The organism is Pseudomonas sp. SWRI179, assembly GCF_014268705.1.
GTDB classification, from domain to species: Bacteria; Pseudomonadota; Gammaproteobacteria; order Pseudomonadales; family Pseudomonadaceae; genus Aquipseudomonas; species Aquipseudomonas zanjanensis.
Genome location: NZ_JABWRA010000014.1, coordinates 1 through 57671, shown reverse-complemented (window position 1 = coordinate 57671; position 57671 = coordinate 1). Strand labels below are relative to the sequence as shown.

The 57671-nt window shown below is 62.6% G+C and carries 54 protein-coding genes; 25 read left to right on the top strand and 29 right to left on the bottom strand.

Annotation, left to right across the window (positions count from 1 at the left end):
• Nucleotides 1-226: 226 nt before the first annotated feature.
• Complete coding sequence (locus HU767_RS10465; RefSeq protein ID WP_217884362.1) at nt 227-1132, bottom strand: LysR family transcriptional regulator; 906 nt, start codon at nt 1130-1132, stop codon at nt 227-229.
• 204 nt (nt 1133-1336) lie between these two features.
• On the opposite strand from HU767_RS10465, the gene ycaC reads away from it, so the two are divergent.
• Both ycaC and trxC read left to right on the top strand, forming a co-directional pair.
• Nucleotides 1337-1963, top strand: coding sequence for an isochorismate family cysteine hydrolase YcaC (ycaC, locus tag HU767_RS10460; RefSeq protein ID WP_018603387.1), 627 nt, complete (start codon nt 1337-1339; stop codon nt 1961-1963).
• A gap of 172 nt (nt 1964-2135) precedes the next feature.
• A complete protein-coding gene (trxC, locus tag HU767_RS10455; RefSeq protein WP_186729478.1) occupies nt 2136-2558 on the top strand; it encodes a thioredoxin TrxC in 423 nt (140 codons plus the stop codon).
• A gap of 151 nt (nt 2559-2709) precedes the next feature.
• On the opposite strand, the gene HU767_RS10450 is transcribed toward trxC, so the two are convergent.
• Nucleotides 2710-3480 (bottom strand): ParA family protein, encoded by a 771-nt coding sequence (locus HU767_RS10450; protein ID WP_186706040.1) that lies wholly within the window; start codon nt 3478-3480, stop codon nt 2710-2712.
• Between the two features lie 360 nt (nt 3481-3840).
• Here HU767_RS10450 and HU767_RS10445 point away from each other — a divergent pair, with 360 nt between their 5' ends.
• From HU767_RS10445 to HU767_RS10350, 20 genes are all read left to right on the top strand, one after another.
• Nucleotides 3841-4560, top strand: a complete 720-nt coding sequence (locus HU767_RS10445) for a beta-ketoacyl synthase chain length factor (RefSeq protein WP_186729477.1) — start codon at nt 3841-3843, stop codon at nt 4558-4560.
• Complete coding sequence (locus tag HU767_RS10440) at nt 4536-5345, top strand: lysophospholipid acyltransferase family protein (protein WP_186729476.1); 810 nt, start codon at nt 4536-4538, stop codon at nt 5343-5345. The genes HU767_RS10445 and HU767_RS10440 overlap by 25 nt, the downstream gene beginning before the upstream one ends.
• On the top strand, nt 5326-5583 hold the full coding sequence (locus HU767_RS10435; protein WP_186706043.1) for a phosphopantetheine-binding protein: 258 nt from the start codon (nt 5326-5328) through the stop codon (nt 5581-5583). Before HU767_RS10440 ends, HU767_RS10435 begins: the two co-directional genes overlap by 20 nt.
• 8 nt (nt 5584-5591) lie before the next feature.
• Complete coding sequence (locus HU767_RS10430; RefSeq protein WP_186706044.1) at nt 5592-5846, top strand: acyl carrier protein; 255 nt, start codon at nt 5592-5594, stop codon at nt 5844-5846.
• On the top strand, nt 5843-6388 hold the full coding sequence (locus tag HU767_RS10425; protein WP_186729475.1) for a hypothetical protein: 546 nt from the start codon (nt 5843-5845) through the stop codon (nt 6386-6388). The genes HU767_RS10430 and HU767_RS10425 overlap by 4 nt, the downstream gene beginning before the upstream one ends.
• Entirely contained in the window at nt 6385-8064 is a 1680-nt protein-coding gene (locus HU767_RS10420; RefSeq protein WP_186729474.1) for an AMP-binding protein, read from the top strand. Before HU767_RS10425 ends, HU767_RS10420 begins: the two co-directional genes overlap by 4 nt.
• Before the next feature lie 140 nt (nt 8065-8204).
• On the top strand, nt 8205-8939 hold the full coding sequence (locus HU767_RS10415; RefSeq protein ID WP_186706047.1) for a glycosyltransferase family 2 protein: 735 nt from the start codon (nt 8205-8207) through the stop codon (nt 8937-8939).
• Nucleotides 8936-9880: a glycosyl transferase gene (locus HU767_RS10410; RefSeq protein ID WP_186729473.1), complete on the top strand. Its 945-nt coding sequence runs from the start codon at nt 8936-8938 to the stop codon at nt 9878-9880. The genes HU767_RS10415 and HU767_RS10410 overlap by 4 nt, the downstream gene beginning before the upstream one ends.
• Nucleotides 9861-11405 carry an aromatic amino acid ammonia-lyase gene (locus tag HU767_RS10405; protein ID WP_186729472.1) on the top strand — a complete coding sequence of 515 codons (1545 nt, stop codon included), beginning with the start codon at nt 9861-9863 and terminating at the stop codon, nt 11403-11405. Before HU767_RS10410 ends, HU767_RS10405 begins: the two co-directional genes overlap by 20 nt.
• Nucleotides 11398-11823 carry an acyl-CoA thioesterase gene (locus tag HU767_RS10400; protein ID WP_186706050.1) on the top strand — a complete coding sequence of 142 codons (426 nt, stop codon included), beginning with the start codon at nt 11398-11400 and terminating at the stop codon, nt 11821-11823. The genes HU767_RS10405 and HU767_RS10400 overlap by 8 nt, the downstream gene beginning before the upstream one ends.
• Nucleotides 11820-12413, top strand: coding sequence for an outer membrane lipoprotein carrier protein LolA (locus HU767_RS10395; RefSeq protein WP_186706051.1), 594 nt, complete (start codon nt 11820-11822; stop codon nt 12411-12413). Before HU767_RS10400 ends, HU767_RS10395 begins: the two co-directional genes overlap by 4 nt.
• On the top strand, nt 12397-14736 hold the full coding sequence (locus HU767_RS10390; RefSeq protein WP_186729471.1) for a hypothetical protein: 2340 nt from the start codon (nt 12397-12399) through the stop codon (nt 14734-14736). The genes HU767_RS10395 and HU767_RS10390 overlap by 17 nt, the downstream gene beginning before the upstream one ends.
• A gap of 23 nt (nt 14737-14759) precedes the next feature.
• Nucleotides 14760-16019, top strand: a complete 1260-nt coding sequence (locus HU767_RS10385; protein WP_186729470.1) for an NAD(P)/FAD-dependent oxidoreductase — start codon at nt 14760-14762, stop codon at nt 16017-16019.
• Nucleotides 16016-16744, top strand: a complete 729-nt coding sequence (locus HU767_RS10380; protein ID WP_186706054.1) for a class I SAM-dependent methyltransferase — start codon at nt 16016-16018, stop codon at nt 16742-16744. The genes HU767_RS10385 and HU767_RS10380 overlap by 4 nt, the downstream gene beginning before the upstream one ends.
• Nucleotides 16741-17223, top strand: a complete 483-nt coding sequence (locus HU767_RS10375; RefSeq protein WP_053117722.1) for a DUF3261 domain-containing protein — start codon at nt 16741-16743, stop codon at nt 17221-17223. The genes HU767_RS10380 and HU767_RS10375 overlap by 4 nt, the downstream gene beginning before the upstream one ends.
• Before the next feature lie 196 nt (nt 17224-17419).
• Nucleotides 17420-18616 carry a beta-ketoacyl-[acyl-carrier-protein] synthase family protein gene (locus tag HU767_RS10370; protein ID WP_186729469.1) on the top strand — a complete coding sequence of 399 codons (1197 nt, stop codon included), beginning with the start codon at nt 17420-17422 and terminating at the stop codon, nt 18614-18616.
• Entirely contained in the window at nt 18613-19080 is a 468-nt protein-coding gene (locus HU767_RS10365) for a hotdog family protein (RefSeq protein WP_186706057.1), read from the top strand. The genes HU767_RS10370 and HU767_RS10365 overlap by 4 nt, the downstream gene beginning before the upstream one ends.
• Nucleotides 19077-19805 carry a 3-oxoacyl-ACP reductase FabG gene (fabG, locus tag HU767_RS10360; protein ID WP_186706058.1) on the top strand — a complete coding sequence of 243 codons (729 nt, stop codon included), beginning with the start codon at nt 19077-19079 and terminating at the stop codon, nt 19803-19805. Before HU767_RS10365 ends, fabG begins: the two co-directional genes overlap by 4 nt.
• Complete coding sequence (locus HU767_RS10355; RefSeq protein ID WP_186706059.1) at nt 19805-21031, top strand: beta-ketoacyl-ACP synthase; 1227 nt, start codon at nt 19805-19807, stop codon at nt 21029-21031. Before fabG ends, HU767_RS10355 begins: the two co-directional genes overlap by 1 nt.
• Before the next feature lie 42 nt (nt 21032-21073).
• Nucleotides 21074-21520, top strand: a complete 447-nt coding sequence (locus HU767_RS10350; RefSeq protein ID WP_003197008.1) for a hypothetical protein — start codon at nt 21074-21076, stop codon at nt 21518-21520.
• Nucleotides 21521-21952: 432 nt separating this feature from the next.
• Here HU767_RS10350 and HU767_RS10345 read toward each other — a convergent pair whose 3' ends face one another.
• Complete coding sequence (locus HU767_RS10345) at nt 21953-22471, bottom strand: PAAR domain-containing protein (RefSeq protein ID WP_186706061.1); 519 nt, start codon at nt 22469-22471, stop codon at nt 21953-21955.
• A 397-nt stretch (nt 22472-22868) separates the two neighbouring features.
• Between HU767_RS10345 and HU767_RS10340 the strand changes: the two genes are divergently transcribed.
• On the top strand, nt 22869-23846 hold the full coding sequence (locus HU767_RS10340) for an alpha/beta hydrolase (protein WP_238349449.1): 978 nt from the start codon (nt 22869-22871) through the stop codon (nt 23844-23846).
• Between the two features lie 145 nt (nt 23847-23991).
• Here the strand turns inward: HU767_RS10340 and HU767_RS10335 are convergent, their stop codons facing one another.
• On the bottom strand, nt 23992-24435 hold the full coding sequence (locus tag HU767_RS10335; RefSeq protein WP_186706062.1) for a DUF2846 domain-containing protein: 444 nt from the start codon (nt 24433-24435) through the stop codon (nt 23992-23994).
• Nucleotides 24436-24558: 123 nt separating this feature from the next.
• On the bottom strand, nt 24559-25464 hold the full coding sequence (locus HU767_RS10330; RefSeq protein WP_186729468.1) for a LysR family transcriptional regulator: 906 nt from the start codon (nt 25462-25464) through the stop codon (nt 24559-24561).
• A gap of 221 nt (nt 25465-25685) precedes the next feature.
• Here HU767_RS10330 and HU767_RS10325 point away from each other — a divergent pair, with 221 nt between their 5' ends.
• Entirely contained in the window at nt 25686-26861 is a 1176-nt protein-coding gene (locus tag HU767_RS10325) for an MFS transporter (protein ID WP_238349451.1), read from the top strand.
• 219 nt (nt 26862-27080) lie between these two features.
• On the opposite strand, the gene gspM is transcribed toward HU767_RS10325, so the two are convergent.
• From gspM to HU767_RS10205, 24 genes are all read right to left on the bottom strand, one after another.
• The gene (gene gspM / locus HU767_RS10320) at nt 27081-27536 is read right to left on the bottom strand and encodes a type II secretion system protein GspM (protein ID WP_186729466.1); all 456 of its coding nucleotides are present in this window, start codon (nt 27534-27536) and stop codon (nt 27081-27083) included.
• Entirely contained in the window at nt 27536-28639 is a 1104-nt protein-coding gene (gspL, locus tag HU767_RS10315) for a type II secretion system protein GspL (protein WP_186706066.1), read from the bottom strand. Before gspL ends, gspM begins: the two co-directional genes overlap by 1 nt.
• Complete coding sequence (locus tag HU767_RS10310; protein WP_186729465.1) at nt 28639-29484, bottom strand: type II secretion system protein GspK; 846 nt, start codon at nt 29482-29484, stop codon at nt 28639-28641. The genes gspL and HU767_RS10310 overlap by 1 nt, the downstream gene beginning before the upstream one ends.
• The gene (locus tag HU767_RS10305; RefSeq protein ID WP_186729464.1) at nt 29481-30014 is read right to left on the bottom strand and encodes a type II secretion system protein GspJ; all 534 of its coding nucleotides are present in this window, start codon (nt 30012-30014) and stop codon (nt 29481-29483) included. The genes HU767_RS10310 and HU767_RS10305 overlap by 4 nt, the downstream gene beginning before the upstream one ends.
• Nucleotides 30007-30393, bottom strand: coding sequence for a type II secretion system minor pseudopilin GspI (gene gspI / locus HU767_RS10300; protein WP_186729463.1), 387 nt, complete (start codon nt 30391-30393; stop codon nt 30007-30009). Before gspI ends, HU767_RS10305 begins: the two co-directional genes overlap by 8 nt.
• Nucleotides 30386-30853, bottom strand: coding sequence for a type II secretion system minor pseudopilin GspH (gene gspH, locus HU767_RS10295; RefSeq protein WP_186706070.1), 468 nt, complete (start codon nt 30851-30853; stop codon nt 30386-30388). The genes gspI and gspH overlap by 8 nt, the downstream gene beginning before the upstream one ends.
• A gap of 2 nt (nt 30854-30855) precedes the next feature.
• Complete coding sequence (gspG, locus tag HU767_RS10290) at nt 30856-31314, bottom strand: type II secretion system major pseudopilin GspG (RefSeq protein ID WP_186729462.1); 459 nt, start codon at nt 31312-31314, stop codon at nt 30856-30858.
• A 3-nt stretch (nt 31315-31317) separates the two neighbouring features.
• Nucleotides 31318-32526, bottom strand: coding sequence for a type II secretion system inner membrane protein GspF (gene gspF / locus HU767_RS10285; protein WP_186729461.1), 1209 nt, complete (start codon nt 32524-32526; stop codon nt 31318-31320).
• Between the two features lie 4 nt (nt 32527-32530).
• Complete coding sequence (gene gspE, locus HU767_RS10280) at nt 32531-33994, bottom strand: type II secretion system ATPase GspE (RefSeq protein WP_186729500.1); 1464 nt, start codon at nt 33992-33994, stop codon at nt 32531-32533.
• A gap of 5 nt (nt 33995-33999) precedes the next feature.
• Nucleotides 34000-35925, bottom strand: a complete 1926-nt coding sequence (gene gspD, locus HU767_RS10275) for a type II secretion system secretin GspD (protein ID WP_186729460.1) — start codon at nt 35923-35925, stop codon at nt 34000-34002.
• Between the two features lie 8 nt (nt 35926-35933).
• On the bottom strand, nt 35934-36461 hold the full coding sequence (locus HU767_RS10270) for a type II secretion system protein N (RefSeq protein ID WP_186729459.1): 528 nt from the start codon (nt 36459-36461) through the stop codon (nt 35934-35936).
• Complete coding sequence (locus HU767_RS10265) at nt 36458-37000, bottom strand: cytochrome b/b6 domain-containing protein (protein WP_186706076.1); 543 nt, start codon at nt 36998-37000, stop codon at nt 36458-36460. The genes HU767_RS10270 and HU767_RS10265 overlap by 4 nt, the downstream gene beginning before the upstream one ends.
• A 67-nt stretch (nt 37001-37067) precedes the next feature.
• Nucleotides 37068-38531, bottom strand: a complete 1464-nt coding sequence (gene gbpA / locus HU767_RS10260; protein WP_186729458.1) for an N-acetylglucosamine-binding protein GbpA — start codon at nt 38529-38531, stop codon at nt 37068-37070.
• Nucleotides 38532-38871: 340 nt separating this feature from the next.
• Nucleotides 38872-39939 (bottom strand): uroporphyrinogen decarboxylase, encoded by a 1068-nt coding sequence (gene hemE / locus HU767_RS10255; protein WP_186706078.1) that lies wholly within the window; start codon nt 39937-39939, stop codon nt 38872-38874.
• Between the two features lie 253 nt (nt 39940-40192).
• Nucleotides 40193-41611: an FAD-dependent oxidoreductase gene (locus tag HU767_RS10250; RefSeq protein WP_003196992.1), complete on the bottom strand. Its 1419-nt coding sequence runs from the start codon at nt 41609-41611 to the stop codon at nt 40193-40195.
• Between the two features lie 33 nt (nt 41612-41644).
• A complete protein-coding gene (gene gltB / locus HU767_RS10245) occupies nt 41645-46093 on the bottom strand; it encodes a glutamate synthase large subunit (protein WP_186729457.1) in 4449 nt (1482 codons plus the stop codon).
• Nucleotides 46094-46443: 350 nt separating this feature from the next.
• On the bottom strand, nt 46444-48033 hold the full coding sequence (locus tag HU767_RS10240; protein ID WP_186729456.1) for an AAA family ATPase: 1590 nt from the start codon (nt 48031-48033) through the stop codon (nt 46444-46446).
• Between the two features lie 10 nt (nt 48034-48043).
• Nucleotides 48044-49144, bottom strand: a complete 1101-nt coding sequence (gene aroB, locus HU767_RS10235; RefSeq protein WP_186706081.1) for a 3-dehydroquinate synthase — start codon at nt 49142-49144, stop codon at nt 48044-48046.
• Between the two features lie 148 nt (nt 49145-49292).
• Nucleotides 49293-49811, bottom strand: a complete 519-nt coding sequence (aroK, locus tag HU767_RS10230) for a shikimate kinase AroK (RefSeq protein WP_060739556.1) — start codon at nt 49809-49811, stop codon at nt 49293-49295.
• 4 nt (nt 49812-49815) lie between these two features.
• Complete coding sequence (gene pilQ / locus HU767_RS10225) at nt 49816-51903, bottom strand: type IV pilus secretin PilQ (protein WP_186706082.1); 2088 nt, start codon at nt 51901-51903, stop codon at nt 49816-49818.
• A gap of 13 nt (nt 51904-51916) precedes the next feature.
• Nucleotides 51917-52447 (bottom strand): pilus assembly protein PilP, encoded by a 531-nt coding sequence (locus HU767_RS10220; protein ID WP_272972270.1) that lies wholly within the window; start codon nt 52445-52447, stop codon nt 51917-51919.
• Nucleotides 52444-53067, bottom strand: a complete 624-nt coding sequence (gene pilO, locus HU767_RS10215) for a type 4a pilus biogenesis protein PilO (RefSeq protein ID WP_186706083.1) — start codon at nt 53065-53067, stop codon at nt 52444-52446. Before pilO ends, HU767_RS10220 begins: the two co-directional genes overlap by 4 nt.
• Nucleotides 53064-53630 (bottom strand): PilN domain-containing protein, encoded by a 567-nt coding sequence (locus HU767_RS10210; protein WP_186706084.1) that lies wholly within the window; start codon nt 53628-53630, stop codon nt 53064-53066. Before HU767_RS10210 ends, pilO begins: the two co-directional genes overlap by 4 nt.
• Nucleotides 53630-54694, bottom strand: a complete 1065-nt coding sequence (locus HU767_RS10205; protein WP_186706085.1) for a pilus assembly protein PilM — start codon at nt 54692-54694, stop codon at nt 53630-53632. Before HU767_RS10205 ends, HU767_RS10210 begins: the two co-directional genes overlap by 1 nt.
• A 205-nt stretch (nt 54695-54899) precedes the next feature.
• On the opposite strand from HU767_RS10205, the gene HU767_RS10200 reads away from it, so the two are divergent.
• Nucleotides 54900-57347 (top strand): penicillin-binding protein 1A, encoded by a 2448-nt coding sequence (locus HU767_RS10200; protein ID WP_186729455.1) that lies wholly within the window; start codon nt 54900-54902, stop codon nt 57345-57347.
• Nucleotides 57348-57671 lie beyond the last annotated feature (324 nt).

Here is a 57671-nt window from a genome sequence, read left to right as displayed (position 1 = left end):
CAGGTACGTGGTGTCTTTTTGAGGCCGCGACAGCTTTTCAGTGCGGCGCACCTGATGAATGGCAACCTTGATAAATGTCCTTGGAAAAGCCTGGAGTGTGAGTTCCTGTGGGAGCGGGCTTGCTCGCGAAGGCGGCGTATCAGACACATAGATGTTGACTGATACACCGTCTTCGCGAGCAAGCCCGCTCCCACAAGGAGAATCCGGTGGCATTACTGTCTCCGTCCTACGCCATATCACTGTGGCTGAACTCCTCGGCCAGAAAGTCGATCAGCGTACGAACCGACGGCAGCAACCCGCGGCGTGAGGCAAAGATCGCATGGACGATCCCGCATTTCGGCGTCCAGCCCGGCACCAGTTCCACCAGCCGGCCGGCCGCGATGTCTTCGCGCACCACCACGGTGGGCAGGTGGGCGATGCCGATGCCTGCCAGCACCGCATGACGCAGGGCCAGCAGGTCGTCGGTGACCATGCGTGGCGCGTGACGGATCAGCGCGCGGGTGCCATCCGGGCCGAACAACTCCCACTGGTATTCCCGCTGCGCCGCGCCCCAGTGCACGCTGGGCAAGCCGTTGAGGTCCGCCGGGGAGGCCGGTGAAGACAAGCGCTCAAGGAACGCCGGGCTGCCCACCAGGCATTGGGTGCTGTTGCTCAGCACCTTCATGACCATGTCGGTGTTTTCCAGCGGCGGAAAGCGCACCCGCAAGGCGATATCGAACCCTTCATGGATCAAGTCGACCCGGCGGTTGGTGCTCTCGATGAACAACTCCACCCGCGGGTACTTGAGCATGTAGCGGGTCAACATCGGCCCGACCCAACTGTTGAGCAGCGCCGTCGGGCAACTGATGCGCACCAGCCCCTGGGGTTCGGAGCGGTTGCGCTCGATCACTTCCGCCGCGCTCTCGGCCTCGACCCGCATCGCCAGGCAGCGCTGGTAATAGGCCTGGCCGATCTCCGTCAGCGTGCAATGGCGGCTGGTGCGATGGAGCAACCGTACCCCGAGCCGCTCTTCCAACTGGGCGATACGCCGGCTGAGCTTTGACTTCGGCATGTCCAGCGCCCGGCCGGCCGCGGCGAACCCACGGTGCTCGACCACCTGGGTGAAATAGTAAAGCGTGTTGAGGTCTTCGATGATCGTTCTCCAGATAGAACGCTAAGGCTGATTTTCGCAGTCTAGCGCTTCAAAGGTGCCAGTTTTAATCTACACCCATCGAAACGCAACACGGATTCAAACCGGCGCTTCGGCCAGATGAGTCACCCAATAATCGCTGCACCGAATTCAAAACCTTAACCACGCCGAAACCTTCGGCAAACAAAACTTAATGAGGGCTACGCCATGACTACTTCCTACAACCGTCTCGACAAAGACAACGCCGCCGTTCTGCTGGTCGATCACCAGGCCGGTCTGCTGTCGCTGGTACGCGACATCGACCCGGACCGTTTCAAGAACAACGTACTGGCCCTGGCTGACCTGGCGAAGTACTTCCAACTGCCGACCATCCTCACCACCAGCTTCGAAACCGGCCCCAACGGCCCGTTGATGCCCGAGCTCAAGACATTGTTTCCGGACGCGCCGTACATCGCCCGTCCTGGCCAGATCAACGCCTGGGACAACGAAGATTTCGTCAAGGCAATCAAGGCCACTGGCAAGAAACAACTGATCATCGCCGGCGTCGTCACCGAAGTCTGCGTAGCCTTCCCGGCCCTGTCAGCCCTGGCTGAAGGTTTCGAAGTGTTCGTGGTCACCGATGCGTCTGGCACATTCAACGAACTGACCCGTCAATCGGCCTGGGACCGCATGTCTTCCTCCGGTGCGCAATTGATGACCTGGTTCGGCCTGGCCTGTGAACTGCACCGCGACTGGCGCAACGACGTGGAAGGCCTGGCGACCCTGTTCTCCAACCACATCCCGGACTACCGCAACCTGATGACCAGCTACAACACGCTGACCAACGCAAAATAACTGGCAACACTGAACTAAATGTGGGAGCGGGCTTGCTCGCGAAGACGGTGTGTCAGTCGACATCTAGGTGTCTGACACACCGCATTCGCGAGCAAGCCCGCTCCCACAGGTTTTTGCAGTGGTTTCTATATAGTGTTCAATCTGTGCCAATGATTTTCTGGAGACTGACCTGATGCTGATCCCCTGCCCCCATTGCAACGGGCTCAATCGCATACCCGCCGAACGCCTGGGCGACCAGCCCAAGTGCGGGCGCTGCAAGGCCCAGGTGTTATTGAGCAAGCCGTTCGAACTCAAGCAAGGCGACTATGCCAGCCAGATCAAAGGCGACCTGCCGTTGCTGGTGGATGTGTGGGCCGATTGGTGTGGGCCATGCAAATCCTTTGCGCCCGTGTTCGAACAGGCCGCCGCGCAACTGGCGGGCAAATGCCGGCTGGCCAAGCTCGACAGCGAGGCCAACCAGCAGTTGTCGGCACAGTTGGGGATCCGCTCGATTCCCAGCCTGATTCTGTTCAAGGATGGCCGGGAGGTGGCGCGCCAGAGTGGGGCGTTTCCCTTGCCTCAATTGATGAGCTGGTTGCGCAGCCAGGGGATTTGAAGCCATGAGATAAATGTGTGCGAGCTTTGTGGGAGCAAAGCTTGCTCGCGATCCAGGCGCTGCGGTCCTCAAGAGACCGCGGCGTTTTCATCGCGGCAAGCCTTGCTCCCACAAAGCCCGCTCCCACATCTTGGTTTTGCACAGGTCAGATTCAGGCGCTTTCCAGCAGGCTATGCAACTCCATGAACTGTTGGGTCAGTTTGTGTCGCGGGTCGAGGTGGATCAGCGGCAGGCTAGCCTGGTGGGATTCGCGCATGCGCACCGAGCTGCTCAGGTACACCGGCAACACCGGCAGGCCTTCGGCGATCAGTTCGTCGAGAATCTGCTGGGGCAGGCTGGCGCGGGCCTGGAACTGGTTGACCACGATACCTTCGACTTCCAGGCCTTCGTTATGGTCGTCCTTGAGCTCTTCGATTTCCGCCAGCAGGCCGTACAGGGCCTGACGGGAAAAACTGTCGCAGTCAAAAGGTATCAATACCCGATCAGCGGCGATCAGCGCCGAAACCGCATAGAAATTCAAGGCTGGCGGGGTGTCCAGGTAAATCCGGTCGTAATCCTCCTCCAGCTCTTCGAGCAATTTGCGCAGCTTGTTGATCTTGTGCTTGGCCTCGAGCTTGGGCTGCAGGTCCGTCAGCTCCGCCGTGGCGGTGATGACATGCAGGTTGTCGAAGGGTGTTTCGTAGATATCCACCTTGTTCTTTTTCGAGAACGGCCCGGACGACAGGGTCTGCTTGAAGAAATCGGCAATGCCCATGGGGATGTCATCGCCGGTCAGGCCAGTCAGGTATTGAGTGGAGTTGGCCTGGGCATCCAGGTCTATCAATAGCGTGCGATAGCCTTCGCTGGCGCTGACCGCCGCCAGATTGCAGGCGATGCTGGACTTGCCCACGCCACCTTTCTGATTGAACACCACACGCCGCATGTCAAAACCTCCGTGTATCAAAGATTCCCGAGTGTAGTAGGGCGCGACACCGCTTAGCTACCTTCTGCGTAGAAGGACTACAGCGACGGTGGCTTTTCCAACGATTCAGGCGTCAATTAAGTCCAGTCAATGACAGGAACAACCGACAGACAAACTTGCGATGATCGCGACAATGGTCTTGCCTGGCACTGAGCGGACCAACCCGTACGTTTTTGCTGGACAAAATGTAACCAGTATTTGCTACAAGCCAACCGCACCGGGATAATGCGCGCCACTTGGGTCGCAAGGCCATGCAGGGTTGGACGCGGGTCAAACCACTGAACCGTGACAATAAAAGCCCGCAGGGGTGGGGTGAAGTTTGTGATCAATTTCAATATCGCCCAATGGCGCGCATGGGCCCCTGGGCTCGAAAGCGTGGATGATTGGCAGGCATGGAGCCGACAGCCGGTCGTATTGCCAGCCAGCGATGCCGCCCCTGACGTCTCGTTCCTGCCCGCCATGCAACGCCGGCGCCTCAGTCGCCTGGCGCGGATGGCCTTCAGCGTCGGCTGGCCACTGGCCGAGGGCCGTCCGGCCCTACCGTTGGTCTTTATTTCCCGTCACGGTGAAACCCCGCGCACTTTCGAGATTCTGAAGGACCTGGCGGCCGACCTGCCCTTGTCGCCGACCCAATTCAGCCTGTCGGTCCATAACGCGGTGATCGGCCTGTGGTCGATCATGCGCGGCGAAACCAGCGAAATGACCGCCCTGGCCGCCACGGGCGATGGGTTGGAGCACGGCGTGCTGGAGGCCGCAGCGCTGTTGAACGAAGGCTCGCCGGCGGTGTTGCTGGTGATTACCGAAGAACAACCGCCGCAGGTCTACGCGCCGTGGGTCAATGACGTGCCTTTTCCCTATGCCGTGGGCCTGCTGCTGACCCCGGGCGACGATTGGCAACTGGACCTGTCCGCACAGGCCGACCACTCGCCTGGCAGCGACTGGCCCCATGCCCTGGATCTGTTGCGTACCCTGCTGAACAACGAAACCACCTGCCAACATGCCTGGAAGAATCGTGTATGGACCTGGCAACGCAACCGGTGACCGGCAAACATCGCGACGCCTATTACTGGCGCCTGGTCGCGACCGCCGCCAGCTTCGCCCTGTTCGGGCTGGGCGGGCTGTGCCTGCGTTTGCTGGTGTTCCCGTTGCTGGCCTGGTTGCCCGGGGATGCCAAGGCCCACCGACAAAGGGCTCGTCGCACCGTCGGGCGGTTGTTCTGGTTCTTTATCCGATTCATGGCCCGCACCGGGGTGCTCACCTACCAGATCGATGGTGCCGAACGGCTCGGGCGTCCCGGACAGATGATCATTGCCAATCACCCGTCGCTGATCGACGTGGTGTTCCTGATCGGGCTGGTGCGCGACGCCAACTGCGTGGTCAAGCAAAGCCTGTGGGAGAATCCTTTCACCCGTGGTCCATTGCGTTCTACCCAATACATCAGCAACGACGGCAGCATGGACATGCTCGATGCCGCCAGCGACGCCTTGCAAAATGGCCAGACGCTGATCGTCTTTCCCGAAGGAACGCGCACTCAGCCAGGCCAGGTGCCGGCCTTTCATCGGGGGGCCGCGGCCATTGCCCTGCGGGGTGCGAAAATCCTCACGCCCGTCACGATCAAGGTCAACCCCACGACCCTGACCAAGGCCGAACCTTGGTATCGCATCCCTCGGTGTCGCGTGCACTTCAGTTTTCACGTCGGGGCCGATATAGACCCACAGGCGTTCGCCGCGCTCGGCCCGCCACCCCAGGCTTCGCGCAGGCTCAACGATTTCTTGCATCACTATTACATCAAGGAGCTCGCCGAAGATGAGCGATCTGCACCGTGACATCAAACAGCTGATCATCGAAGCCCTTGGCCTGGAAGACATCGGCATCGACGACATCGGCGACCATCAGACCCTGTTCGGCGAAGGCCTGGGCCTGGACTCGGTGGATGCCCTGGAGCTTGGCCTGGCGATCCAGAAAAAATATGGCATCAAGATCGACGCCGACGCCAAGGACACCCGTAACCATTTCAGCAATGTGGCAAGCCTTGCGGCCTTCGTCACTGCAAAAAGCGCCTGAGACCGACCATGCAAACTCGTGACGACATTTTCAACACCCTGCGTGATGCCCTGGTCGAACTCTTCGAACTGGACCCAGCACGCGTGACGCTGGAATCGAACCTGTACCAGGACCTGGAAATCGACAGCATCGATGCGGTCGACCTGATCGATCACATCAAGCGCCAGACCGGCAAGAAAATCGCGGCCGAAGAATTCAAGTCGGTGCGCACCGTCAATGACGTGGTCGAGGCGGTCTATCGACTGGTCCAACCGGCCGCATGACCCGGCTGATTGGCCTCGGCCTGCTACTGGCAGGCCTGCTGTACCCCTTTGCGGTGTATTTCGGCATGGAGCATTTCGCCCCGTGGCAGTTCGGGCTGCTGCTGGGGAGCCTGTGGCTGGCCCGGGCGTTGCTTGGCAAGGGCGGCGCCGGCAGCCGTTGGATGGCTGTCACGGCGATCGGTTTTTGTGTGTTGCTCGCGCTGTTCGACAGCCCGCTCCTGCTGCGCTGGTACCCGGTGCTGATCAGCGGGTTCATGCTCGGGCTGTTCGCCCTGAGCCTGAAATACGGCCCGCCGATGATTGAACGCCTGGCCCGCCTGCGCGAACCGCAGCTGCCGGCCAAGGCCGTGGTGTATACCCGCCAGGTCACGGTGGCCTGGTGTGTGTTTTTCCTGTGTAACGGTTTGCTCGCCGCCGCCCTGACCCTTTGGGCGCCGCTGAGCTGGTGGATGTTGTACACCGGCCTGATTTCCTACGGATTGATGGGGCTGCTGTTTGCCATTGAATGGCTCATACGACAACGGGTAAGAGGCCGCCCATGAATTGGATAACACTTGAGCAGATGTTGCTCAGGGCTCAGCCGGAACGCACCGTTACGGTCGCTCCGGCGCTGGATCATTCGCAACTGCGGGAGGCGGCGTTGTGCCTGGCGGCCGGCCTGCAAGCCAGGGGCGCGCGGCATGTGGCGGTGCACCTGGACGATGCCGCCGACCTGGCCATCGCCCTGCTCGGCGCTTGGCGTGCCGGGGTGCGGGTCCTGCTGCCCGCCGACCTGCAAGCGCAGACACGTCAGCGCTGGGCGGCGGACGTGGACCTGTGGCTGACCGACCAGCCCGGCGACACCCATCCCGGCGACGTGCGACACGCACCGATGGATGGCGCCGAACTGAACCTCGATCACTGTTGGCTGAGCCTGTGCACCTCCGGCTCCAGCGGCGAGCCCAAGCGCATCGAGAAAACCCTGCGGCAGTTGAGTAACGAAGTCCAGGCCCTGGAACAGCTGTGGGGCGCCGACCTCGGCCCGGCCTGCATGATCGGCAGCGTGGCCGCCCAGCACATCTACGGGCTGCTGTTCCGGGTGCTGTGGCCGCTGTGCGCCGGGCGTCCATTCATGCGTCGGCAACTGGCGTTTCCCGAGGACCTGCAACGGGCCAGCCGCGAACAACCGGCGTTCGCCTGGGTCGCCAGCCCGGCATTGCTCAAGCGCATGGGCGACAACCTCGATTGGCCGGCCCTGAGCAGCGTGCGCCGAGTGTTTTCCTCTGGCGGCGCCTTGCCCTCCGAGGCTGCACAAAGCTTGCAGCGACGCCTGGGACAATGGCCGACGGAAATTTTCGGCAGCTCGGAAACCGGCGGCATCGCCTGGCGCCAGGGCGGCGGATTGTGGCAACCCTTTGCCGGCGTTGAGTTGAGCCAGGACAGCGACGGCGCCTTGCTGATCGCTTCGCCCTATCTGCCGGCCGGGCATGTGGAACATACCGCTGACGCAGCGCGGATCGCCGACGACGGGCGCTTCGAGCTGCTCGGGCGACTGGACCGTATCGTCAAGCTTGAAGAAAAACGCATTTCCCTGCCGATGCTGGAACAAGCACTGGTGGCCCACGACTGGGTCAGCGAAGCGCGATTGGGCGTGGTGCAGGAGAATCGTGCCTCCCTTGGCGCGCTGGTGGCGCTGAGTGATGCCGGCCTGCATGCCTTGCGCAACCAGGGCAGACGCGCCGTTACCGAGGGCCTGCGCCGGCACCTGAGCGCCCACTGCGAAACCCTCGCCCTGCCACGGCGCTGGCGCTGGCTGCGGCAGTTGCCGCTCAACGCCCAGGGCAAGTTGCCCCAGGCCGAGGTCGAGGCGCTGCTGCTGGCGCCACGTCCAAAAGGCCCCGAAGTCCTGGAGCGAGTCGAAACCGATGGGGAGTGGAGCCTGCAATTGATCGTGCCGCCAGACCTGGCGTACTTCAGCGGTCATTTTCCCACCGCGCCGGTGTTGCCGGGCGTGGTGCAGGTCGACTGGGCCCTGAGCCTCGGCCGACAACTGCTGGACCTGCCGCCCCGATTTGTCGGCATGGAAGTGCTGAAATTCCAGCAACTGGTGCGCCCCGGCGATGAAATCCAGCTGCACCTGCGTTTCGACCGCGAGCGCGGCAAGCTGTACTTTGCCTTCCGCAATGACACGGCGGCGTGCTCCAGTGGGCGGATTGTGTTGGGGGGCAACAATGCTTAGGCATCTGCACAAATCACTGTGGCGAGGGAGCTTGCTCCCGCTGGGCTGCGAAGCAGCCCCTGGTTTTGCAAGAGCGAGCGCTTCGCACTCGAGCGGGAGCAAGCTCCCTCGCCACAATGGATTTGTGAAGGGCAGAAAACATGCATAACCCCTGCGCCGTCATCCCGGTCTACAACCACGAAACCGCCATCTCGGCGGTGGTCCTGGCGTTGCTCGCCAACGGCCTGCCCTGTGTGCTGGTGGATGACGCCAGCAGCCCGGCGTGTGCCGCGGTGCTGGAACGGCTGGCCGAAGGCGAGCAGGTGCATCTGCTCAGGCTGGCCGTCAACCAGGGCAAGGGCGGTGCAGTGATGGCCGGCCTGCGCGAAGCCTCGCGCCTGGGTTTCAGCCATGCTCTGCAGGTGGACGCCGACGGACAGCACGATCTTGGCGACGTGAAAACGTTCATCGAGCAATCCCGGGCCCACCCGGACGCGGTGATCTGTGGGTATCCGCACTACGACGCCAGCGTGCCGAAAGGCCGCCTGTATGCGCGCTACCTGACCCACGTCATGGTCTGGATCAACAGCCTGTCCCTGAAAATCCGCGACTCGATGTGCGGTTTTCGGGTCTATCCCTTGGCACCGACCCTGGCCGTGATCGACTCGGCCAACATCGGCAAGCGCATGGATTTCGACTCGGACATCCTCGTGCGCCTGGCCTGGCGCAATCAGCCGATGCACTGGCTGCACACCCGGGTCCATTACCCCCAGGATGGGGTTTCGCACTTTCGCCTGTTCCACGACAACGTGCTGATTTCCAGCATGCACACCCGGTTGTTCTTCGGCATGCTGGTGCGCTTTCCCCTGATACTCTGGCGACGGTGGCGGGCATGAGTCTTCAGGCAGACAAACAGCATTGGGCCGACCGCCAGGAGCGCGGCAGTTACTGGCTGATGAAACTCACCGCCCTCGCCGCCAAGGTGCTCGGCCGGCGCTTGCTGACGCCGGTGCTATACGGCATCGTCCTGTACTTCTTCATTTTCGGTCGTAGCGCCCGGCAGGCGGCCTGGCAATACCAGCAACGCCTGGCCGACTGGAGCGCACGTCCCGAATTGCGCCCGACCCGCTGGCGGGTGTTCGGGCAGTTCATGGCCTTTGCCGATTCCCTGCTCGATAAACTCGACGTCTGGAACGGCAAGCTGAGCATCGACCAGATCGAAATCGTCGACCCGGCGCTGTTGCGCAATCACCTGCGCGATGCCCGCGGACAAATGCTGGTGGGCGCGCACCTGGGCAACCTGGAGATGTGCCGGGCCCTGGCCGAGCTGGGCGAGAAAGTCACCATGAACGTGCTGGTGCACACCAAGCACGCCGAGCAGTTCAACCGCTTGCTGGGCGAAGCCGGCGCCACGCACCTGCGGCTGATCCAGGTCAGCGAACTGGACCCGGTGATCATGTTGCAGCTGAGCGAACGCCTGGAGCGCGGCGAATGGCTGGCGATTGCCGGCGACCGCGTGCCGCTGCACGGCGGGCGCAGCGTGACCGTGGAATTCATGGGTCACCCGGCGGCATTTCCGCAAGGCCCGTGGTTGCTGGCCGGCCTGCTCAAATGCCCGGTCAACCTGCTGATGTGCCTCAAGCACGAGGGGCGCTATCGCGTCACCCTCGAACCCTTCGCCGATGCCGTGACGTGGAAGCGCAACGAGCGTGAGCAAGTGATCGCCCACTGGGCCGCCCGCTACGCCGAACGCCTGGCGCAGTACTGCCTCCAGGGCCCGCAACAGTGGTTCAACTTTTACCCTTTCTGGAAGACCGATGACGATGCCCACTCTTGAGCCGGTAACCTTCGGCGAACGCCCCTTGCGCATTGAAGACGTGCTGGCCCTGGCCAACCGCCAGGCACCGACGCAGTTGCAGGATGACCCGGCGTTCCGCCTGCGCATCGCCAAGGGTGCGCAATTCCTCGATTCCCTGCTGGACAAGGAAGGCGTGATCTACGGCGTGACCACCGGTTACGGCGACTCTTGCGTGGTGGCCGTGCCGCTGCACCACGTCGAGGCCCTGCCCCGTCACCTGTACACGTTCCACGGCTGCGGCTTGGGCAAGCTGCTCGACGCCCAGGCAACTCGCGCCGTGCTCGCGGCGCGTTTGCAGTCGCTGTGCCACGGCGTGTCGGGGGTGCGGGTGGAACTGCTGGAACGCCTCCAGGCCTTTCTCGAACACGACATCCTGCCGCTGATTCCGGAAGAAGGTTCGGTGGGCGCCAGCGGCGATTTGACGCCGCTGTCCTACGTCGCCGCCACGCTTTCCGGCGAACGGGAGGTCATGTTCCGTGGCGAGCGCCGCCTGGCCGCCGACGTGCACCGTGAACTGGGCTGGACGCCGCTGGTGCTGCGGCCCAAGGAAGCCCTGGCGCTGATGAACGGCACCGCGGTGATGACCGGCCTGGCCTGCCTGGCCTTCGCCCGCGCCGACTACCTGCTGCAATTGGCGACCCGCATCACCGCGCTGAACGTGGTCGCCCTGCAAGGTAACCCGGAACACTTCGACGAACGCCTGTTCGCCGCCAAACCACATCCGGGGCAGATGCAAGTCGCCGCGTGGCTGCGCAAGGACCTGGCAATCGACGCGCCGACCGCGCCACTGCATCGCCTGCAAGATCGCTATTCCCTGCGCTGCGCCCCCCATGTGCTCGGGGTATTGGCCGACAGCCTGGGCTGGCTGCGCGGGTTCATCGAAACCGAACTCAACAGCGCCAACGACAACCCGATCATCGACGCCGAAGCCGAGCGCGTGCTCCATGGCGGGCATTTCTACGGCGGGCATATCGCCTTCGCCATGGACAGCCTGAAGAACCTGGTGGCCAACGTCGCCGACCTGCTGGACCGGCAACTCGCGCTGCTGGTGGACGAGCGCTACAACCATGGCCTGCCGAGCAACCTTTCCGGCGCCAGTGCCGAGCGAGCGATGCTCAACCACGGCTTCAAGGCCGTGCAGATCGGCACCAGCGCCTGGACCGCAGAAGCCCTGAAAAACACGATGCCGGCCAGCGTGTTCTCGCGCTCCACCGAGTGCCACAACCAGGACAAGGTGAGCATGGGCACCATCGCCGCCCGGGATGCGATCCGCGTGCTGGAACTGACCGAACAAGTGGCCGCCGCCACCTTGCTCGCCGCCAACCAGGGCGTCTGGCTGCGCAGCCGTGCCGAAGACGCACGTCCACTGCCACCGGCCCTGGCCGCCATGCACCAGCAACTGGCCGAGGATTTCCCGCCGGTCATCGAAGACCGCGCCCTGGAAGGCGAACTGCGCCTGTGCCTGCAACGCATCGCCGAGCAACACTGGAGGCTGCATGCGTAGCCAAGGTGTTTTGCACGTCGACACGCAGATCGTGGTGCCATTTTTCGACGTCGATTCAATGAACGTGGTCTGGCACGGCCATTACGTCAAATACCTGGAAGTGGCCCGCTGTGCCCTGCTCGACCTGATCGGCCACAACTACAACGACATGCTCGAATCGGGCCATGCGTGGCCGGTGATCGACCTGCAGTTGCGCTACGTACGCGGTGCCGTGTTCGGCCAGGCCCTGACCGTGCGCGCCAGCCTGGTGGAGTGGGAAAACCGGCTGAAGATCAATTACCTGATCAGTGACGCCGCGACAGGCGAACGCTTCACCCGGGCCAGTTCAGTGCAAGTGGCCGTGGACATGGCCACTCGCGAGATGCTGCTGGCCTCGCCACGGGTCTTTGTCGAAGCCGTCGAGAGGAAACTGTCATGAAGCGCCTGTTCATCTGGCTGCTGCTGTGCAGCCTGTCGCCGCTGGCCCAAGCGTTCGATCTACAACAATTAAGTGACCAGCTGGCCCGCCCGGAGGTGATCCACGGCCAGTTCATCCAGGAAAAACACCTGCGCGCCCTGCCCCAACCCCTCACCAGCAAGGGCCGCTTCGTGCTGGCGAAAAACCACGGGCTGCTGTGGTTGCTGCAAACCCCGCTGCAACAGGACTACCGCATCACCGCCCAGGGCATCGCCCGGCGGGACGGCAATGCCTGGCAAATGCTGCCGAACAAGAGTGCCGGCGCCGAGCAGAACCGGCTGTTCCTGGCGGTATTGCAGGGCGACAGCAGTGGCCTGCAACGGGATTTCGAGCTGAGCCTGTCGGGCGAGCCGCAGCAGTGGAAGCTCACCTTGACCCCGCGCTCGGTGCTGCTCAAGCAAGTCTTCAACCAGATCAACATCGACGGCGGCGAACTGGTCCAGCGCATCGAATTGCTGGAAACCCAGGGCGACAGCACCGTGCTGCGCATGCTGGACGCTACCGCCGCGCAACCTTTGAGCGAAGCGGAGCAACATGATTTTGCCGAGTGAACGGATGCTGCCCCGGCTGTTCCTGATCCTGCTGCTGGCGGTGCTCGCGCTCGCCGGCTGGCAATGGCGCAACGGCGCGCCGCTGTCGGCCAACCTCATGGAGCTGGTGCCGGGCACATCGCCCGACGCCCTGGAGCTGATCGCCGAGCAGCGCATGCAGGAGCCGCTCAACCGCGAGGTGCTGGTGCTGGTCGGCCATACCGATCGCCAGCAAGCCATCGCCCTGGCGCAAACCCTGGGCGAGCAATGGCAGGCCAGCGGCCTGTTCGACAAGGTGCAGTGGACGCTGCAGGCCGACGTGCCGGCGCTGCGCACGCAACTGCTCAACGGCCGGCTGGCGATGCTCTCGGCGGCGGACCGGGAGCAATTGATCGAGCAGCCCCAGGCCTTCATCCAGCAGCGGGTGCAGGCCTTGTTCGATCCGTTCAGCGGTTTCAGCCTGGTGCCGAACCAGGACGATTGGCTGGGCCTGACCGGGCGTATCCAGAACAGCCAGCCACAACGCGGTGCGATCCAATTCGACATCGGCAGCGGTGCATTGGTCGCCGATGCCGACGGTAAAAGCTGGGTGATGCTGCGGGCCCGCGCCCAGGGCAACGCGTTCGACATGAACCTGCCGCTGCAAGTGGCCGAGCTGCTGCAACGCAGCCGCGACCAGGCGAGCCAGGCCCAAGGGCAATTGCTGGCCGCCAGTGGCCTGCTGTACGCCGCCAGCGGCCAGCAACAGGCGTCGCGGGAAATCACCTGGGTTGGCGGTGGTGCAACCATCGGCATCTTGATGCTGCTGTTGCTGGCCTTCCGGCGCCTGCGTGTGTGGCTGGCGTTCGTGCCGGTGCTGGTGGGCATGCTGTTCGGCGCGGTGGCGTGCGTGGCGTTGTTCGGACGCATGCATGTGATGACGTTGGTGCTGGGTTCGAGCCTGATCGGTGTCGCGGTGGATTACCCGCTGCACTACCTGTCCAAGAGCTGGAGCCTCAAGCCGTGGCGCAGCTGGCCGGCCTTGCGCCTGACCCTGCCGGGGCTGAGCCTGAGCCTGGCAACCACCTGCATCGGCTACCTGGCCCTGGCCTGGACGCCGTTCCCGGCCCTGACCCAGATCGCGATATTCTCCGCCGCCGGGCTGGTCGGCGCCTACTTGACCGCGGTCTGCCTGTTGCCGGCGCTGCTCAAAGGCGCAGACCTGCGTCCGGCCCAGTGGCCGCTGCGGCTGTGCGAATGCCTGCTCCAGATCCGCCAAGCGTTATTGGCAAGGGTGCCCACGCCGGTGCTGCTGGTGCTGTTGCTGAGCGTCTGCGCGGGCGGCCTCTGGCACCTGACCACGAAAAACGACATCCGCCAATGGATCGGCACGCCCCAGCACCTCACCGACGAAGCCCGCGACATCGCGCGCATCACCGGCTTTCAGCCCACCAGCCAGTTCTTCCTGATCCGCGCCGATGATCAGCCCCAACTGCTGGAGCGCCAGACCGCCCTCAACGAGCGACTGGACCAGTTGATCGCCCTGGAAAAACTCCAAGGCTACCTGTCACTGAACCAACTGGTAAGCCCGCCCGCCGACCAGCAGAAAGTGCGCCAAGCACTGGCCCGATTGCCGGACTTCTGGCAACCGCTGCTTGACCTGGGCGTGCCGGTCGCCGCACTGCAAGGGGAGCTGGCGCAATTGCAGGCCTTGCCGGTGACAGACATCGATGCCGCGCTGGCCGGTCCCCTGGCCGAGCCGTACCGCACACTCTGGCTCGGCCCCACGACGCAAGGCGTGGCCGCCATGATCAGCCTGCAAGGCTTGAACGATGCCGCGCTGCTACGCGTGCAAGCCTTGGACCTGCCGGGCGTGCAACTGGTGGATCGCCTGGGTGACCTGAACCAGGTCTTCGCCGCCACGCAGGTCAGCGCCGCCGAGTTGAAACTGGCCTCCTGCGTGCTGATTGTGCTGCTGCTGATCTGGCCTTTCGGGGTTAGCGCGGCCTTGCGCATCGTTGCCCTGCCGTTGCTGGCCGCGCTATGCAGCCTGGCGAGCCTCGGCTGGCTGGGACAACCACTGACGTTGTTCAGCCTGTTCGGCCTGTTGCTGGTGACGGCCATCGGCGTCGATTACGCGATCCTGATGCGCGAACAGATCGGCGGTGCCGCCGTGAGCCTGCTGGGCACCCTGCTGGCAGCGGTCACCACCTGGCTGTCGTTCGGCCTGCTGGCATTGTCCAGCACACCCGCGGTGAGTAACTTCGGCCTGGCGGTGAGCCTGGGGCTGGCCTTCAGTTTCATGCTGGCGCCGTGGGTCGGGCGCCAGGAACACCCTATACCTGCTCAAGAAGATCAACGATGACCCCGGATATTCAAGGAATCCCCATGCCTGTCACTGAAACGGAATATCGCCAGGTCGTCATCATCGGTGCCGGCCCCTCCGGTGCCATCGCCGCCGCCCTGCTCAAGCGCAAGGGCCACGATGTGCTGGTCATCGAGCGCCAGCATTTTCCACGGTTCTCCATCGGTGAGAGCCTGTTGTCCCATTGCCTGGATTTCGTTGAAGAAGCCGGCATGCTCGACGCGGTGAATGCCGCCGGCTTCCAGCGCAAGAACGGCGCCGCGTTTGCCTGGGGCGAACGCTACAGCGCCTTCGATTTTGGCGAGACCTTCAGCAACGGCAAGCCCACGACTTTCCAGGTGCAACGCGCCGACTTCGACAAGTTGCTGGCCGACCAGGCTGCCTTGCAAGGCGTGGAAATCCGTTACGGCCAAGCGATCACCAGCGCCGACTTCAGCCTCGCCAAGCCACGCCTGGGCGTGCAGCGCGAAGACGGCAGCGAGTACCTTGTCGAAGCCGACTTCGTGCTCGATGCCAGCGGCTATGGCCGCGTCCTGCCGCGCCTGCTGGACCTCGAGGCGCCGTCGAACTTCCCGGTGCGCCAGGCCGTGTTCACCCACATCGAGGATCGCATCGACGCCCCGGCGTTCGACCGGGAAAAAATCCTCATCACCACCCACCCGAGCAAACGCGACGTGTGGTTCTGGACCATTCCGTTCAGTGGCGGACGCTGCTCGGTGGGCGTGGTCGCGGCGGCGGAACATTTCGCCGGCCGCACCGACGACCTCGATGCGTGCCTGCGCGGTTTCATCGACGAAACCCCGAGCCTGGCCGGCGTACTGCAGAACGCGGTGTGGGATACTCCGGCGCGGACCATCGGCGGCTACTCGGCCAACGTCAAGACGCTGCACGGCCCGGGCTTTGCCCTGTTGGGCAACGCCGCGGAATTCCTCGACCCGGTGTTCTCCTCCGGCGTGACCATTGCCATGCGGTCGGCGAGCATGGCCGCCGACGTGCTCCACCGTCAGCTGCAAGGGGAAAGCGTGGATTGGCAAAGTGAGTTCGCCGAACCGCTCAAGCGCGGCGTCGATACCTTCCGCTGCTACGTCGAAGGCTGGTACGCCGGCACCTTCCAGGACGTGATTTTCTACACTGAAGGCTCTGACGACATCCGCCGCATGATCAGCTCGATCCTGGCCGGCTACGCCTGGGATCAGCGCAACCCGTTCGTCAGTGAACCCAAGCGGCGCCTGCGCATGCTCTCGGAAATCTGCGCGAGCCCGGCGCCGAGTCAGCAACCATGAGCTACCTGAGCGACAACTACGTCGAAGAAACCCGCTTCGGCTTCTGGTTCCTGCGCAGCCACACCTGGCAGCACCATGTGTTGCGCGTGGCGATCAACGACCTGCGCAGCCTGTTCAGCACCGCGCTGCCGACCAACCCGGTACTGCTGGACGCCGGCTGCGGCCAGGGCAAGTCGTTCCAGTACCTGCGCCAGGCGTTCGCACCACAACGCCTGATCGGCGTGGATGCCGACCCTCACAGCCTCGACCTGAGCCGGGAGGAAGCCGCGCGCCAGGGCATGGCCGTGGAGCTGATCGGCAGCGACTGCGCGACCTTGGCAGTGCCCGACGCCAGCGTCGACCTGCTGTTCTGCCACCAGACGTTCCATCATTTGGTCGAACAGGAAAAAGCCCTCGCCGAGTTCTACCGCGTCCTCAAGCCCGGCGGCTATTTGCTGTTCGCCGAATCCACCGAAGCCTACATCGACACCTGGGTGATCCGCTGGCTGTTCCGCCACCCGATGCACGTACAGAAAAGTGCTGCGCAGTACCTGCAGATGATCCGCGATCAAGGGTTCCAGTTCGAAGAACGCAACGTGTCCTACCCGTACCTGTGGTGGAGCCGCGCCAAGGATTTCGGCCTGCTGGAGCGCTTCGGTCTACGCCGGCCCAAGCCCTTTGGCGAACGTGAGGAAACCTTGGTCAACGTGGTGGCGCGCAAGCCTTGCGAAGGGGCTGCAGGATGATCCGTGGCCTGTTGATCGCCTGTGTGTTGCTGCTCAGTGCCTGCGCCAGCCAGGCACCACTGCCCGCCCGCACGCCAACCCTGGCATTGCCGATGCAACTGCACGTCGAGCGGACAATGGCCGGCCAGCGTCAGGACTGGTTGCTGGTGGTCCAGCGCGAAGGCACTGGCATCCGTTGGTCGATGATGGACCCGTTGGGCATTCCCCTGGCCCGCCAGCGCCTAGTCGATGGCCAGTGGCAGGCCGACGGTCTGCTGCCCCCCAATGCCGAGGCCCGGGAGTTGTTCGCCGCCCTGCTGTTCGCCCTGACGCCTGAGGTCGAGCTGCCCGGCAACTACCCGGCGGCGCGACAACAGGCCTCGCAACGGAGCCTCGAGAATCGTTGGCAGGTGCGCTACACACAACCGCTGGATTTTGAAATGAGCCTGCCCCAAGGCCTGCGCTACCGCATCACACCGTTGACCGAGAACGCCCCATGACTCATGCCGATCAGCCAAGTGGCTACCACGGGAAAACACATAAACCGTGGCGAGGGAGCTTGCTCCCGCTGGGTCGGTCCGACGCCTCGGGCGCAGCAGCCCCAAAACAGGGCCGCTTCGCGCCCCAGCGGGAGCAAGCTCCCTCGCCACAGGATTATTGCTCGGCTTTATTTCTCTTACTGACTGGCATTAGCCCATGACCGCCTATTTGAATGCCCTCGGGGTGATCTGTGCCCTGGGTCGCGACAAACACACCGTCGCGCGCAACCTGTTTGCCGGCGACTGCTCGGGCGTGCGCAGCGAGGCTGGCTGGGTGGCCGAACGGGCCTTGCCGGTCGCCGCGGTGCCCGGTGAACTCGCGTCCATCCCCCCGGCCCTGGCAGCGCAACGCAGCCGCAACAATCAACTGCTGTTGGAGGCGGGGCTGCAAATCCGCGCCGAGATCGACCAGGCCATCCAGGCCTACGGTCGCGCCCGCATCGGCATCGTCCTGGGCACCAGCACGTCGGGTATCGATGAGGCCAGCCAGGGCATCGCCCATTACCTGCGCGAGCAACGCTTCCCTGACGGCTATGACTACCAGCAACAGGAGCTCAGCGCGCCGGCCAACTTTCTTTCCGACTGGCTCGGCCTCAGTGGCCCGTCCTACGTGATTTCCACGGCCTGCACCTCCAGCGCCCGCGCCTTGATGAGCGCCCGGCGCCTGTTGGACCTGGGCCTGTGCGATGCCGTGCTGTGCGGTGGCGTGGACAGCTTATGCAAATTGACCCTCAACGGTTTTTCCGCACTGGAGGCGGTGTCGAACGAGCGCTGCAATCCGTTCTCGGTGAACCGCAGCGGCATCAACATCGGCGAAGCAGCGGTGCTGTTTCTCATGAGCAAGACGCCAGGCGAGGGTGTACCGATTGCCTTGCTCGGCGACGGCGCCAGTTCCGATGCCCACCATATTTCCGCGCCTGAGCCCAGCGGTCGCGGCGCGCGCCAGGCCATGGAAAAAGCCCTGCGCTGCGCCGGCCTCGACGCCAGCCAGATCGATTACCTGAACCTGCACGGCACCGCCACGCAACACAATGACGCCATGGAAAGCCAGGCCGTGGCCGGGCTGTTTCCGGCGGGCGTGCCCTGCTCGTCCACCAAGCCCATGACCGGCCATACCCTCGGTGCGGCGGGGGCGTTGGAAGCGGCGTTCTGCTGGCTGGCCCTGAGCACCGAAAACACCGCCCTGGCCCTGCCGCCGCATGTCTGGGACGGCCAGGCCGATCCTGCCCTGCCGGCGCTGGACTGGGTCACCATCCACACCCGCATGGACCCGGCCACCCCGCGTCGCCTGATGAGCAACTCATTTGCCTTCGGCGGCAACAACGTCAGCCTGATTATCGGAGACGCCCCATGATTGACTGGCCGCTCGCCGAACTGCTGCCCCATGCCGGCGACATGATCCTCATCGACCGGATCCTGTCGTTCGATGACGAACAGATCCACACCCACGCCACCGTCACGTCCGGCGGCTTGTTCAACCGCGACGACGGTGCACTGCCGGCCTGGGTCGGCATCGAGTTGATGGCCCAGAGTGTCGCGGCGTTTGCCGGTTGCCACGCACGCCAACGCGGCGATGCCGTGGCGCTGGGTTTTCTGCTCGGCACCCGCAAGTTCGAATGCAACGTCGACTGTTTTCCCCTTGGCACCGAGCTGAGCATCCATGGCGTGCGCTCCCTGGAAGACGACAACGGCATGGGCGTGTTCGAATGCCACATCCACGCGCCAGGCATCCATGCCACGGCCCGGCTCAATGTCTTCCGTCCGCCCCAGGCCGCCCATTACCTTCATGAACCGCCCGCAACAGGAAACCCGTCATGACTGAATCCGTACTGGTCACCGGCTCCAGCCGTGGCATCGGTCGCGCGATCGCCCTGCGCCTGGCCCAGGCTGGGCATGACATCGTGCTGCACTGCCGCAGCGGCCGCGCCGAGGCCGAAACGGTCCAGGCGCAAATCCAGGCCTTGGGCCGCAACGCCCGGGTGCTGCAATTCGACGTGGCCGACCGCGCCGCCTGCAAGGCCGTTCTCGAAGCCGACGTGGAAACCCACGGCGCCTATTACGGCGTGGTGCTCAATGCCGGCCTGACCCGCGATGGCGCCTTCCCGGCCCTGAGCGAGGACGACTGGGATGTGGTGATGCGCACCAACCTCGACGGTTTCTACAACGTGCTGCATCCGGTGATGATGCCGATGATCCGTCGCCGCGCCGCCGGACGGATCGTCTGCATCACCTCGGTTTCCGGGCTGATCGGCAATCGCGGCCAGGTCAACTACAGTGCCTCGAAGGCTGGGTTGATCGGCGCGGCCAAGGCATTGGCAATCGAGTTGGGCAAGCGCAAGATCACCGTCAACTGCGTCGCGCCGGGGTTGATCGACACTGCCATGCTCGATGAAAACGTACCCGTGGAAGAACTGATGAAAATGATCCCCGCCCAGCGCATGGGCACCCCGGAAGAAGTGGCGGGCGCGGTGAACTTCCTGATGTCCGCCGAAGCCGGCTACATCACCCGGCAGGTCCTGGCCGTCAACGGAGGCTTGTGCTGATGAAGCGCGTCGTCGTCACCGGCATGGCCGGCATCACGTCCATAGGCAGCGACTGGGACACCATCGCCGCCAACTTCGCCGCCAACCGCAGCGGCATCCGGCGCATGGATGAGTGGGACCGTTTCACCGAACTGAACACCCGCCTGGCCGGGCCCATCGACGACTTCCAGGTTCCGGCCCACTGGACCCGCAAGCAACTGCGCAGCATGGGCCGGGTCTCGCGCCTGGCGGTGGGCGCGGCGGAACAGGCCCTGGCCGATGCCGGCCTGCTGGGCGACGAATCGATCAAGGACGGGCGCATGGGCGTGTCCTGCGGTTCGTCCACCGGCAGCACCGACGAGATCAAGGCGTTCGGCAACATGCTGCTCAACAGCGTGGCCGAAGGGTTGAACGCCAACTCCTACGTGCGAATGATGCCCCACACCACGGCGGCCAACATCAGCATCTTCTTCGGGCTGACCGGACGCCTGATCCCGACGTCCAGTGCCTGCACCAGCGGCAGTCACGGCATCGGCTATGCCTACGAAGCCATCAAGTTCGGCCGCCTGCCGTTGATGCTCGCCGGCGGTGCGGAAGAACTGTGCCCGACCGAAGCGATGGTCTTCGATGCCCTATACGCCACCAGCCTGAAAAACGATGCGCCGCAAACCAGCCCGCGGCCCTACGACAAAGGTCGCGATGGCCTGGTGATCGGCGAAGGCGCCGGCATGCTCGTACTGGAGGAACTGGAGCACGCCCTGGCCCGGGGCGCACGGATTCACGCCGAGATCGTCGGCTTTGGCAGCAACGCCGACGGCCAGCACGCCACCCGTCCCGAACTGATCACCATGCGCCGGGCCATGGAACTGGCCTTGGAAGACGCCGGCCTCGAACCCTCGGCCATCGGCTACGTCAATGGCCATGGCACCGCCACCGAACAGGGCGACATTGCCGAAACCCAGGCCACGAGCAGCCTGTTTGGCGAACACATGCCCATCAGCTCGCAGAAGAGCTTCCTCGGCCACACCCTGGGCGCCTGCGGAGCGCTGGAGTCCTGGTTCAGCATCGAAATGCTGAACCGCGACCTCTACGTGCACACGTTCAACCTTGATGAAGTCGACCCCCAGTGCGGCAAGCTCGATTACCTGCGCAACGAATTCCGGCCGATGAGCCATGAATACGTGATGAACAACAACTTCGCCTTCGGTGGGGTCAACACCTCGCTGATTTTCCGCCGCTGGCACTGAATCGGATTCAAAACCCCGTTACCCCTCGTCAAGGAGACCATGATGTCGTTGAAGAAAATCGCCGTGACCGCCGCCCTGTTGCTCAGCACCCTGCCAAGCCTCAGCCAGGCCCGTGATACTGCACTGTTCCTGCCGTTCGACAAAGTCGTCGCCGAAGCCATCCGCACCGGCAAGATCGACGGCAGCGTGAAGTTCTACCTGGCCGGCAACAAACCGGCCGGCAACGTCACCGTGGTCAGCCCTGGTGCGGTGACCAACAAGAAAACCAACGCCTTCAACAAATCCGATGAAGTGGCCTGCGAATGGGTGCTGCAATCGGCCCTGATCAGCCTGCACCAAGCCGCCAAGAATGCCGGCGCCAATGCCGTCACCAACATCGTCAGCTTCTACAAAAGCAACGAACGCAAAGACCCCACCACCTACGAATGCCACGCCGGCGCGATCATGGCCGGCGTTGCGTTGAAAGGGGATCTGGCGAAGGTGCAATAAAAAGCACCTGGAGCTGTGTAGGAGCGGTAGGAGCTGACGAGTGCAACGAGGCTGCGATCTTTCCTCAGATAATTAGTCCCAAAAAGATCGCGGCCTTCGGTAGCTCCAGGGCCGATAGCGGTGGGGCAGCGCCGATGAGGCTGATGTGCCGCCGTCATCGCGAGCAAGCTCAGCTCCCACAGGGTTCATTGGCACACCCAAACATTGCCGACACCCCAGGTCCACTGTGGGAGCGAGCCTGCTCGCGAAAGCGGTGGTTCAGTTGGCGTAGATGTCGATTGCACTGCCATCATCGAGAGCACGCTCGCTCCCACAAGTTCTGGGCTTGGCGCCATGGTGCTCTTCAACCTGTTTGGAAATATCCGGCAGCCCGTTTGCCAAGCAAGAATCTTGCTCTCGCTGGTCGGCAGCCCTCGTTCACAAAAGATAATCCTAAATCGTACTCGGGTGCAGGCGATGAACCTCCGCCAGCTTGAGAGCAGGCAAAAAATCCTCCGCCATCGGCACCCCCTCCCGCACAATGATCATGAAACGCCTCTGAAGCGTATTGATAATCTCGTCACCATTGCTCAGGCGACTGCCGACCAGCGCAATGTCGCTATTGTTTTTCCCAGCGCCGGTGATGATCCGTGCCGTGCTGCCATCGGCGTACACCACCTCATCGCCTTTCTGCGCGGCGCGTACTTTCCAGCCATTGTCCAAGGTGAACGTCAACGACGATGACACTTGCTGGATCGTTCCGCCGTCCCGCGTCTGGCTGCCCTCGGTGGCCACTCGGTAGATGGCGATTGGCGGATGAGCTTCGACAAAGGCTTTTTGTCGACTCACGAATGCCGCGACGTCTTCGCCGTAACCCTCAAGTAGCCGGGGCTCCAAGTACAAGTCATCCAGATGACGAAGAGCTTCATGGGAGATTTCGTTGGTGTAGGGGGCATCCAAAGATGAGTGCATTTCCAGGGACCTCATTCATGGGCTTCAGGCTGCATCCCTTGCACGGGGAAGGTGCGCTGAGCCGGCGGCTTCGGAATGATGAATGAGACGTTGCAGCGCGGGTGAGTCGCAACCCCTGCGGAGTGGTCTGCGCAACGAATCGGAAGCGTCGTAACTGGAAATGTGCGTTTTCCTACAATCGAAGGGTATTTGACACAACTTTCCTTCCCGCCCCTGCCCTGCTGATACCAATCGAAGCAGCGTTCTTTGCCGCTTGTCGGAACTGTTAACTCTGACAGTTTCGATGGGCTTCGCAATCGCTTCAGGCTTTTAGCCGTTATCCAGGTCAACGCTCAATAAAACTGTTCGACCTCATGAGCTGCAACTCGCATCTCAAGAAAATTAATCTGGTCCAAACATGGATAAAAAATTGATGAGCACAATAGCCTGGTCGGGCCGCACAGCCATGTCTCGCAAACACCCCTCCACATCACCTTCTGCGGAACAAGGCAGCGTCGTGGTCGACGGTGCGGAATTTATACATGGCTATGCGTGCGTGAACGGTATTCGCCTCCACTACCTTATGGGCGGTGACGGTGAACACCCGATTTTGCTGGTGCATGGTTTTCCGGGCAGTTGGCGTAGTTGGGAACCGTTGATGGGCACGTTGGTGCGTGCCGGTTATACGCCCGTGATTCCTGATTATCGTGGAGCGGGGGCAACTGATGTATCAGCCAGTGGCTACGATAAAAAAAGCATGGCGCATGACTTACATGGGCTGATAACGCTCTTGGGTTTCAAGCAGGTCGATATCGTAGGTCACGACATGGGTTTAATCGTTGCCTACGCCTACGCGGCACTGTATCCGGATGAAACGAAACACATCGTATTGATGGATGGGTTCATTCCAGGCATCCCCGGGTGGGAAAACGCTTATAACGGAAACCCTGCTGCGGGCACTACCAGCAAATGGCATTTTCGCTTCTTTGGCAAAGCGGCCATTGGCATGATCAAAGGGCATGAAAAAACCTACCTGGATATGTTTTTTGATGACTTTGTATTCGAGGGCAACGATAAAGTGTCCGATGAGGTGCGACAGGCATTGGTAGACGACTACGCCCGGCCAGGCCGCATGGAAGCGGCATTCAAGCTTTATGCAGCCTGGATAGAGCATGACGCGAACGACAACCTGGCGTTTGCCAAGCATAAATTGACTGTTCCGCTACTCACCATCGGCGGCGACCACTCGAGAGGAAAAACCTTGGCCGAGCAGGCCCTGTGCATCGCAACGCAACCGCATTCATTGATATTGATCAATACCGGCCATTGGGTGCTGGAGGAGCAAACGCAAGCGACCAGTGAGGCAATCCTGGCGTTCCTCACAATAAAAAAATGACAAGTGCGCCCACTATCAAATCAACAAGCCTGCGACTGTCTGGAGGATGACCGAAAGAGAAAGCTCCCCAGGTTCATGATGGAGTCATGAACGAGGAAGGCGCCTTTCGGCGCCCTCTCAAACAGCACGAATCAAGACAGCCGGGTTATTGCGCTTGAATCAACTTGCTTTCCGCCACGCCGGCACGGCCGGTTTTATCATCGACGACCTGCAGGTTGTTACGAGCCTTGATGAAACCCACTTTCACTTCCTGCCAGACGAAATAGTTCTTGCCGGCCTCTGCGCTGAGCTTGAGCTCTGAATCGTTTTCCGCAGATGAGACCAGCGTCTGCTGGCCAGCCGGTACCGTTAGCATCAAATACGACTTGGCAACGGTCTGTCCGACGGCTTTGCCGTTGAGTGTTACCGGCATTTTTACCCCGGCACCCATGCTCTCGTTGCGGTAAACGTAGATATTCGCTTTGTCAGGGACAGTCTGGAAGGTTTTCGCCTGCGCATCCTGGGTGTCATCCGCCATTTTTACCGAAGCACACCCTGTGGTCAGCGCGGCGACTGCCAGCAAGGCGGTAAAGGTCAACTGCTTGAACATCCTGTTTCTCCATGATTGGGTTGGTCGAACAATTGAATATCGGCCGAGACGTTGGAAAACTAAAGCAATCTTCATATGCCGGCCAAGGGTGGATGCTGCCATGGCGCCTGGCAACAGCAAGCCTCAAGCCCAGACAGGTAACGCCACCCCATCGGTCAACAACGCCACAAACGCCGCCGCCATCGGCGAACGCTGGTCCTTGCGCTGCACGAGCCACACCGCCGACACCGCCGCCGGGTCGAGTAGCGGGCGATAAACCACCCCATCGATACGCATCCGCTGGTAGGACGCCGGCAATACCGAAACGCCCAGCCCCGCCGCGACCAAGCCAATGATGGTCATGGCTTCACCGGCTTCCTGGGCGAAATGGGGGCTGAAGCCGGCGTCACGGGCCAGGCTCAGGAGTTGAGCGTAGAGACCGCTGCCGTAGCTGCGGGGGAAAAATACGAACGGTTCCTGGGCCAAGGCTGAGAGGAACAGACCGTCTTCATTGCCTTGGGCCAAGGGATGCTTGGCGCTGAGCACGGCCACCAGCGGTTCGCGGCTGAGTTCGATTTCGACCAGAGTATCGGGCAAGGGCAACGGGCGCATGATGCCCACCTCGATCACTTCATCGAGCAGTGCGTCGGCGACTTGGGTACTGCTCATTTCCCGCAGGTTCAGGTGCACCGCCGGGAAGCGTTGACGGAATGAAAAAATCGCCAGGGGGATGGTGGAATTGAACGGTGCCGAAGAGGTGAAGCCTATTTTCAGTTCGCCCAGCTCCCCCAGTTGGGCACGGCGGGCTACGTCGGCGGCCTTTTCGACTTGGGCCAGTACCCGTCGCGCCTCCTCGAGGAACAACCGCCCGGCCTCGCTCAATTCGACCCGACGATTGGTACGCTCGAACAACCGCGCACCAATCTCTTGCTCCAGCGCTTGGATCTGCTGGCTCAACGGCGGTTGGGAGATCCCCAGGGCCAACGCGGCCCGGCCAAAATGCAGTTCTTCGGCCACAGCGATGAAGTAACGCAGGTGACGCAGTTCCATGGGCCATCCAATAGGTCGTTTAACGACTTAAACAGGTCGAACAATATATTGGATAGAAACATTAGCCGGCTATATGCTTTTTTCATTGCCTGCCTGATCGAGTCCTTGCGAGGTCCACTGTGAAAATTGCCGTCGCTCCACTGGCCCATGAAATCCCGCCGCGTGCGCAGGACGATGTCGCCGTCGAACTCAAGGACATCTACATCGAAAAAGGCACGCCGATGTTCATGCGCACAGTGCTGGCGCTGTTCTGCGGTGGCTTTGCGACCTTCGCCCTGTTGTATTGCGTGCAACCGATGATGCCGCTGCTGTCCAAGGAGTTTTCCATCAACGCGGCGCAGAGCAGCCTGGTCTTGTCGGTGGCGACCGGCCTGCTCGCCATCGGCCTGCTGATCACCGGTCCGATTTCCGACCGCATCGGCCGCAAATCGGTGATGGTCACGGCGCTGTTCGCCGCGTCGCTGTGCACGATTGCCAGCGCGATGATGCCGACTTGGGACGGTGTACTGCTGCTACGCGCCTTGGTCGGGCTGTCGTTGAGCGGGTTGGCGGCGGTGGCGATGACTTACCTGAGCGAGGAAATCCACCCCAAGCACATCGGCCTGGCGATGGGGCTGTACATCGCCGGCAACGCCATCGGCGGCATGTGCGGACGCCTGATCGCCGGGGTCCTGATCGACTTCGTCAGTTGGCACACCGCGATGCTGGTGGTAGGTGGCCTGGCGCTGATTGCGGCGGCGGTGTTCTGGCGGATTCTTCCCGAGTCACGCAACTTCCGTCCCCGTTCCCTGCACCCGCGCAGTCTGTTGGACGGTTTCACCCTGCACTTTCGCGATGCCGGGTTGCCGCTGTTGTTTCTCGAAGCGTTCGTGCTGATGGGCGCCTTCGTGACGCTGTTCAACTACATCGGCTATCGCCTGCTGGCCGAGCCTTATCATCTGGATCAGGCCTTCGTCGGGTTGCTGTCGGTGGTGTATCTGTCGGGTATCTACAGCTCGGCAAAAGTCGGCGCACTGGCGGACAAGCTCGGTCGGCGCAAAATGCTCTGGGCGACCATCGCGCTGATGCTCGCTGGCCTCTTGCTGACCATGGCCACGCCGCTGTGGCTGGTGATCCTGGGCATGCTGGTGTTCACCTTCGGTTTCTTCGGCGCCCATTCGGTGGCCAGCAGTTGGATCGGCCGCCGCGCTCTCAAGGCCAAGGGCCAGGCCTCGTCGCTTTACCTGTTCAGCTATTACGCCGGGTCCAGCGTTGCAGGGACGGCGGGCGGCGTGGCCTGGCACCTGGGCGGCTGGAACGGGATCGGTTTGTTCATTGGTGGCTTGCTGGTGATTGCGTTGTGCGTGGCGGTGAAGCTGGCGAAACTGCCGTTGTTGCCGGGGAATGTGCAGGTTTAGGCCCTCACGACTTCACGACCCAAACCAGGGACAGCGCGGACACTTTGTGGCGAGGGAGCTTGCTCCCGCTCGGCTGCGCAGCAGTCGCAAACTGGTTGGCGGGGTTCACCTGTTGCATCGCGGCGTCTGGTTTTGGGGCGGCTGCGCCACCCAGCGGGAGCAAGCTCCCTCGCCACAAGAGCCCATGCGCCTGGCCAAAATTGTTGTTTACTCGGTCGGTCATTGACGTAAAACCACCCGCGCACCCAGCACACCATTCTCAGCTTCCAGAGTCAGCGACTGCAACACCGCGCCCTCCCGCTCTTGTTGATCCAACCACTGGAGCAACGCACTCGCGTCACCACTGGCGGTGAGTCGCAACGAGTCGCCATCGACTTCCATTTCCGCTATGTCCAACCCCGTCGCCGTCGCACTCTCGTTGACGCGCACCGACAAGGGCCGAGTGCCGGCCGTTGTTTCCCGGCTGGGTTCGGCGCGCTGGATCCGGGCGTTCAGTTCGGCTTGTTGGCGATGCTGTCGTTCGGCAACTTCCAGTCGTTGCCGGGTCGGTTGCCAAATCGCGGTGTAGGCCAGCGCCACCGACAACAATCCGGCAAGCCCCAGCAACAAACCTTGCTCTCGGCGCGACAGGTTTCCCCAGGCCTGTTTCAAGACACGCCATCCATCGATGTTCATCAACGGCTCTCCAGTGTGAGGATGGCCTGCACGCGGTTGTTTTGCTTGCTGGCGCTGCCCAGGGAGACGGGCAATCCGTTTTGCTGTCCGCGTTCACGCAGTTGTTCAAGCTCGACAAAACTGTTCGCCGTCAGCTGGATTTTCCAGCCTTCGCCTTCGCGAAAAACGATGCGCTGCACCTCAACGGTGCTGGCACCGATGACCTGCTCGGTCAGACGGGTCAGACGCGCAACCTGAGTGTCCGGACCTGGCCCACGACGGCTCTGCAATGCCTGGAACTGCGCCGCCAGATCGACTATCCGCTCCTGCTCCGGATGCAACGACCTGAATCGCTGTTCGCTTTGGACGTACAGACGCCGGGTTTCACTTTCAAGAAAGCCTATGCGCGCTTCACTGAAGGCCCAGGTGAGCATCAACGCGCCGAGCGCAGCCACCGAGGTGCCTCGCCACGGCAGCGGTTGGCGGCGCCGACGGAACTCGCCTTGCAACAGGTCAATGGGATGTCCGCCCGTGCTCAACAGCCACTCATCGATGCCTTGGCGATCACGGTCCTCGTCCAGCCAGTGCATCTCCTCAGGCAAGCCAGGCTTGAGCGTTGCCAAGCCTTGTACCGACAACGACAACCGCGCCGACAGTCCTCCACCCAACAGCCAGCGCCCGAACCAGCGCACCCCAAACGCCTGGTCATCAGCAATCAGATCCGCATCGACATGCACCGCACGGGTATCGATGCCTTGCTCGGCGAGCAGCGCCAACAGCGCCTGGAACCGCGCCCGCGCCGTCACCATCAGCGGATAGCGGTGCTGACGGTCCCGCGGGCCGATGCTGATGTGCAGCGCCTCCAGGTTTTCACTCAGTTGCTCTTCGATGGCGAATGCGAGGGCCTGGGATCGGGGCTGGCGTCGAGAGGGCCACGGATCGCTGCGCAACCAACTGCACATTTCCATTGGCAACAGCACATCGACGGGCCGGCCGTTCAACTCGCCGGCCGCCTCGTGCAACGGCAGGCGACGACGCTCGCCGGTTGGCGACCACACGCAGCACGGCCAGTTGGCGCAAGGCGCGTCCAGCCCTTCGGCGGTCAGGTAAAGCCAGGCTTTCATCAAGGAAACTCGCTGGGGTTGAAGGGTAAGAAACGACGCTGACGAACCGTCCAGCGTCCACTAACGGAATCGCGCTCGATATCCGAGGTCAGGCGCAGACGGCTGTCGGCATGGATCACGCTCACAGTGATTCGAAACCAGCGGCTGCCCACGCCCAACCCATGGCCGTTGAGGCCGACTCCGGACAGCAACGGGTCGTTGGTAAACGCCTGCACGCTGGCGTATGGCGCGTGACGACGCTGGTTGACCAATGCCTGGGTGGGCCCGGCTTCCATCCCATCGAGGGTCATCAGCACACGCTGCGAGGCGGTATTGATGTTCAGCCGCGCGTCCTTGGGTAGCAACACCACCCAAGGCTCCAGGCGCCGCAGCGTCTGGCCGTCGACGCCCGGCAGCAGACGCAGTTGACTCAACTCCTGAACCGGCCCGACCTGGGGCAACGTCAGTGGCGGCAGATCCAGCAAGGCCAGCAGGCGACTCCAGCGATCGAGGCTGACCTGATCGATTTGCCCCAGCGCCAGCAACGTGTTGAGATTCAGGCGCCCGGACAAATCCTCGATAGCGATGCGCAGCTCGGCGCCGTCCACCTCCAACACGGGCTCGAGCCGAGCCCAATCCTGGCTCAGGTCAACGGGCCCGGACGACGTGATCCCACTGCCTTCCAACACCACCCGCGCCCAGTCTTCACCCGCCAACCCTAGTTGCCGCAACTGGACCTGTTGCAGTTGCTGCGCACTGCTGTGCAACAACAGGCGATGGCTGCGCAACAGGCCACCGACCAGCAGCAAGGCCAGGCTCAGCACCAGCAGCACGCTGATCAGCGCCACGCCGCGTTGGCGCTTCATGGCAGCGCCTCTGGCAACAGCAACACTCGACGGACCTGCTCGAAACGCCCCGCCGACACGATCAATTCCAGCGCCAGCGGCGCGCTGCCCCTCGCGGTTTCGCGGTGCCAGCCCCGCTGGCGATCGAATACGCGCCAGCTCAGGCTGTGGACGTCGTCGAGCAGTTTCTGCCGCTGCGCAAGCGTCGTGCCTTCACCGACACTCTCGCGCCATAACGCACCGCCCTGGAGCTGATAGCTCACCGCTTGCCGTTCGCTGCGCGGCTGGTCCAATGGATTGCGCCAATGGCTGCGCTGCAACCGCAGGTGCCCCGGCGCGAGCACGACCGAGTCGACAACCGCCTGCCACACATCCCGTTCGATCACGCCGACAGCACGCTGCAAGGCCCGGATGTCGCGCTCATGCTGACCGGCTCCCTGCTGGGTCCGCACCACGCCATCGAACAGCCGCCAACTGGCCAGGCCGAGCAAGGCAAAAATGGCGATGGCGATGACCAGCTCCAACAAGGTGAAACCCGACTGCTTATTCATGATGGCTTCGGATCCACCCAATGGTGCGGTGCGCGACGGTCGCGCTATCGCCGCGGCTAACCTGGATCTCGACCTGCAACAGCCGCCCATCACGGGCCGGGGCAATCCGCTGTTGCAAGACCCAATCGCGGCGATCAAGGTACCGGCTCAGTCGCTGTTGTCCGGGCGCGGTGATAGCTTGCAGGCGCAGTTCGCTCAACTGATTGTCCGCCAGCCAGGCGCCGAACAGACGGTCCTCCAGGCTAGCGCTTTGCTTGAGCACGAACTGGCTGGCCGAAAGCACGGCCGCCGCCAGCGTCGCGAAAATCGCCAGGGCAATCATGACCTCCAACAGCGTGAAACCCTGGCAACCGGCGGCCTGCCTGCGCGCGTTACTCATCGATCAGCAGCTCCGCCAGACCATCACTCGAGACCCGGGCAATCGCCTGCCCAGCGACTTTGATCAGCAGCCTGAACGGGCTGATCTCGTCACTGCTGAGCATCAGCAACTGCGGTGGGCCTTGAACGTCGTCGAGGCGCAGGACGTGACCCTCCTGCTCCAACCCGAGCGTCAGGCCCTCGGGCAATCGATGCAACGCCGATACCGCCGTCCAGTCCTGGGCTTCGAGCCGCAACGCCTGATAACCGTCGGGCTGCACACGCACCCCGTATTCCTGCCCGTCCAATACCGCCCGCTCGCGCAACTGCTGCACCACTGCGGCAAATTCCCGGGCCTGCTGCCGGGCTTCACGCGCCGGGCTCGGTCCCGTGGCGAAGCGGACCATGCCCGCCAGGATGCCGATCAAGACGATGACGACCATCAGCTCCAGCAAGGTGAAACCCCGGCAACGATGCTGCATGTTCACTCGACCCAATTGCCGATGTCGGCCGCCATCCCTTCACCACCCGACACGCCATCGGCGCCCAGGGAGTAGAGGTCATAGCCGCCATCGAGGGATTTGTGCCCGGGATTGAGGTACTGGTAGGGCGTGCCCCAGGGATCGACCGGCAGGCTTTTCAGATAACCCTGAGGGTTCCAGCTCCTCGCCACGGGCGTGCCGGACGGGCGCTTGCTCAACGCCTCCAGGCCTTGTTGGGTCGAGGGGTAATGGAAGTTGTCGAGACGGTACATTTCCAGGGCCGTGGCGATTGCCTGGATGTCGGTACGGGCGGCCGTCACCTTGGCCTGGTCGGGGCGGCTCATGAACTGCGGCACCACGATGGCGCCCAGCACGCCAATGATGACCACCACCACCATGATTTCGATCAGGGTGAAGCCGCGTTGTGGATGACGTGCGGATCGGTTGCTTTGGAGTTTCATCGGTCAATTCACCAATTGGTTGAGACTAAGGATCGGTAGGAGAATGGCCATGACAATCAGCAGCACGACGCCGCCCATCAGCACCAACATGGCCGGTTCGAAAAGGCTCACCACCAGCGCGATGCGCGCCGCGAGGCTGGCCTCCTGTTGTTCGGCGGCCCGGGCGAGCATGTTGTCGAGTTCGCCGGCCCGCTCACCGCTGGCGATCATGTGCAGCATCAACGGCGGGATATCGCCGCCCTGCTCCAGGCCACGCGTAAGCGTCCCGCCTTCGCGGACCGAACGGGCGACGTCGGCCATGCGGGCGCGGATCGTCAGGTTGCCGATCACCTGCGCGGCGATGTGCAAGGCATCCACCAACGGCACCGCGCTTTTGCTCAGGATCGCCAGGGTGCTGGCGAATCGGGCCGCTTCCATCGCCCGCAGCACTTCGCCCAACACCGGCAGCCGCAGCAACACACGGTGCCAGCGCAGGCGCCACGCCGGTTGGCGCAGGCTCCAACGCCACAGCCCGAGCAGCCCGGCCAGCGCACCGAGCATCAACAGGCCATAGCGGCGCAAGCCATCGCTCACGGCGATCAGCGCCTGGGTCAGCCAAGGCAACGGCTGGCCGCTGTCGATGAAAATCTTCACCACATCCGGCACCACGTAGCCCAGCAAGAAGCCAACAATCGCGACACAGGCCAGCATCAGGATCAGTGGATACACCAACGCCAGTTGAATGCGCTGGCGCGATGCCTGCCGCGCTTGGGTGTAGCTCGCCAGCTGCTCCAACACTTGCCCCAGATGCCCGGATTGCTCGCCCGCCGCGACCGTGGCGCAGAACAGCTCGGGGAACGCCTGGGGAAAGCCCCTCAGGGCCGTCGCCAATGCGTGGCCTTCCATCACCCGGCTGCGCACCGCCGCCAGCAGGTGGGCGACGCGGCGCCTCTGGCTCTGTTGCGCCACCGCTCCCAGGGATTCTTCGAGGGGCAGGCCGGCCTGGATCAACGTGGACAACTGCAACGTCAGCAATGCCAGATCTGCCGGGCTCAAACGCGCTCCGGCATGCCGCCCGCCCAAGGTTCGCGGTTCCTTGGCTTCAGCCAGTTCGCTGGGCAGCCAGCCGCGCTCGCGCAGCAACTGGCGAGCATGGCGCGGGCTGTCGGCTTCCACACGGCCCTTGCAGCGGCGGCCCTGGGCGTCTTCGGCCCGATAGTCGAAGGTCGGCATGGTGCTAATCCTCCTGGGTGATACGCAGCAGTTCGTCGACGCTGCTCAGGCCTTCCAGCACCCGCTGGCGACCGTCCTGGAACAGGCTGCGGGAGGTCTTGCGCGCCTCGGCGGCCAGCACCTGCTCGGTGGCGCCCTGATGAATCAGTTGCGACAGGGCGGCGCTGACATTGACCAGCTCATAGATCCCGAAGCGCCCGCGGTAGCCTTTCTGGCAGTGCTCGCAGCCCCGGGCCTTGAACAACCGGGGCGCGGCAGTGGCGTCGAGGCCCAGGCGCCGGCAGGTGGCGGCGTCAGCCACATACGATGTCTTGCAGGACGGGCACAGACGACGCAGTAAACGCTGGGCGACGATGCCAGCCAGGGACGACGCCAGTAGATAGGCATCCACGCCCATGTCCACCAGCCGCGTGACCGCGCCGACGGCGGTGTTGGTGTGCAGGGTCGAGAGCACCAGGTGCCCGGTCAGCGACGCCTGGACGGCGATTTCGGCGGTCTCGCGGTCGCGTATTTCGCCGACCATCACCACGTCCGGGTCCTGGCGCAAAATGGCCCGCAAGCCGCGAGCGAAGGTCATGTCGACTTTCGGGTTGACCGGCATCTGGCCGATGCCCGGCAGGTGATATTCGATGGGGTCTTCGACGGTGAGGATGTTGCGGCTCTGGTCATTGATGCTGCTCAGCGCCGCGTACAGGCTGGTGGTTTTCCCCGACCCCGTGGGCCCGGTGACCAGCACGATGCCGTGGGGCTTGCCGAGCAACTGGCGCAGACTCGCCAAGGTGTCGTCGGGCAGGCCCAGGCGCTGCAGCTCCAGGCGCCCGGCCTGCTTGTCGAGCAGGCGCAACACCACGCGCTCGCCATGGGCCGAAGGCAGGGTCGAGACCCGCACATCGACCTCGTGGCCGGCCAGGCGCAAGGCCATTCGCCCATCCTGGGGCACGCGTTTTTCGGCGATGTCCAGACGCGCCATGACCTTGATCCGCGACACCAGCAGGTTCGCCAGTTCCCGGCGCGGCCGGAGCATTTCCTGCAACTGACCGTCGATGCGCATGCGCACCGACAGGTACTGTTCGAACGTTTCCAGGTGCACATCCGAGGCGTGTTCGCGGACGGCCTCGCTGAGCAGCGCATTGATCAGGCGGATGATCGGCGCATCGCCCTGCTGCTCCAGCAGGTCGGTGGTCTGCGGCATCTGGTCGGCCAGGCTGAGCAGGTCCAGTTCCTCGTCCAGGCCTTGGGCGACCTGTTCGGCGGCGCTCTGGCCCTGGCGATAGACGCTAGCCAGGCGCGCAGCGAACTGTGCCGGCTCCAGTATCTGGATCGGCAAGTCCCGCCCGCACAGACGCTGCACTTCGGCCACGGTGGTGAGCGGTGTATCGCGGCGCATGACCAGGCTCAACGTCGGCCCCGCACCTTCCAGCATCACGCCCAGGCGCCTGGCGAAACCAAAGGGCAACGGGGCTTGCAGTTCAGTCACAGGGCACCCGAGCGCTGTTGCGGATCAACCGCCGCGGCATCTGTGGATGACTCGAACAGCTGGCGGGCGTCCCGGGGCAACAGCAGCGAATTGTTTTTTCGCGAGCCGGGCTTGCTCAACTCCCGAAGCGCGTCATAGCGCTGGCGGCTGACCTCGGCAAGGTCTTCGTTGCTGCGCACGATGGTCGGGCGCAGGAACACCATCAGGTTGCTCTTGGTCTGGGTGTCGCGGTTCCAGCGAAACAACGCACCCAAATACGGAATGCTGCGCAGCAATGGCACACCGCTTTGCTGGGTGCGGACACTGTCGCGGATCAGGCCGCCAATCACGATGATCTCGCCGTCGTCCGCCAGGATCGTGCTCTTCAAGGCGCGCTTGTTGGTGATCAGGTCGGAGGAGTCCACGCCGGAAACAGACGGCGCGATGTCCGAAACCTCCTGCTCCACTTCCAGGCGCAAGGTCGAGCCTTCGTTGATGTAGGGCTTGACCTTGAGGCTGATGCCGACGTCCTTGCGCTCCACGGTGGTGAACGGGTTGTCCGCGCCGTTGCCACTGGTGGCGTAGGAGCCCGTCTTGAACGGGACGTTCTGGCCCACGATGATTTCCGCTTCCTGGTTATCCAGGGTCAGCAGGCTGGGGGTGGACAGCAGGTTGCTGTGAGTGTTGCTCGCCAGCGCCGAGATCAGCGCACTGAAGCGGTCGCCGCCCAGCCGCAGGATCGCACCTTCCGGTCCTTTATCCAGCTCACTGAGGTTCAGGTTGCCGATGATCGGGATGTCGGTACCCGGAAAGTTGATAAACCCGGTCGCGCTGCCTCTGTCGAGGCCCCACTGCACGCCCAAGGCTTCGGTAATGTCCCCGGAAACCTCCACGATGGCCGCGTGGATAAGCACTTGGGCCCGAGGTTGATCCAGTTCACGGACGATGTTTTCAATGATACGAATCTGGGCCGGCTCGGCGATCAGCACCAGGGCATTCTGGCTTTCATCGGCCTTGATCATGAACGGGCGGGTGGCGGCAATGTCTCGCTGGCCAGCGAGTGCCGGTGTGGTTTTTTTATCCTGCCCGACGCCTTCCAGCACTTCGGCCAATTGCTTGGCATCGCTGTGGCGCAGGCGGATGACCCGGGCGTTGTCCTGGGATGCCGCAGCCGGGACATCCAGGCTCCGGGCCAGGTCGACCAGGCGCTGGCGCACCGTCGGCGGGCCGATGATCACCAGTCGATTGCTGCGGGCATCAGCGATCACCACGCCCGCCATGTCACCCTCGCGCTTGCCGACGGAGGCTTCCATCAGCGGCGCGATGTCCCCGGCCTGGGCATGCCGCAACCGCACCGCCACATGATTGCGGTTGCGCCCTGAGTCCAACTGCCGAACCACGTCGGCGAGGCGCTGGACATTGGCAGCGGTGTCGGTGACCACCAGGGCGTTGGACGATACCGAAGGGCCGACGTAACCATTGGCCGACACCAGGGGCCGGATCAACCCGGCGACGTCGGCGGCGATGCTTGATTGCAGGTCCAGGACCCGGGTGACGAACTGCGACGGCGTGGCGTTTTTTGCATCCGCGATTGCGGCGCGCGTCTTGGCATCGCTGACCGGGGTGATCAGGATGCGCTCGCCCTCGTCGATCACCGTGAAGTTATGCGCATCGAGGACCGAATAGAACAACCGACGCACGCCTTCGCGGTCCAGCGCCTCGCGGGACATGACGGTAATGCGTCCTGAGACTCTGGGATCGAGCACCACGGTCTTGCCGAGGATCGCTGAGAACTCCTCGACCACGTCGCGCAGTTCCGCGTTGTTCATCGCCAGTTGCCACTGGGCCTCTTCGGCCTGCAGTAAACCGACGGGCATCAGCAGGCAGGACGCGGCGAGGCAGAACAGGACGCGCGAAACACGGCCCCGGATAAAGCTGTTCATGAATTCGATCACTCTAATTGCCCGGCCACCGGGCGTAGGTATTGCGAGGAGTGGATAGCCGCATGGCGCCCATCTTCGGGGTCCAGCTGGCGCAACAAGGGCTTGGCCGCCGGTTGCAGGGCCAATCGCTCTTCACGTCCATTGCGCCACAGCGTCACATGGCTGGTCTCGACCCGGCGCAGCACACTGCCACCGGGCAAGCGCTCACCCACCTGATAAATGCGCGGGCCGGCGGCGTCCGCCAGCAAGGCCCGCGACAAACCTTGGTCGGCAACGAAACTGGCTTGCAACGTAATGGGTTCGGCGCTCGGTGCCTGGGCACCTGCAGGCGCCAGGCCGAGCACGGTCGCCACCGCTTGCACGTTGGGCACGTCGCGAACCGGCGCCACCGGTGAGTCGGCCAGCGCCGGCAGGTCATGGCCCAATGCCTGGCGAAAACGCCACTCTTGTCCGGCCAGGAATCCCCCATAGAGCAGCGGTACGAGCAGCAACAACAGCGTCGGCAGACGGCTGCCGACCCGAAACGGCAGGCTCACCTTTGCACTCTCCGAAGCGTGTTTGCAGGCTTGGCGAAGGACATTCGCCGCACCACCCGGCGTCCGGAAAACTCGTGCCAGAGCACCGCGCACAGATGCAGCGCGACGAGCATCGAAAGCACCACGCAAGACAGCCTGTGGACGGTGTTGGCCAGGTCGATCAACACCGGATCAGCCAATGGCTGGGGGAATCGAACGAGGCCAAAGACACTGATGGGGCTTTTCATCATCAGCACACCGGTCACCAGTACGACACCGATGACCAGATAGATAAGCCCATGCACCGCCAAGGCCAGCCGCTTGTCCAATGAAAGCGTCGCGCCACGGGGCGCCAGCTCGCAAACGAACAGCCAGGCCCGCCATAGGAAAAACGGAATGAACAGCGTCGTCAGCGACACATTGAGTGAGCCGACCCACTGTTCGGTCGAAGCGGATACCGAGTTGAACGCCACATAAAAACCGGACGCCAGCGCCCATAAGATAATGGCCGCCGACAACCAGTGCAGCAGCACACGTCGCCTGGAGTAAGGAATAGACATCACTGCGTTCTCATCTGAAAGCCCCAGGCAACCCGTACGGATCGGCTGGGGCTATGCCTGTCAGGACTTACAGCTTGTCCCAGGCGCTCTGCCAGGACGCACCGACACCTGGCTCAAAGCCGTTCGCTGTCGGGGAGTACTGCTTGCAGTAGCCGGACGCGGGGAACGGCTTGCATTCGAAGACTTCGTCAGTCTTGGGCTGCAGCACTTTCGTACCGGCGGTGTAGTCGCTGATGCCTTCAGGGAACACGAAGTCGTATTCAACACCTGCGCCCTCGCCGGTCAGGGTGACCGTCTGGGTCTCCTGGCGCGTGGTACGGCCGTCTTCGGTGGAGCCCACCAGCGTCAGGGTATGAACCCCTAGGGCGCTGCGCACGTCCAGGCTCAGCGCAGTGCTGCCTTCACCCACCTTGCTCACGACACCCACTTGCTTGTTCTTCTCATCGAACAACGTGGCTTCGAGGTTCATCCGGCGGTTTGTCTGCGCGGCGAACGCCATGCTGACCCGACCTTTGTCGAGTACGTACTCTGGCTGCAGGGAGGAAATCCCCAGGCTGGCGCCCGTGTCTTCCTGCATGTCCAGTTGCACTTCATAGCGGGTCACACCGCTTTCTTCCTGGGCGTACAGGCTGTTGGCGCCCTTGATCGGCGTGATATTGCCTTCGTCGTCACGAACACCGGCACGAATCGGGGAATGGGCGTTGTTGATGGCTTCGGCCAGTTTGAACGACCAGTTTCCAGCCTCGCCTTCTTCGGCGTTGTCGATGCTGATCTCTACGCTGTATTGGGCATTTTCGCCGGTGGCGGAGAATGCCCGGGCCTTGACCTTGTCCCCTGCCAGCAACGGGGTGGATGGGGTAATGCTGCCCACCGGTTTCCAGCCGCCCGGCAATGCGGCTTCGGCGAGGATGTTCACATCCACAGGGTTATAGAACGCGTTATCGGTATCGCCCACTGTCCAGACGCCCAGGATGACGTGGTGACCCGATTTACTGTCAGGAATGACGCAGTTGTGTGGGGCACCGGCTACCGGGGGTTGATGACCACCATCCACCGTGCAGAACGGCGTGTTGTCGAACGAGGCGCGCTTGAGCACTTCGTTCGGGTTCCAACCGTCGCGGGTAATGAAGTATTCGTGTTTGGTCGCAGGGTGCGCGGCGGAGTATTGCCATTGAAACGTGATGTTGCGGTCCCTGATTTCAGTCAGGTGCCAGCGCGTGGCAGATTGCGCATCGAGGGCAGAAAAACTGGCTTTGCCGCCGCTGGCGATTTTGCCGTCGACAGGGCCTTGCAGCGGTGCACCACCGACGCCACTCGGGAAGCCCTTGAAGGTTTCGCCGGTACTCTGCGGTTCGTACTGCGCGCCGCCGCAGTTCAGGTTGACACCTTGCTTGCACAACAGCGCACGGGAAGGCGGTACTTCGACGAAACCATGGGCCAGCACACTTTGCGATGCCGCCATGGCCGACAACAGAACTAACGAGGACGCACACCCGGTTAATACATTGCTCTTGTTGAAATTATTCTTCATATAAATTCCAGACCAGTCATCAAAAATGAAAGACGTATCACCGTCTTCTTGAAAGGTGCGCCATACCGCTCGGCGCGTGCCCTTGCAAGTGCCGGAACCTTATAGAAAGTTGAACGTGCCCTATGTAGGACAAATCTCTCAACATAGAAGGAATGATCTCTGAATCAATTACCCCTACATAACCAGAGAAACATCTTACGAACAGAAATAACTATCAACTAAAGACAAACAAACACACCTGAAAAAATAATCGGCTGTTTTATCTCGGATCGCTAAACAAGCGGACATTAAAAAGCCTGTCCGGCACAGGTCCGGACAGGCTGGGTGACAGGGCCGCAAGTCAGACGTGATATTGCGCCGACAACTCATGCACCGCCCGCAGGAAGGCACCGGCGTGTTCGGGGTCGACTTCCGGGGTGATGCCATGGCCGAGGTTGAACACATGGCCGCTGCCACTGCCGTAGCTGGCCAGGATCCGCCCGACTTCAGCACGGATCGCTTCAGGCTTGGCGTAGAGCACGGTCGGATCCATGTTGCCTTGCAAGGCGACCTTATGACCGACACGCTCGCGAGCGTTGCCAATGTCGCAGGTCCAATCCAGGCCCAAGGCGTCGGCGCCGGCCTCGGCAATGCTTTCCAGCCACAGGCCGCCGTTCTTGGTGAACAGGATCACCGGGACTTTGCGACCTTCGTGCTCGCGGATCAGGCCGCTGACGATCTTGCGCATGTAGGCCAGGGAAAACTCCTGGTACGCCGCCGCCGACAGGTTGCCACCCCAGGTATCGAAAATCTGCACCGCTTGCGCACCGGCCATGATCTGGCCGTTGAGGTAGGACGTGACCGACTGCGCCAGCTTGTCCAATAACAAGTGCATGGCTTGCGGGTTGTCGTAGAGCATCGCCTTGGTCTTGCGGAAGTCCTTCGACGAACCGCCTTCGACCATGTAGGTCGCGAGGGTCCACGGGCTGCCGGAGAAACCGATCAGCGGCACGCGGCCGTTGAGTTCACGGCGAATGGTACTGACCGCGTCCATGACGTAGCCCAGGTCTTTCTGCGGATCGGGAATCGGCAGGGCCTCGATGTCGGCCAGGGTGCTGACGACTTTCTTGAAGCGCGGGCCTTCGCCGGTCTCGAAGTACAGGCCTTGGCCCATGGCATCGGGAATGGTGAGGATGTCGGAGAACAGGATCGCCGCGTCCAACTGCGGGTAGCGGTCCAGCGGCTGCATCGTGACCTCGCAGGCGAACTGCGGGTTCATGCACAGGCTCATGAAGTCGCCCGCCTTGGCGCGGCTGGCGCGGTATTCCGGCAGATAGCGACCGGCCTGGCGCATCATCCACACCGGGGTGACGTCTACGGGTTGCTTGAGCAGGGCGCGAAGGAAACGGTCGTTCTTCAGGGCAGTCATGTCGGCATCCGGAAAAAAAGTGCGGGCATTTTCTCAGAGCGCGACGCAAAAGGCACGGCAAGAGCCGTGCCTTTTATCTATCGAGGCAATTTGTCGCAAGGAGTCCACTGAGTTCAGCAGTATCCGGAATCAATGTGGGAGCGAGCCTGCTCGCGAAGAGGCCGGCAAATCCAACATCGAAGTTGGCTGACAGACCGCTTTCGCGAGCAGGCTCGCTCCCACAGGGTTACTGCATTTCAGGCTTGGAGACGGGTCAGACCTGCAAGTAATCCAGGATCCCTTCCGCCGCATTGCGGCCTTCGAAGATCGCCGTCACCACCAGGTCGGAACCGCGGACCATGTCGCCACCGGCGAAGATCTTCGGGTTGCTGGTCTGGTGTTTGTACTGGCCCTGTTCCGGTGCCACGACACGGCCCTGGCTGTCGGTCTGGATGCTGAACTGCTCGAACCACGGCGCCGGGCTCGGGCGGAAACCGAAAGCGATGACCACGGCGTCGGCCGGGATGATCTCTTCGGAGCCCGGGATCGGCTCGGGGCTACGGCGGCCACGGGCGTCCGGCTCGCCGAGACGGGTCTCGACCACCTTCACGCCTTCGACCTTGTCTTCACCGACAATGGCGATCGGCTGGCGGTTGTAGAGGAACTTCACACCTTCTTCCTTGGCGTTCTTCACCTCTTTACGCGAGCCGGGCATGTTCGCTTCGTCGCGACGGTACGCGCAGGTCACCGACTTGGCACCCTGGCGAATCGACGTGCGATTGCAGTCCATCGCCGTGTCGCCACCGCCGAGCACCACGACCTTCTTGCCCTTCATGTCGACGAAGTCTTCCGGCGACTTTTCGAAGCCCAGGTTGCGGTTGACGTTGGCGATCAGGAAGTCCAGCGCGTCGTAGACGCCCGGCAGGTCCTCACCGGCAAAGCCGCCCTTCATGTAGGTGTAGGTGCCCATGCCCATGAAAACCGCATCGTATTCTTCGAGCAGTTGTTCCATGGTCACGTCCTTACCCACCTCGGTGTTCAGGCGGAACTCGATGCCCATGCCGGTGAAGACTTCGCGGCGATTGCTCAGCACGGTCTTTTCCAGCTTGAACTCGGGAATGCCGAAGGTCAGCAGACCGCCGATTTCCGGGTTCTTGTCGAACACCACCGGGGTCACGCCACCGCGTACCAATACGTCGGCACAGCCCAGGCCCGCCGGGCCCGCGCCGATGATCGCCACGCGCTTGCCGGTCGGCTTGACCTTGGACATGTCCGGGCGCCAGCCCATGGCGAACGCGGTGTCGGTGATGTATTTCTCCACCGAACCGATGGTCACCGCGCCAAAACCGTCGTTGAGGGTGCACGCACCTTCGCACAGGCGATCCTGCGGGCACACCCGGCCACAGACTTCCGGCAGGGTATTGGTCTGGTGGGACAATTCGGCGGCCTGGAGGATGTTGCCCTCGGCCACCAGTTTCAACCAGTTGGGAATGAAGTTGTGCACCGGGCACTTCCATTCGCAGTACGGGTTACCGCAACCCAGGCAGCGGTGAGCCTGGTCGGCCGACTGCTGGGGTTTGAAAGGCTCGTAGATCTCCACGAACTCTTTCTTGCGTTGACGCAACAGTTTCTTCTTCGGATCCTTGCGCCCGACATCGATGAACTGGAAGTCGTTATTCAGACGTTCAGCCATTGTTAAAACCTCATCAAACTCTTCAGGCGCATATCACTGCGGGTTGGCACGAGTGCTGGAAAGCAACGATTTCAGGTTGGCAGCCTTTGGCTTGACCAGCCAGAAACGGCGCAAGTAGTCATCGAGGTTCTCGGCGAGCTCACGACCCCACTCGCTGTCGGTTTCCGCGACGTACTCGTTCAGCACGTTTTGCAGATGGCTGCGGTAGGCCTCCATCGCCTCGCCGCTGATCCGCTGGATTTCCACCAGTTCGTGGTTGACCCGGTCAACGAAGGTGTTGTCCTGGTCGAGCACGTAGGCGAAACCGCCGGTCATGCCAGAGCCGAAGTTATAACCGGTCTTGCCCAGCACGCAGACAAAACCACCGGTCATGTACTCGCAGCAGTGATCGCCGGTGCCTTCCACCACGGTGTGGGCGCCGGAGTTACGCACGGCAAAACGCTCGCCCGCGGTGCCGGCGGCGAACAGCTTGCCGCCCGTGGCGCCGTAGAGGCAGGTGTTGCCGATGATTGCACTGTCCTGGGTCTTGTAGACGCTGCCCTTGGGCGGAACGATGACCAGCTTGCCGCCGGTCATGCCCTTGCCCACGTAGTCGTTGGCATCGCCTTCCAGGTACATGTTCAAGCCACCGGCGTTCCAGACGCCGAAGCTCTGGCCCGCGGTGCCCTTGAAGCGGAAGGTCACCGGTGCCTTGGCCATGCCTTGGTTGCCGTGCTTGCGCGCGATTTCGCCGGAGATCCGCGCACCGATGGAACGGTCGCAGTTGCAGATATCCAGTTCGAACTCGGCACCGCTCAGGTCGTTGATCGCCGCAGCGGCCATGTCGACCATCTTCTCGGCCAGCTCACCCTTGTCGAAGGGCGGGTTGCGATCAACCTGGCAGAACTGAGGCTTGTCTGCCGGAATCAGATCGCTGCCCAGCAACGGGGTCAGGTCCAGGTGATGCTGCTTGGCGGTCTGCCCCTCGATGATGTCCAGCAGATCGGTACGGCCGATCAGCTCTTCAAGGGAGCGCACGCCCAGTTTCGCCAACCACTCGCGGGTTTCCTCGGCCACGTAGGTGAAGAAATTCACCACCATGTCGACGGTGCCGATGTAGTGGTCCTTGCGCAGCTTGTCGTTCTGGGTCGCCACGCCGGTAGCGCAGTTGTTCAGGTGACAGATGCGCAGGTATTTGCAGCCCAGGGCGATCATCGGCGCGGTGCCGAAGCCGAAGCTCTCGGCGCCGAGGATGGCGGCCTTGATCACGTCCAGGCCAGTCTTCAGGCCACCGTCGGTCTGCACCCGGACCTTGCCGCGCAAGTCGTTGCCGCGCAGGGTCTGGTGGGTTTCGGCCAGGCCCAGTTCCCACGGCGCACCGGCGTACTTGATCGAGGTCAGCGGCGATGCACCGGTGCCGCCGTCGTAGCCGGAGATGGTGATCAGGTCGGCATAGGCCTTGGCCACGCCGGCGGCGATGGTGCCAACGCCCGCTTCCGCCACCAGTTTCACCGAGACCAGCGCCTTGGGGTTCACCTGCTTGAGGTCGAAAATCAGTTGCGACAAGTCTTCGATCGAGTAGATGTCGTGGTGCGGCGGTGGCGAGATCAGGGTCACGCCAGGAACCGCATAGCGCAGCTTGGCAATCAGGCCGTTGACCTTGCCGCCGGGCAGTTGGCCGCCTTCGCCGGGCTTGGCACCCTGGGCGACCTTGATCTGCAGCACTTCAGCGTTGACCAGGTATTCCGGGGTCACACCGAAGCGGCCGGTGGCCACCTGCTTGATTTTCGAACTCTTGATGGTGCCGTAGCGCGCCGGGTCTTCGCCGCCTTCACCGGAGTTGGAACGCGCACCGAGGCGGTTCATGGCTTCGGCCAGGGCTTCGTGGGCTTCCGGGGACAACGCACCGAGGGAAATACCGGCCGAATCGAAGCGCTTGAGCACCGATTCCAGCGGCTCCACTTCACTGATGTCCAGCGGCGTGTCGAGGGTCTTGACCTTGAGCAGGTCGCGGATCATCGACACCGGACGGTTGTCCACCAGCGAGGTGTATTCCTTGAACTTGCCGTAGTCGCCCTGTTGCACGGCGGCTTGCAAGGTGTTGACCACGTCCGGGTTGTAGGCGTGGTATTCGCCACCGTGAACGAACTTCAGCAAACCGCCCTGCTGGATCGGCTTGCGCGGGCTCCAGGCCTCGGCGGCCAGGGCTTTCTGTTCGGCTTCGATGTCGACGAAGCGCGCGCCCTTGATACGGCTCGGCACGCCACGGAAGCTCAGCTCGCAGACTTCCTCGGACAGGCCGATGGCCTCGAACAATTGCGCGCCACGGTACGAGGCGATGGTCGAGATGCCCATCTTCGACAGGATCTTGAGCAGGCCCTTGGTGATGCCCTTGCGGTAGTTCTTGAACACCTCGTAGAGGTCGCCCAGCACTTCACCGGTACGGATCAGGTCGCCCAGCACTTCATAAGCCAGGAACGGATACACCGCCGAAGCGCCGAAGCCGATCAGCACCGCGAAGTGATGCGGATCGCGTGCGGTAGCCGTTTCCACCAGGATGTTGGAATCGCAGCGCAGGCCTTTTTCGGTCAGGCGATGGTGCACCGCACCGGTGGCCAGCGAGGCGTGGATCGGCAGTTTGCCCGGGGCGATGTGACGGTCGGTCAGCACGATCTGGGTACGCCCGGCGCGCGCCGCTTCTTCAGCCTGGTCCGCAACGTTGCGGATCGCCGCTTCCAGGCCGATGTTCTCGTCGTAGTTCAGGTCGATGACCTGACGCTCGAAGCCGGGACGATCGAGGTTGGTCAGCGAGCGCCACTTGGCCGGGGAAATCACCGGCGAACTGAGGATCACCCGCGAGGCGTGTTCCGGCGACTCTTGGAAAATGTTGCGCTCGGCACCGAGGCAGATTTCCAGGGACATCACGATCGCCTCGCGCAGCGGGTCGATCGGTGGGTTGGTCACCTGGGCGAACTGCTGGCGGAAATAGTCGTACGGCGTGCGCACGCGTTGCGACAGCACGGCCATCGGCGTGTCGTCGCCCATGGAGCCGACCGCTTCGTAGCCCTGCTCGCCCAACGGACGCAGCACCTGGTCACGCTCTTCGAACGTCACCTGGTACATCTTCATGTACTGCTTGAGCTGGTCGACATCATAGAAAGCCGAACCGTGGTCGTTGTCTTCCATGGTCGCCTGGATGCGCAGGGCGTTCTTGCGCAGCCATTGCTTGTACGGATGACGGGACTTGAGGCGGTTGTCGATGGCATCGGTGTCGAGGATCTGGCCGGTCTCGGTGTCCACGGCAAAGATCTGGCCCGGACCTACGCGGCCCTTGGCGATGACGTCCTGGGGCTGGTAGTTCCAGACCCCGATTTCCGAGGCCAGGGTGATGAACCCGTTGGTGGTGGTGACCCAGCGCGCCGGACGCAAACCGTTACGGTCGAGCAAGCAGACGGCGTAGCGACCGTCGGTCATGACGATACCGGCCGGGCCGTCCCACGGCTCCATGTGCATGGAGTTGTATTCGTAGAAGGCGCGCAGGTCCGGGTCCATGGTCTCGACGTTCTGCCAGGCTGGCGGCACGAGCATGCGCACGCCACGGAACAGGTCGATGCCACCGGTCACCATCAGCTCCAGCATGTTGTCCATGCTCGAGGAGTCCGAACCCACGCGGTTGACCAGCGGGCCAAGCTCTTCGAGGTCCGGCATCAAATCGTTGGCGAACTTGGTGCGACGGGCCACGGCCCAGTTGCGGTTGCCGGTGATGGTATTGATCTCGCCGTTGTGGGCGAGGAAGCGGAATGGCTGGGCCAGCGGCCATTTCGGCAGGGTGTTGGTGGAGAAGCGCTGGTGGAACACGCAGATCGCGGTTTTCAGGCGCTCATCGCTGAGGTCTGGATAGAAGGCGGTGAGGTCCGCCGGCATCATCAGGCCTTTATAAATGATGGTCTTGTGGGAAAAGCTGCAGATGTAGTGATCGGTGTCGGCGGCATTGGCCACGGACGAACGACGACGGGAGCTGAACAGCTTGATCGACATGTCCTGGTCGCTCAGGCCTTCGCCAGCGATGAACACCTGCTCGATCTGCGGCAGGCGCTCGAGCGCCAAGCGGCCGAGGACGCTGGTGTCGATCGGCACTTTGCGCCAGCCAACCAGTTGCAGGCCGGCGGCCAGGATCTCGCGATTCATGTTTTCGCGAGCCGCCTCGGCCTTCACCGGGTCCTGGTTGAAGAACACCATGCCCACGGCGTACTGCTTGGGCAGGGTTACCCCAAACGTTTCCTGGGCTACGGCACGCAGGAACTCGTCGGGTTTTTGAATCAGCAAGCCACAACCGTCACCGGTCTTGCCGTCGGCGTTGATCCCACCGCGGTGGGTCATGCAGGTCAGGGCCTCAATGGCCGTTTGCAAAAGGGTATGACTGGGCTCGCCCTGCATATGGGCTATCAGGCCAAAACCGCAGTTATCCTTGAATTCATCTGGTTGGTACAGACCTGCTTTCATAGACACTTTCTCACCAGGCTGCCTCTTATCGAGACAAATTTCTTTTCAATTCAACCAGTTGCATGCCGCGCCGAACGTACGCCAGCTTTGCGGGGGCAAAAGGGAGGTCATTGTACACACCGACACAGGGGCTCACAAATTTGACGACGAACTGTCGCAAATCCATGTCGCATTTGTGAAAGGTTTAAAGCTATATGCTGTGCTAGTCAAAACTTTTTTGGGTTCGACCGCTACGACTCAAACGCTACTGTGACGCAGACACCACAAGGCGCGCGGCCTGAAAGGCCGCCCGCCCTTGCGGAAATTTTGAGGTTGCCGGGAGAGGCGGCCTGGGTAAGGCCGCCGAATCTTCAGCGAGTTGCTGCCAGTTCCTGTTGGACGCTGGCGACAGTGCGAGGCCAAGGTTTACCAGCCTGAACCTTCGCTGGCAAGGCCTTGATGGCGGAAACGGCTGCATCACGGTTGGCGAAGCTGCCGTAGGTGATGACATAGAGCGGCTTGCCGTTGAGCACTTTCTTGAAATAACGGTACTCGCCGCCCTGTTCCTTGACGAAGTTCTGCGCCGCGGTTTCGGAGCTTGTGCCGAGGATTTGCACCACGTAGTTGCCCGGTGCCTGGCCGGCGTACCAGCTACCGCCCGCGGCCTTGGCCGGGGCAGCGGCAGGCTTGGCCGCCGGTGCTGGCGCTGCCGGCTTGGCCGCAGGCGCTGGAACCGGTGCAGGCTTGGCGGTGGCGACCTGAGTGGGCGCTGGGGTCGGCTTGGCGGCTGGAGCTGGTGCAGGCGTCGTCGGCGCAGGACCGGCCGGTACGCCCGCAGGCGGCGCGGTGGTGGTCACGGTAGGTGGCACGTCGCTGGTGTCTTCGATCGGAGGCGGCGCACCGTCGTCACCCTCGGTGATTCCACCTGCGGCTTCCGCCAGGGGCCCACGCATGACCGGTTGCGAGTTGCCGACCAGCGGCAGCGGCATCGGCTGGGTGTTGCCGGCAAATTCCACCGCCGGCGCACCGCCGTTGGGTTGCGGTGTACCTTGGCCAAGGGGCAGTTGCGCCTGTTCGTTGGCAGGTGCGCCGGTGGTTGGCGCCTTGCTGCGACCCGGCATCAGCCAGGCGGCGGCAACTGCAACCACGACGACGGCGGAAATTGCCAATACGTGTTTCTTCGGCATGTTGAACCCCATACTTGGACGCTTCACCGCTGAGCGGCTGGCAATCATGACTTCGATGAGAGCATCGCGGGCAACCTGGTTGATGTTGCCAGGCCAACCGTCGGCGCTTTCGTGAATCTCAGAGATCTGATCGGCGGTGAAAAGTTCGATGCCCCGCCCCGCACCTTCAAGACGCTGGGCCAGGTATTCACGGGTTTCTTCCTCGGTGTAGGGCGCCAGTTCGATGACGTGGAAGCGCTCTTCCTCGAGGTTCAACTGGTCCAGGTCGGCGATCAGCGACGACTCGCCGAACAGGAACACATGAGGGCGACCCTCCGGCGCACCGGCCGCCAGGGCCAGCAGGGCTTCGAGGGCCGATTCGTCAAGTTGCTCGGCATCGTCCACCAGCAGATAGACTTCCTGCCCGGTCAGCGCCAGTTGCACGATCTGATCGAGAATGGCACCGACTTCAGCCTGGGCGACGTTCAGCGCCTGGGCCACCTGGCGCAACACGCCGGCGGCATCGCCGGCGCCACGGGCCGATACCACCACGCTTTGCACCGACTGTTTGTTGGTGCTGGCCACCAGGGCCTGGCGCAGCAAGGTCTTGCCGCTGCCCTGGGGACCGGTGACCACCAGGAGCAACTGGCTGTAGCGCGCCAGGTGATGCAACTGGCCCAGCACCGGCTTGCGCTGGGCGGGGAAGAACTTGAAGCCCGGGACCCGTGGGGCAAAAGGGTCATGACTCAATTGGAAATGGCCGAGGAAAGCCTCGTCGGCATGCAAACTAGTCATCGCAGTCTTATTAACCTTTAAGCTGAGCCAGGGCGCGGTAGTCCGCTCCCAGCGTGGCCTGTAGAACTTCTTTCGGATAATCGTCGGTCACCACCGCTTCGCCCATGTGGCGCAGCAGCACCAGGCGCAGACGACCGTCGATCACTTTTTTGTCGATTGCCATGTGTTGAAGAAAATCCGCCTCGCTCATTTCCTCGGGCGGAACCACCGGCAGCCCGGCGCGCTGGAACAGACGAATACCGCGATCGCGCTCCTGCTCGCTGATCCAGCCCAGGCGCGCGGACATCTCCAGGGCCATGACCGTACCGGCCGCAACCGCTTCACCGTGCAGCCAGACACCATAGCCCATGTGGGTTTCGATGGCATGGCCAAAGGTGTGCCCCAGGTTGAGCGTGGCGCGCACCCCGGACTCACGCTCATCGGCACCGACCACGGCGGCCTTGGCGGCGCAGGAGCGCTCGATGGCGTAGGTCAGCGCCGCTTGATCCAACGCACGCAGGCGGTCGACGTTCTCTTCGAGCCAGCCCAGGAACGGTTCGTCGCAGATCAGCCCGTACTTGATGACTTCCGCCAGCCCCGCAGACAGCTCGCGAGCCGGCAAGGTATTGAGGGTGGCGGTGTCGATCAGCACCACGTTGGGCTGATAGAACGCACCGACCATGTTCTTGCCCAGCGGATGGTTGATTCCGGTCTTGCCGCCCACCGACGAGTCGACCTGCGACAACAGCGTAGTGGGGATCTGGATGAAATCGACACCACGCTGGTAGCAGGCGGCGGCAAAACCGGCCATGTCGCCGATCACACCGCCGCCCAGGGCAATCACCGTGGTACGGCGATCGTGCCGTGCGGTCAGCAGGCCGTCGAAAATCAGTTGCAGGGTTTCCCAATTCTTGAAGGCTTCGCCGTCGGGCAATACCACGGAAATCACCGAAAAGGCCGACAGGCTGCGGGTCAGACGCTCCAGATACAGAGGCGCGACGGTTTCATTGGAAATGATCGCCACTTGCCGCCCGGCGATATGCGGCGCCAGCAGTTCGGGCTGGTCCAACAAGCCTTCGCCAATATGAATCGGGTAGCTGCGCTCGCCCAGGTCGACCTTAAGTGTCTGCATGTGTCCCCACAGTGAAGATGGAATCAGGCGTCCTGCCTGCAATTAACGAAAGTCCACGGTGCTTGTCCTGACGCCAGTTAATGGCCATACGCCACGCCCCAGACGGGCCAAAACGGGACGTCGAGGATAGCGCATTTCGCCAGGCGCATTAACGGGGCGGAAGTTGCTGAAGGCGATCGAGAATGTCCAGCACCACCATCCGCGGCGGCCGCTCATCGGTTTCCACCACCAGGTCGGCGATTTCCCGATACAGCGGATCACGCAGCTCCAGCAGGTCGCGCAGGGTCTTGGCCGGGTCAGCGGTGCGCAACAGCGGCCGGTTGCGGTCCCGGGCGGTGCGGCCGACCTGCTGCTCGACAGAGGCGTGCAAATAGACCACTCGTCCGCCGGCATGCAGCGCCCGACGATTGGCTTCGCGCATCACCGCACCACCGCCGGTGGCCAACACCACGCCCTCGAACGCGCACAGCTCGGCAATCATCGCCTGCTCACGGTCACGAAAGCCCGGCTCGCCTTCCTTATCGAAGATCCATGGGATATTGGCACCCGTGCGCAATTCAATTTCCTTGTCGGAATCTTTGAACGGCAGGCGCAGCTCTTTGGCCAGCAAACGGCCGATGGTGCTTTTTCCAGCGCCCATCGGCCCAACAAGAATCAAATTTCGCACAGAATCAACGACTCACAGCAATCGCCTGGTTATTCATGATACGCGGAGTGAGGAACACCAGCAGCTCGGATTTTTTCTCCGAAACCACATCACGCCGGAAAAGGCGGCCAAGATACGGCACATCGCCAAGAAATGGCACCTTATCTACGACCTTGCTCTGAGTATTTGAGAAAACCCCGCCAATCACAATGGTCTCGCCATCATTGACCAAGACCTTGGCGTTGACTTCGTTTTTCTTGATCGGCGGCACATCCTGCACCTTGTTCAGGTAGTCCGGCTCATCCTTGGTGACCTTGACCTCCATGATGATGCGGTTGTCCGGGGTGATTTGCGGGGTCACTTCCAGGGACAGCGAGGCCTCCTTGAACGACACCGAGGTGGCACCGCTGGAGCTGGCTTCCTGATAAGGAATCTCCGTGCCCTTGAGGATCTTGGCCGTCTCCTTGTCGGACGTCACCACCTTGGGCTGGGAGACGATTTCCCCGTTACCGGTTTTCTCCATGGCCGTCAGCTCAAGGTCCAGCAATACGTTGTCGGTGATGAACGCAATGCCGATCCCCGAAGTATTGCCCGAGGCGCCCAGGTCCACGAACGGCTGATTGGTGCCGGTACTGCCCGGCGTGCCAATGGTCGTGGAGGTGCCGGTGGTCACCCCCGAGGAGTTCCAGTTGCCCTTGTTCTGGATCGAACCGCCCCAGCGCACGCCCAGGCTTTTGTCGTAGTCGACGTTGGCCTCGACAATTCGCGCCTCGATCATCACCTGGCGTACCGGAATATCCAGCTGCGCCACGATCCGGCGCAGTTCGTCGAGCCGGTCCTGGGTCTGGTAGGCAATGATGTTGTTGGTGCGCTCATCCACCGTGATCGTGCCGCGCTCATCGGCTTTCGCCTCGGCGCTGGTCACCGACTGGAACAGCTTGGCGATGTCCGCCGCCTTCGCATAGTTGACCTGCAGCAGCTCACGCCGCAGTGGCGCCAGGTCGGCAATCTGCTTTTGCGACTCCAGCTCCTGGCGCTCCCGCGCCGCGATTTCATCGGCCGGGGCCACCAGCAGCACGTTGCCGACCTTGCGCTTGTCCAACCCCTTGGTCTTGAGCACCAGGTCCAGCGCCTGGTCCCACGGCACATTTTGCAGCCGCAGGGTGATGCCACCCTGCACCGTGTCACTGGCCACCAGGTTCAGGTTGGTAAAGTCGGCAATCAATTGCAGGACCGAACGCACCTCGATGTCCTGGAAGTTGAGCGAGAGTTTTTCGCCGCTGTAGGCAGCGCGGTCGGCGTTGCGTTTTTGCAGGTCGTCGACGGTCATGGGCCGGACGCTGACGGTGAGCTTGTTGTCGGTCTGGTAGGTCGAGTAGTCGAAGGTGCCGCTGGGCTCGATGCTGATGGTCGCTCGGTCGCTACCGGCGCTGGCATTGACGAATTGCACCGGGGTGGCGAAGTCCTTGACGTCCAGGCGCACCCGCAGCGGCTCGGGCAATTGGGTCTTGGCGAAATTGAGAATGATCTTGCCTTCGCGCTCCTGGATGTCCGGGGCGATGGACGGATCGGACAAATCGATCACCACGTTGCCTTCGCCCTGGGTCCCGCGCTGGAAATCCACCCCACGGATCGCCTTGCCCACCGGCGCACTGCTCCTGGCAGGCGCCGCGCTGGCAACCGCCGGGCGCGGAGCCTGGGCGGTACTGTTGCGGGCAGTGCTCTTCGGGGTGGCGCCCTTGCCGACCACCACGAACAGGTTATTGCCTTCGACCCGAGTGTCATACGGCGCCAGTTGGGTCAGGCCAATGATCAACCGGGTGCGATCCCCTGCCTCGACCACGGTGGCGCTACGCGCATTGCCCCCACCCAGGTCGCGGGTTCTACTGGCCAGTTGATTGGTCACGCCCGGCAGGTCCAGCGCAATCCGGGCCGGTTGTTCGGTGGTGTAGCCCCGCGGTGTCGGCGGCGGTCCGTCGAAGGTAAGTTTCAACTCGACACGGTCCCCCGGCAACGCCGCCACATCCAGCGTCTTCAGGCCGGCCCCAAGAACCATCGGCGATAACAGCGCTGTCCATAGCGAAATACCGAGGGCTGAAAAAAACCTGTTCATTGTTCGACTTCCACTATGAATGCTCTTTCAAAGGAATGGTCCGGGGTCGCTCCAGCCAGGCACCCTCGCCATCGGGAACGATTTCGACCACATCGACCTGGGTGGCGCTGATGGCGACGATCCGCCCGTCGTTGCGTCCCAGATAGTCACCGACCTTGAGCCGGTGCACCCCGCCCGCGCCCCGCAGGAGCGCGAAGGAGCCCGCGGCGTTGGAGATCGTACCGACCATTTCGAACTGTTCGATGTTGAAGCCTTCCAGGTACTGCTTGACCCGGTTGGGGTCGGGCCGGACGTTGCGCGAGCCGCGCTGCCGGTCGGCCTGGTCCACACGGACCTGCCGGGAAAACGGGCTGCGCAGGTTGGCGGCGCTGTAGGTAAAGGTCTCCTGGGGCCTGAACGTCGGCGTCGGCTCGATCTTGCCGGGCGGGCGCAGGCGCACTTCGTTCATGTAGGCGTCCAGGTCGCTGAACCCGCTGTCATTGTTGCAGCCCGCCAACACGACCAGGCCTGCCAGCAGACAGAGACGGCACACCATCGGCCTCATGGCTGCGCCTCCTGCTCGTTGTAGCGGTAGGTCTTGGCCTGGATGCTCATGCGCAGTTTCGTGCCAGCCTCGGGCTCCATCGGGGCGATCTCGAAATCATGCAGCGTGACGATCCGGGGCAGCCCCGCCACCCCACTGACGAACGTCGCCAGGTCGTGGTAGCCGCCGGTCACGGTGATCTGGATCGGCAGCTCGATATAGAAAGGCTGGGTGACTTCCGGCAGCAGCTTGATTTCCTCGAACTCCAGGCCGCTGCCCAACCCGGTGCGGGTAATGTCTTCCAGCAGGCCCGGCACCTCGGTATCGCTGGGCAATTGCCGCAACAGCACACCAAAAGACGTTTCCATCTGTTTCATCTGCTCGGTGTAGCGTTCCAGGTTCGCGGCCATGTGGGCCTTGCCCGCGAATTGCGCCTTGAGCGTGTTCTCTTCCTCGCGCACCTGCTGCAATTGGTTTTCCAGGTCACTCAAGGCAAAGTTATAGCCCAGCCCCAGCACCAGGGCCACCAGCAGGATGCCGGCCAGCCATTTGATCGGTGCCGGCCAGGAGCCGATATTGTTGGTGTCCAGATCATTGATGTCGATCTTGCGCAGCGCGTCGAACCACTCCCCCGGCTTCATTCGGCGTCCTCCACTTCGACCGGGCGGGTCTGGCGAACCGTCAGCTGGAAAACGTTGGCCTGGTCGAGCTGGCCAGCGGTGGTCGCCTTCACCTCCGTCAAACTGGGCGCATCGAACAGGTCCGACGAGTCCAGGTTGCGCATCAGGTCCGAGACCCGGTTGTTCGATTCCGCAGCGCCCTTGATGAAGAGCGTCCGGTCTTCCATTTTCACTTCGGTGAAGTAAACGCCATCCGGCAGGGTCCGCACCAACTGGTCGAAGATGCGTCCGCTGACCGGTCGATTTCCTTGCAAGTCCTGGATGATGCGCATGCGCTCCAGCAATTGCTGGCGACGGGCTTTCAATTCGCTGATCTGCTTGATGCGCTCATCGAGCACGGCGATCTGGCCGGAGAGATGGCTGTTGCGAGCGACCTGGTGGTCGATGGCGTTGTCGATGTAGCGGACGGCGACCAGAATCACCCCGACCGCTCCGACCAGCGCGCCCACCAAGGCCAGCAGAAAGCGTTTGCGCCGTTCTTCGCGCAGCTCTTCGCGCCAGGGAAGCAGGTTGATCCGCGCCATCAGTCGAAACTCCTGAGGGCCAGCCCGCAAGCGATCATCAGCGCTGGCGCATCACTGGCCAGGGCACCGGCATTGACCTTGCTGCTCAGGGCCATGTTGGTGAACGGGTTGGCCACCTGGGTCGGCGTGCCCAGGCGTTGCTCGATCAGCCGGTCCAGGCCGGCGACGGAAGCCGTGCCCCCGGCCAGTAGGATGTGATCCACCGCGCTGTACTGGCCCGAGGCGAAGAAAAATTGCAGGGAGCGCGAAACCTGCTGCACCAAGGCCTCGCGAAAAGGTTGCAACACTTCGCCGAGATAATCGTCCGGCAGCCCACCCTGCTTCTTTGCCAGGCCCGCCTGCTCGGGTGTCAGGCCGTAGCGGCGCTGAATTTCCTCGGTCAACTGGCGGCCGCCGAACAGTTGTTCGCGGGTATAGATGATGCGCCCGTTGTGCAACACGCTGAGGGTGGTCATGGTGGCGCCGATGTCGATGACCGCCACGGTCAGCCGCTCCTGGGACGCGGCCAGTTGCGTGGCGAGCAGGCCAAACGCCCGTTCCAGCGCATACGCCTCCACATCTACCACCCGGGCCGTCAACCCGGCGAGCGCCAACGCCGCCTCGCGGACCTCGACGTTTTCCTTGCGACAGGCCGCCAGCAGTACTTCGACGCGTTCGGCGCTGCGGGGCGAAACGCCCATCACTTCGAAATCGATGGCCACCTCATCCAGCGGATAGGGGATGTATTGATCGGCCTCGATCTTGAGCTGGTTCTCCATCTCGTCGTCGGACAGGCCGGCGTCCATCTCGATGGTCTTGGTGATCACCGCCGAGCCCGCCACGGCCACCGCCACGCTGCGCAGGGGTGTCCGGGCCTTGGCCAGCAGCCGCGACAACGCCTGCCCCACCCCTTCGAGCTCGGCGATGTTCTTCTCGATCACGGCGTTGGCCGGCAAAGGTTCGACCGCGTAGGACTCGACGCGGTATCGCTCGCCCTGGCGACTCAACTCGAGCAGCTTCACCGACGTCGAACTGATGTCGATCCCCAGAAGCGCATGGGCTTTTTTATTGAAGAGTCGTAGCACTACCAATTCCCTATGACTATCCGTGAGTTACGGACTCTCTAATATGCATTGCGTTCAATCACGGCCGTCCGACGGACGTCCGGATGGCATGCCTGACGAAAAAAAATGCTTATAATGCCCAGCGTTTTTTTTCGCTTTGTTGCAAGCACGGGTCCATCCCTGCACCTGGCGCCTTTTTCATTCTTTGCCTGGATATCCAAAAGCCTTGATTCGTCTGCTGAAATTTTTCGGATGGTCCATCGTCGCCGTTTTCTGCGGACTGCTCTTGGGCCTGAGCGGTGCTTTTCTTTACCTTAGTCCGGGTTTGCCGTCCGTGGAGGCGCTGAGAAGTATTCAGTTGCAGATTCCTTTGCGGGTGTACAGCAGCGACAACAAGTTGATCGCCGAATTTGGCGAAATGCGCCGCACACCGATCCGTTTCGCCGACATTCCCCCCAATTTCATCAATGCGTTACTAAGTGCTGAAGACGATAACTTCGCCAACCACTACGGCGTCGATCCTGGCAGCCTGATGCGCGCGGCCAGCCAGTTGGTCAAGAGCGGGCACATCCAGTCCGGCGGCAGCACCATCACCATGCAAGTGGCCAAGAACTTTTTCCTGACCAGCGAGCGCAGCTTTTCGCGCAAGACCACCGAGATCCTCCTGGCCCTGCAGATCGAACGGCAACTGACCAAGGATGAAATCCTCGAGCTGTACGTGAACAAGATTTACCTGGGCAACCGCGCCTACGGCATCGAGGCGGCGGCGCAGGTGTATTACGGCAAGTCGATCCGCGATGTGAGCCTGGCGCAGATGGCGATGATCGCCGGCCTGCCCAAGGCCCCGTCGCGCTTCAACCCGCTGGCCAACCCGACGCGCAGCAAGGAGCGACGCGACTGGATCCTGGGACGCATGTACAAGCTCGGCAAGATCACCGAGGCCGACTACACCGCCGCGATCAATGAGCCGCTGAACGCCAGCTATCACGTGCCGACGCCGGAAGTGAACGCCCCGTACATTGCCGAGATGGCCCGTGCCGAGATGGTCGGGCGTTATGGCAGCGACGCCTACACCGAAGGTTTTCGCGTGACCACCACGGTGCCGAGCAACTTGCAGGAAATGGCCAACACCGCGCTGCACGAGGGCCTGATGACCTACGACCAGCGCCACGGCTACCGTGGCCCTGAATCGCGCCTGCCGGGCAAGACCAAGGAAGCCTGGGCCCTGGAACTGACCAAGCAACGCACCATCAGCAGCCTGGAGCCAGCGATCGTCACCTCGGTGGACAAGGACGGCATCAAGGTGCTGACCCGCAATGGCGAGCAGGAAGAACACGTAGCCTGGGACACCATGAAATGGGCCCGCCCATTCCTCAACACCAACAGCATGGGCGCCAACCCACGGCAACCGTCGGACGTGGCCCAGGTCGGCGACCTGGTCCGCGTCCAGCGCCAGGCGGACAATACGCTCAAGTTCAGCCAGATCCCGGCCGCCCAGGGCGCGCTGGTGTCCCTCGACCCACAGAACGGCGCGATCCGCTCGCTGGTGGGTGGCTTCGCCTTCGAGCAAAGCAATTACAACCGCGCCTTGCAGGCCAAGCGCCAGCCAGGCTCGAGCTTCAAGCCGTTTGTCTACAGCGCCGCCCTGGATAACGGCTATACCGCCGCCAGCCTGGTGAACGATGCGCCGATCGTGTTCGTCGATGAATACCTGGACAAGGTCTGGCGACCGAAGAACGACACCAATACCTTCCTCGGACCGATTCGCCTGCGCGAGGCGCTGTACAAATCTCGCAACCTGGTCTCGATCCGCTTGCTGCAAGCGCTGGGCGTGGACCGCACCATCGACTACATCAGCAAGTTCGGCTTCAACAAGCAGGACCTGCCGCGCAACCTGTCCCTGGCCTTGGGCACCGCGACCTTGACGCCGATGGAAATCGCCATGGGCTGGAGCACGTTCGCCAACGGCGGCTACAAGATCACCCCGTACATCATCGACAAGATCGAAAGTCGCAATGGCGAGACACTGTTTGTTGCCAACCCGCCACGGGTCCCCACGGGCGAGCCGGCCAGCGATGGCGTCGCCGCACCGTCCACCGAGACGTTCACGGTCAATGCGACACCAGGCGAGGCCACCACGGCCCCAGGCCTGCCGCAAGCGCCCGCCATCGCGGAGCGCATTGTCGATGGCCGCACCACCTACATTCTCAACAGCATGCTGCAGGACGTTATCAAGCTCGGCACCGGCCGTCGCGCCCTGGCCCTGGGCCGCACTGACCTGGCGGGCAAGACCGGCACCACCAATGAATCCAAGGACGCCTGGTTTTCCGGCTACAACGCCGACTACGTGACCACCGTCTGGACCGGTTTCGACCAGCCTGAAAGCCTGGGCCGCCGCGAGTTCGGCGGCACCGTGGCGCTGCCGATCTGGATGAACTACATGGGTGCCGCCCTCAAGGACAAACCGCCGCACACCCAGCCGGAGCCGGAAGGCATCCTCAGCCTGCGGGTCGACCCGGTCAGCGGCCGTGCGGCCACGCCAGGCACCCCAGGGGCGTACTTCGAACTGTTCAAGAGCGAAGACACGCCACCGTCGGCCAACGAACTGGGCAACGGCGTCGCCCCGGGTAGCCCGCTGCCGGCGGACGAAGCGGCACCGATCGATCTGTTCTGACCCATCCACATCCCTGTGGGAGCCGAGCTTGCTCGCGATGGCGGCAGCCCAGGCAACCCCAAACCCGTGGCGAGGGAGCTCGCTCCCGCTGGCCTGCGCAGCAGGCCCTGCATGTTTATAGACCGACCGCATTGCCCGGTTTGCGACTGCTGCGCAGCCGAGCGGGAGCAAGCTCCCTCGCCACAGGGTTAGATTGAGGCTCGAGCGTTGGGCTGAGAGGCCTTGGGTGATTGAAGCTCGCTCCCACAGAGGGATTTGTGGCGGTCGCACAATCAACGTCCACCACCGAACCAATGTGGGAGCCGAGCTTGCTCGCGATGGCGG

Excerpts from the sequence above, each read along its gene's own strand:
- HU767_RS10380 (WP_186706054.1), top strand. The coding sequence starts at position 16,016 with ATGAGCTACCTGAGCGACAACTACGTCGAAGAAACCCGCTTCGGCTTC.
- gspD (WP_186729460.1), bottom strand. The coding sequence starts at position 35,925 with ATGAACAGCTTTATCCGGGGCCGTGTTTCGCGCGTCCTGTTCTGCCTC.
- aroB (WP_186706081.1), bottom strand. The coding sequence starts at position 49,144 with ATGCAGACACTTAAGGTCGACCTGGGCGAGCGCAGCTACCCGATTCAT.
- HU767_RS10240 (WP_186729456.1), bottom strand. The coding sequence starts at position 48,033 with ATGACTAGTTTGCATGCCGACGAGGCTTTCCTCGGCCATTTCCAATTG.
- HU767_RS10210 (WP_186706084.1), bottom strand. The coding sequence starts at position 53,630 with ATGGCGCGGATCAACCTGCTTCCCTGGCGCGAAGAGCTGCGCGAAGAA.
- hemE (WP_186706078.1), bottom strand. The coding sequence starts at position 39,939 with ATGACTGCCCTGAAGAACGACCGTTTCCTTCGCGCCCTGCTCAAGCAA.
- HU767_RS10365 (WP_186706057.1), top strand. The coding sequence starts at position 18,613 with ATGATTGACTGGCCGCTCGCCGAACTGCTGCCCCATGCCGGCGACATG.
- gbpA (WP_186729458.1), bottom strand. The coding sequence starts at position 38,531 with ATGAAGAATAATTTCAACAAGAGCAATGTATTAACCGGGTGTGCGTCC.
- HU767_RS10220 (WP_272972270.1), bottom strand. The coding sequence starts at position 52,447 with ATGAGGCCGATGGTGTGCCGTCTCTGTCTGCTGGCAGGCCTGGTCGTG.
- HU767_RS10405 (WP_186729472.1), top strand. The coding sequence starts at position 9,861 with ATGACGATGCCCACTCTTGAGCCGGTAACCTTCGGCGAACGCCCCTTG.
- HU767_RS10355 (WP_186706059.1), top strand. The coding sequence starts at position 19,805 with ATGAAGCGCGTCGTCGTCACCGGCATGGCCGGCATCACGTCCATAGGC.
- HU767_RS10340 (WP_238349449.1), top strand. The coding sequence starts at position 22,869 with ATGGATAAAAAATTGATGAGCACAATAGCCTGGTCGGGCCGCACAGCC.
- HU767_RS10345 (WP_186706061.1), bottom strand. The coding sequence starts at position 22,471 with ATGCACTCATCTTTGGATGCCCCCTACACCAACGAAATCTCCCATGAA.
- gltB (WP_186729457.1), bottom strand. The coding sequence starts at position 46,093 with ATGAAAGCAGGTCTGTACCAACCAGATGAATTCAAGGATAACTGCGGT.
- gspL (WP_186706066.1), bottom strand. The coding sequence starts at position 28,639 with ATGAAAGCCTGGCTTTACCTGACCGCCGAAGGGCTGGACGCGCCTTGC.
- HU767_RS10390 (WP_186729471.1), top strand. The coding sequence starts at position 12,397 with ATGATTTTGCCGAGTGAACGGATGCTGCCCCGGCTGTTCCTGATCCTG.
- HU767_RS10350 (WP_003197008.1), top strand. The coding sequence starts at position 21,074 with ATGTCGTTGAAGAAAATCGCCGTGACCGCCGCCCTGTTGCTCAGCACC.
- fabG (WP_186706058.1), top strand. The coding sequence starts at position 19,077 with ATGACTGAATCCGTACTGGTCACCGGCTCCAGCCGTGGCATCGGTCGC.
- ycaC (WP_018603387.1), top strand. The coding sequence starts at position 1,337 with ATGACTACTTCCTACAACCGTCTCGACAAAGACAACGCCGCCGTTCTG.
- HU767_RS10395 (WP_186706051.1), top strand. The coding sequence starts at position 11,820 with ATGAAGCGCCTGTTCATCTGGCTGCTGCTGTGCAGCCTGTCGCCGCTG.
- gspI (WP_186729463.1), bottom strand. The coding sequence starts at position 30,393 with ATGAGTAACGCGCGCAGGCAGGCCGCCGGTTGCCAGGGTTTCACGCTG.
- gspF (WP_186729461.1), bottom strand. The coding sequence starts at position 32,526 with ATGCCGACCTTCGACTATCGGGCCGAAGACGCCCAGGGCCGCCGCTGC.
- trxC (WP_186729478.1), top strand. The coding sequence starts at position 2,136 with ATGCTGATCCCCTGCCCCCATTGCAACGGGCTCAATCGCATACCCGCC.
- HU767_RS10265 (WP_186706076.1), bottom strand. The coding sequence starts at position 37,000 with ATGTCTATTCCTTACTCCAGGCGACGTGTGCTGCTGCACTGGTTGTCG.
- HU767_RS10430 (WP_186706044.1), top strand. The coding sequence starts at position 5,592 with ATGCAAACTCGTGACGACATTTTCAACACCCTGCGTGATGCCCTGGTC.
- HU767_RS10330 (WP_186729468.1), bottom strand. The coding sequence starts at position 25,464 with ATGGAACTGCGTCACCTGCGTTACTTCATCGCTGTGGCCGAAGAACTG.
- HU767_RS10335 (WP_186706062.1), bottom strand. The coding sequence starts at position 24,435 with ATGTTCAAGCAGTTGACCTTTACCGCCTTGCTGGCAGTCGCCGCGCTG.
- gspG (WP_186729462.1), bottom strand. The coding sequence starts at position 31,314 with ATGAAACTCCAAAGCAACCGATCCGCACGTCATCCACAACGCGGCTTC.
- HU767_RS10310 (WP_186729465.1), bottom strand. The coding sequence starts at position 29,484 with ATGAAGCGCCAACGCGGCGTGGCGCTGATCAGCGTGCTGCTGGTGCTG.
- HU767_RS10370 (WP_186729469.1), top strand. The coding sequence starts at position 17,420 with ATGACCGCCTATTTGAATGCCCTCGGGGTGATCTGTGCCCTGGGTCGC.
- gspM (WP_186729466.1), bottom strand. The coding sequence starts at position 27,536 with ATGAACATCGATGGATGGCGTGTCTTGAAACAGGCCTGGGGAAACCTG.
- gspH (WP_186706070.1), bottom strand. The coding sequence starts at position 30,853 with ATGCAGCATCGTTGCCGGGGTTTCACCTTGCTGGAGCTGATGGTCGTC.
- HU767_RS10325 (WP_238349451.1), top strand. The coding sequence starts at position 25,686 with ATGTTCATGCGCACAGTGCTGGCGCTGTTCTGCGGTGGCTTTGCGACC.
- HU767_RS10450 (WP_186706040.1), bottom strand. The coding sequence starts at position 3,480 with ATGCGGCGTGTGGTGTTCAATCAGAAAGGTGGCGTGGGCAAGTCCAGC.
- HU767_RS10425 (WP_186729475.1), top strand. The coding sequence starts at position 5,843 with ATGACCCGGCTGATTGGCCTCGGCCTGCTACTGGCAGGCCTGCTGTAC.
- HU767_RS10400 (WP_186706050.1), top strand. The coding sequence starts at position 11,398 with ATGCGTAGCCAAGGTGTTTTGCACGTCGACACGCAGATCGTGGTGCCA.
- HU767_RS10415 (WP_186706047.1), top strand. The coding sequence starts at position 8,205 with ATGCATAACCCCTGCGCCGTCATCCCGGTCTACAACCACGAAACCGCC.
- HU767_RS10420 (WP_186729474.1), top strand. The coding sequence starts at position 6,385 with ATGAATTGGATAACACTTGAGCAGATGTTGCTCAGGGCTCAGCCGGAA.
- HU767_RS10250 (WP_003196992.1), bottom strand. The coding sequence starts at position 41,611 with ATGGCTGAACGTCTGAATAACGACTTCCAGTTCATCGATGTCGGGCGC.
- HU767_RS10440 (WP_186729476.1), top strand. The coding sequence starts at position 4,536 with ATGGACCTGGCAACGCAACCGGTGACCGGCAAACATCGCGACGCCTAT.
- HU767_RS10305 (WP_186729464.1), bottom strand. The coding sequence starts at position 30,014 with ATGAATAAGCAGTCGGGTTTCACCTTGTTGGAGCTGGTCATCGCCATC.
- HU767_RS10375 (WP_053117722.1), top strand. The coding sequence starts at position 16,741 with ATGATCCGTGGCCTGTTGATCGCCTGTGTGTTGCTGCTCAGTGCCTGC.
- HU767_RS10410 (WP_186729473.1), top strand. The coding sequence starts at position 8,936 with ATGAGTCTTCAGGCAGACAAACAGCATTGGGCCGACCGCCAGGAGCGC.
- pilO (WP_186706083.1), bottom strand. The coding sequence starts at position 53,067 with ATGAAGCCGGGGGAGTGGTTCGACGCGCTGCGCAAGATCGACATCAAT.
- HU767_RS10435 (WP_186706043.1), top strand. The coding sequence starts at position 5,326 with ATGAGCGATCTGCACCGTGACATCAAACAGCTGATCATCGAAGCCCTT.
- HU767_RS10385 (WP_186729470.1), top strand. The coding sequence starts at position 14,760 with ATGCCTGTCACTGAAACGGAATATCGCCAGGTCGTCATCATCGGTGCC.
- pilQ (WP_186706082.1), bottom strand. The coding sequence starts at position 51,903 with ATGAACAGGTTTTTTTCAGCCCTCGGTATTTCGCTATGGACAGCGCTG.